The organism is Acinetobacter faecalis (assembly GCF_034187745.1).
Lineage (GTDB): Bacteria > Pseudomonadota > Gammaproteobacteria > Pseudomonadales > Moraxellaceae > Acinetobacter > Acinetobacter faecalis.
In genome coordinates, this window is the sequence record NZ_JAXHPF010000006.1 from 1 (window position 1) to 57671 (window position 57671).

59 protein-coding genes, 1 tRNA gene and 1 pseudogene are annotated in these 57671 nt (G+C 35.1%); 29 read left to right on the forward strand and 32 right to left on the reverse strand.

From position 1 onward, the window contains the following. Both SKM54_RS07730 and SKM54_RS07735 read left to right on the forward strand, forming a co-directional pair. Positions 1 to 534: DUF481 domain-containing protein (locus SKM54_RS07730; RefSeq protein ID WP_321095054.1), on the forward strand; the 534-nt coding region annotated here is incomplete at its 5' end. A 51-nt stretch (positions 535 to 585) separates the two neighbouring features. After that, positions 586 to 1101 carry a cysteine peptidase family C39 domain-containing protein gene (locus SKM54_RS07735; protein ID WP_321090859.1) on the forward strand — a complete coding sequence of 172 codons (516 nt, stop codon included), beginning with the start codon at positions 586 to 588 and terminating at the stop codon, positions 1099 to 1101. A gap of 62 nt (positions 1102 to 1163) precedes the next feature. Here SKM54_RS07735 and SKM54_RS07740 read toward each other — a convergent pair whose 3' ends face one another. The 4 genes from SKM54_RS07740 to SKM54_RS07755 form a co-directional block, all read right to left on the reverse strand. Further along, positions 1164 to 1679 (reverse strand): tetratricopeptide repeat protein, encoded by a 516-nt coding sequence (locus SKM54_RS07740; RefSeq protein ID WP_154773483.1) that lies wholly within the window; start codon positions 1677 to 1679, stop codon positions 1164 to 1166. Positions 1680 to 1799: 120 nt separating this feature from the next. Beyond that, positions 1800 to 2138 (reverse strand): DUF3325 domain-containing protein, encoded by a 339-nt coding sequence (locus tag SKM54_RS07745; protein WP_154773482.1) that lies wholly within the window; start codon positions 2136 to 2138, stop codon positions 1800 to 1802. Beyond that, entirely contained in the window at positions 2135 to 3838 is a 1704-nt protein-coding gene (locus SKM54_RS07750) for a PepSY-associated TM helix domain-containing protein (RefSeq protein ID WP_321095055.1), read from the reverse strand. Before SKM54_RS07750 ends, SKM54_RS07745 begins: the two co-directional genes overlap by 4 nt. 1 nt (position 3839) lies before the next feature. Beyond that, entirely contained in the window at positions 3840 to 4190 is a 351-nt protein-coding gene (locus SKM54_RS07755) for a hypothetical protein (protein WP_321090857.1), read from the reverse strand. Between the two features lie 451 nt (positions 4191 to 4641). On the opposite strand from SKM54_RS07755, the gene SKM54_RS07760 reads away from it, so the two are divergent. Continuing rightward, a complete protein-coding gene (locus tag SKM54_RS07760; RefSeq protein WP_321090856.1) occupies positions 4642 to 4902 on the forward strand; it encodes a hypothetical protein in 261 nt (86 codons plus the stop codon). Between the two features lie 216 nt (positions 4903 to 5118). On the opposite strand, the gene lipA is transcribed toward SKM54_RS07760, so the two are convergent. Beyond that, positions 5119 to 6132: a lipoyl synthase gene (lipA, locus tag SKM54_RS07765; protein ID WP_321090855.1), complete on the reverse strand. Its 1014-nt coding sequence runs from the start codon at positions 6130 to 6132 to the stop codon at positions 5119 to 5121. A 211-nt stretch (positions 6133 to 6343) separates the two neighbouring features. On the opposite strand from lipA, the gene sthA reads away from it, so the two are divergent. After that, positions 6344 to 7759: a Si-specific NAD(P)(+) transhydrogenase gene (gene sthA, locus SKM54_RS07770; protein WP_154772472.1), complete on the forward strand. Its 1416-nt coding sequence runs from the start codon at positions 6344 to 6346 to the stop codon at positions 7757 to 7759. 58 nt (positions 7760 to 7817) lie between these two features. Here the strand turns inward: sthA and SKM54_RS07775 are convergent, their stop codons facing one another. Further along, the gene (locus tag SKM54_RS07775) at positions 7818 to 8678 is read right to left on the reverse strand and encodes a pirin family protein (protein WP_154772470.1); all 861 of its coding nucleotides are present in this window, start codon (positions 8676 to 8678) and stop codon (positions 7818 to 7820) included. A gap of 103 nt (positions 8679 to 8781) precedes the next feature. Between SKM54_RS07775 and SKM54_RS07780 the strand changes: the two genes are divergently transcribed. Next, complete coding sequence (locus SKM54_RS07780; protein WP_321095056.1) at positions 8782 to 9690, forward strand: LysR substrate-binding domain-containing protein; 909 nt, start codon at positions 8782 to 8784, stop codon at positions 9688 to 9690. A 54-nt stretch (positions 9691 to 9744) separates the two neighbouring features. Here SKM54_RS07780 and SKM54_RS07785 read toward each other — a convergent pair. From SKM54_RS07785 to map, 3 genes and pseudogenes are all read right to left on the reverse strand, one after another. Beyond that, positions 9745 to 10703: pseudogene (locus SKM54_RS07785) on the reverse strand (TauD/TfdA dioxygenase family protein). Between the two features lie 259 nt (positions 10704 to 10962). Next, on the reverse strand, positions 10963 to 12174 hold the full coding sequence (locus SKM54_RS07790; protein ID WP_321087883.1) for an MFS transporter: 1212 nt from the start codon (positions 12172 to 12174) through the stop codon (positions 10963 to 10965). 148 nt (positions 12175 to 12322) lie between these two features. Further along, complete coding sequence (map, locus tag SKM54_RS07795; RefSeq protein WP_154772466.1) at positions 12323 to 13150, reverse strand: type I methionyl aminopeptidase; 828 nt, start codon at positions 13148 to 13150, stop codon at positions 12323 to 12325. Between the two features lie 211 nt (positions 13151 to 13361). Here map and rpsB point away from each other — a divergent pair, with 211 nt between their 5' ends. The 3 genes from rpsB (at position 13362) to SKM54_RS07810 (ending at position 15717) form a co-directional block, all read left to right on the forward strand. Next, on the forward strand, positions 13362 to 14108 hold the full coding sequence (gene rpsB / locus SKM54_RS07800) for a 30S ribosomal protein S2 (protein ID WP_154772465.1): 747 nt from the start codon (positions 13362 to 13364) through the stop codon (positions 14106 to 14108). A gap of 141 nt (positions 14109 to 14249) precedes the next feature. Beyond that, a complete protein-coding gene (gene tsf, locus SKM54_RS07805; RefSeq protein ID WP_154772464.1) occupies positions 14250 to 15131 on the forward strand; it encodes a translation elongation factor Ts in 882 nt (293 codons plus the stop codon). 88 nt (positions 15132 to 15219) lie between these two features. Continuing rightward, positions 15220 to 15717 carry a DUF3465 domain-containing protein gene (locus SKM54_RS07810; RefSeq protein WP_321095057.1) on the forward strand — a complete coding sequence of 166 codons (498 nt, stop codon included), beginning with the start codon at positions 15220 to 15222 and terminating at the stop codon, positions 15715 to 15717. Between the two features lie 223 nt (positions 15718 to 15940). On the opposite strand, the gene SKM54_RS07815 is transcribed toward SKM54_RS07810, so the two are convergent. The 7 genes from SKM54_RS07815 to SKM54_RS07845 all read right to left on the reverse strand — a co-directional run bounded on the left by SKM54_RS07815 (position 15941) and on the right by SKM54_RS07845 (position 22350). Next, positions 15941 to 16555, reverse strand: a complete 615-nt coding sequence (locus SKM54_RS07815; protein ID WP_154772462.1) for a septal ring lytic transglycosylase RlpA family protein — start codon at positions 16553 to 16555, stop codon at positions 15941 to 15943. 294 nt (positions 16556 to 16849) lie between these two features. Further along, entirely contained in the window at positions 16850 to 17851 is a 1002-nt protein-coding gene (gene mltB / locus SKM54_RS07820) for a lytic murein transglycosylase B (RefSeq protein ID WP_321089979.1), read from the reverse strand. Positions 17852 to 17872: 21 nt separating this feature from the next. Further along, positions 17873 to 19015: a rod shape-determining protein RodA gene (gene rodA, locus SKM54_RS07825; protein WP_321095059.1), complete on the reverse strand. Its 1143-nt coding sequence runs from the start codon at positions 19013 to 19015 to the stop codon at positions 17873 to 17875. Positions 19016 to 19151: 136 nt separating this feature from the next. Further along, positions 19152 to 19802, reverse strand: coding sequence for a hypothetical protein (locus tag SKM54_RS07830; protein ID WP_321095060.1), 651 nt, complete (start codon positions 19800 to 19802; stop codon positions 19152 to 19154). A 27-nt stretch (positions 19803 to 19829) separates the two neighbouring features. After that, on the reverse strand, positions 19830 to 20642 hold the full coding sequence (gene queF / locus SKM54_RS07835; protein ID WP_321095061.1) for an NADPH-dependent 7-cyano-7-deazaguanine reductase QueF: 813 nt from the start codon (positions 20640 to 20642) through the stop codon (positions 19830 to 19832). Beyond that, complete coding sequence (locus SKM54_RS07840; protein WP_321095062.1) at positions 20642 to 21415, reverse strand: ABC transporter permease; 774 nt, start codon at positions 21413 to 21415, stop codon at positions 20642 to 20644. Before SKM54_RS07840 ends, queF begins: the two co-directional genes overlap by 1 nt. Beyond that, positions 21415 to 22350, reverse strand: coding sequence for an ABC transporter ATP-binding protein (locus SKM54_RS07845; protein WP_311917671.1), 936 nt, complete (start codon positions 22348 to 22350; stop codon positions 21415 to 21417). The genes SKM54_RS07840 and SKM54_RS07845 overlap by 1 nt, the downstream gene beginning before the upstream one ends. Positions 22351 to 22528: 178 nt before the next feature. On the opposite strand from SKM54_RS07845, the gene SKM54_RS07850 reads away from it, so the two are divergent. From SKM54_RS07850 to SKM54_RS07870, 5 genes are all read left to right on the forward strand, one after another. Continuing rightward, positions 22529 to 22604: transfer RNA gene (locus SKM54_RS07850), tRNA-Arg, on the forward strand. Positions 22605 to 23019: 415 nt separating this feature from the next. Beyond that, positions 23020 to 25230, forward strand: a complete 2211-nt coding sequence (locus tag SKM54_RS07855) for a TonB-dependent receptor domain-containing protein (protein WP_321095063.1) — start codon at positions 23020 to 23022, stop codon at positions 25228 to 25230. A 57-nt stretch (positions 25231 to 25287) separates the two neighbouring features. After that, positions 25288 to 26088 (forward strand): hypothetical protein, encoded by an 801-nt coding sequence (locus tag SKM54_RS07860; protein WP_321095064.1) that lies wholly within the window; start codon positions 25288 to 25290, stop codon positions 26086 to 26088. Between the two features lie 71 nt (positions 26089 to 26159). Next, positions 26160 to 26969, forward strand: a complete 810-nt coding sequence (locus SKM54_RS07865) for a DUF4198 domain-containing protein (RefSeq protein ID WP_321095066.1) — start codon at positions 26160 to 26162, stop codon at positions 26967 to 26969. Between the two features lie 194 nt (positions 26970 to 27163). Continuing rightward, positions 27164 to 27802 (forward strand): hypothetical protein, encoded by a 639-nt coding sequence (locus SKM54_RS07870; RefSeq protein ID WP_321095067.1) that lies wholly within the window; start codon positions 27164 to 27166, stop codon positions 27800 to 27802. A gap of 49 nt (positions 27803 to 27851) precedes the next feature. Here the strand turns inward: SKM54_RS07870 and SKM54_RS07875 are convergent, their stop codons facing one another. The 5 genes from SKM54_RS07875 to SKM54_RS07895 all read right to left on the reverse strand — a co-directional run bounded on the left by SKM54_RS07875 (position 27852) and on the right by SKM54_RS07895 (position 31206). After that, positions 27852 to 28391: a serine O-acetyltransferase gene (locus SKM54_RS07875; protein WP_321095068.1), complete on the reverse strand. Its 540-nt coding sequence runs from the start codon at positions 28389 to 28391 to the stop codon at positions 27852 to 27854. A gap of 367 nt (positions 28392 to 28758) precedes the next feature. Next, positions 28759 to 29112 (reverse strand): hypothetical protein, encoded by a 354-nt coding sequence (locus SKM54_RS07880; protein WP_154772450.1) that lies wholly within the window; start codon positions 29110 to 29112, stop codon positions 28759 to 28761. A gap of 216 nt (positions 29113 to 29328) precedes the next feature. After that, a complete protein-coding gene (locus tag SKM54_RS07885; RefSeq protein WP_154772449.1) occupies positions 29329 to 29898 on the reverse strand; it encodes a hypothetical protein in 570 nt (189 codons plus the stop codon). Between the two features lie 78 nt (positions 29899 to 29976). Beyond that, positions 29977 to 30675, reverse strand: coding sequence for an exonuclease domain-containing protein (locus SKM54_RS07890; protein ID WP_154772448.1), 699 nt, complete (start codon positions 30673 to 30675; stop codon positions 29977 to 29979). Positions 30676 to 30765: 90 nt separating this feature from the next. After that, positions 30766 to 31206 carry a hypothetical protein gene (locus SKM54_RS07895; RefSeq protein ID WP_321090845.1) on the reverse strand — a complete coding sequence of 147 codons (441 nt, stop codon included), beginning with the start codon at positions 31204 to 31206 and terminating at the stop codon, positions 30766 to 30768. Between the two features lie 387 nt (positions 31207 to 31593). Between SKM54_RS07895 and glyA the strand changes: the two genes are divergently transcribed. The 5 genes from glyA to SKM54_RS07920 all read left to right on the forward strand — a co-directional run bounded on the left by glyA (position 31594) and on the right by SKM54_RS07920 (position 36583). Further along, positions 31594 to 32847, forward strand: coding sequence for a serine hydroxymethyltransferase (gene glyA, locus SKM54_RS07900; RefSeq protein ID WP_154772446.1), 1254 nt, complete (start codon positions 31594 to 31596; stop codon positions 32845 to 32847). A gap of 160 nt (positions 32848 to 33007) precedes the next feature. Continuing rightward, on the forward strand, positions 33008 to 33412 hold the full coding sequence (gene rnk / locus SKM54_RS07905; protein ID WP_154772445.1) for a nucleoside diphosphate kinase regulator: 405 nt from the start codon (positions 33008 to 33010) through the stop codon (positions 33410 to 33412). A 169-nt stretch (positions 33413 to 33581) separates the two neighbouring features. After that, positions 33582 to 34373: a tellurium resistance protein gene (locus tag SKM54_RS07910; protein ID WP_154772444.1), complete on the forward strand. Its 792-nt coding sequence runs from the start codon at positions 33582 to 33584 to the stop codon at positions 34371 to 34373. Between the two features lie 15 nt (positions 34374 to 34388). After that, positions 34389 to 35519, forward strand: a complete 1131-nt coding sequence (locus tag SKM54_RS07915) for a toxic anion resistance protein (RefSeq protein ID WP_321089988.1) — start codon at positions 34389 to 34391, stop codon at positions 35517 to 35519. Positions 35520 to 35674: 155 nt separating this feature from the next. Further along, the gene (locus SKM54_RS07920) at positions 35675 to 36583 is read left to right on the forward strand and encodes a hypothetical protein (RefSeq protein ID WP_321095070.1); all 909 of its coding nucleotides are present in this window, start codon (positions 35675 to 35677) and stop codon (positions 36581 to 36583) included. A 25-nt stretch (positions 36584 to 36608) separates the two neighbouring features. On the opposite strand, the gene SKM54_RS07925 is transcribed toward SKM54_RS07920, so the two are convergent. Next, positions 36609 to 37214, reverse strand: coding sequence for a DsbA family oxidoreductase (locus SKM54_RS07925; RefSeq protein ID WP_321095071.1), 606 nt, complete (start codon positions 37212 to 37214; stop codon positions 36609 to 36611). Positions 37215 to 37226: 12 nt separating this feature from the next. Then, positions 37227 to 38141, reverse strand: a complete 915-nt coding sequence (locus SKM54_RS07930; RefSeq protein WP_321095072.1) for an NADP-dependent oxidoreductase — start codon at positions 38139 to 38141, stop codon at positions 37227 to 37229. Between the two features lie 214 nt (positions 38142 to 38355). Between SKM54_RS07930 and ahpF the strand changes: the two genes are divergently transcribed. Beyond that, positions 38356 to 39921: an alkyl hydroperoxide reductase subunit F gene (gene ahpF / locus SKM54_RS07935; RefSeq protein WP_321095073.1), complete on the forward strand. Its 1566-nt coding sequence runs from the start codon at positions 38356 to 38358 to the stop codon at positions 39919 to 39921. A gap of 243 nt (positions 39922 to 40164) precedes the next feature. On the opposite strand, the gene SKM54_RS07940 is transcribed toward ahpF, so the two are convergent. The 3 genes from SKM54_RS07940 to SKM54_RS07950 all read right to left on the reverse strand — a co-directional run bounded on the left by SKM54_RS07940 (position 40165) and on the right by SKM54_RS07950 (position 42338). Further along, positions 40165 to 40422 (reverse strand): YfhL family 4Fe-4S dicluster ferredoxin, encoded by a 258-nt coding sequence (locus SKM54_RS07940; RefSeq protein WP_321091179.1) that lies wholly within the window; start codon positions 40420 to 40422, stop codon positions 40165 to 40167. Positions 40423 to 40431: 9 nt separating this feature from the next. Beyond that, entirely contained in the window at positions 40432 to 41841 is a 1410-nt protein-coding gene (gene trhP / locus SKM54_RS07945) for a prephenate-dependent tRNA uridine(34) hydroxylase TrhP (RefSeq protein WP_321095075.1), read from the reverse strand. Between the two features lie 80 nt (positions 41842 to 41921). After that, a complete protein-coding gene (locus SKM54_RS07950; RefSeq protein WP_321086966.1) occupies positions 41922 to 42338 on the reverse strand; it encodes a Cd(II)/Pb(II)-responsive transcriptional regulator in 417 nt (138 codons plus the stop codon). A gap of 77 nt (positions 42339 to 42415) precedes the next feature. Here SKM54_RS07950 and SKM54_RS07955 point away from each other — a divergent pair, with 77 nt between their 5' ends. Beyond that, the gene (locus tag SKM54_RS07955) at positions 42416 to 43051 is read left to right on the forward strand and encodes a cation transporter (protein WP_321095076.1); all 636 of its coding nucleotides are present in this window, start codon (positions 42416 to 42418) and stop codon (positions 43049 to 43051) included. Between the two features lie 46 nt (positions 43052 to 43097). Here the strand turns inward: SKM54_RS07955 and SKM54_RS07960 are convergent, their stop codons facing one another. After that, a complete protein-coding gene (locus SKM54_RS07960) occupies positions 43098 to 43883 on the reverse strand; it encodes a DUF2071 domain-containing protein (protein ID WP_248102792.1) in 786 nt (261 codons plus the stop codon). Positions 43884 to 43992: 109 nt separating this feature from the next. Then, positions 43993 to 44772, reverse strand: a complete 780-nt coding sequence (locus SKM54_RS07965) for a ferredoxin--NADP reductase (RefSeq protein ID WP_154772433.1) — start codon at positions 44770 to 44772, stop codon at positions 43993 to 43995. A gap of 104 nt (positions 44773 to 44876) precedes the next feature. Here SKM54_RS07965 and tsaA point away from each other — a divergent pair, with 104 nt between their 5' ends. The 6 genes from tsaA (at position 44877) to SKM54_RS07995 (ending at position 51412) form a co-directional block, all read left to right on the forward strand. Then, on the forward strand, positions 44877 to 45584 hold the full coding sequence (gene tsaA, locus SKM54_RS07970; protein WP_321095077.1) for a tRNA (N6-threonylcarbamoyladenosine(37)-N6)-methyltransferase TrmO: 708 nt from the start codon (positions 44877 to 44879) through the stop codon (positions 45582 to 45584). Between the two features lie 116 nt (positions 45585 to 45700). After that, complete coding sequence (locus tag SKM54_RS07975) at positions 45701 to 46990, forward strand: hypothetical protein (RefSeq protein ID WP_321095079.1); 1290 nt, start codon at positions 45701 to 45703, stop codon at positions 46988 to 46990. 92 nt (positions 46991 to 47082) lie between these two features. After that, on the forward strand, positions 47083 to 48840 hold the full coding sequence (locus tag SKM54_RS07980; protein WP_154772430.1) for a GspE/PulE family protein: 1758 nt from the start codon (positions 47083 to 47085) through the stop codon (positions 48838 to 48840). A gap of 84 nt (positions 48841 to 48924) precedes the next feature. After that, a complete protein-coding gene (locus SKM54_RS07985; protein ID WP_321089608.1) occupies positions 48925 to 49278 on the forward strand; it encodes a NirD/YgiW/YdeI family stress tolerance protein in 354 nt (117 codons plus the stop codon). A 126-nt stretch (positions 49279 to 49404) separates the two neighbouring features. Next, positions 49405 to 50067, forward strand: a complete 663-nt coding sequence (locus tag SKM54_RS07990) for a response regulator transcription factor (protein ID WP_321095080.1) — start codon at positions 49405 to 49407, stop codon at positions 50065 to 50067. Between the two features lie 13 nt (positions 50068 to 50080). Then, positions 50081 to 51412, forward strand: a complete 1332-nt coding sequence (locus SKM54_RS07995; protein WP_321095156.1) for a sensor histidine kinase — start codon at positions 50081 to 50083, stop codon at positions 51410 to 51412. Positions 51413 to 51491: 79 nt separating this feature from the next. Here SKM54_RS07995 and hemP read toward each other — a convergent pair whose 3' ends face one another. After that, on the reverse strand, positions 51492 to 51659 hold the full coding sequence (hemP, locus tag SKM54_RS08000) for a hemin uptake protein HemP (RefSeq protein ID WP_321095081.1): 168 nt from the start codon (positions 51657 to 51659) through the stop codon (positions 51492 to 51494). Between the two features lie 143 nt (positions 51660 to 51802). On the opposite strand from hemP, the gene SKM54_RS08005 reads away from it, so the two are divergent. Further along, complete coding sequence (locus tag SKM54_RS08005) at positions 51803 to 52708, forward strand: NUDIX domain-containing protein (protein WP_321095082.1); 906 nt, start codon at positions 51803 to 51805, stop codon at positions 52706 to 52708. A gap of 45 nt (positions 52709 to 52753) precedes the next feature. Here the strand turns inward: SKM54_RS08005 and SKM54_RS08010 are convergent, their stop codons facing one another. Both SKM54_RS08010 and mrcB read right to left on the reverse strand, forming a co-directional pair. After that, a complete protein-coding gene (locus SKM54_RS08010; RefSeq protein ID WP_321095083.1) occupies positions 52754 to 53302 on the reverse strand; it encodes a tetratricopeptide repeat protein in 549 nt (182 codons plus the stop codon). Positions 53303 to 53315: 13 nt separating this feature from the next. Further along, a complete protein-coding gene (gene mrcB, locus SKM54_RS08015) occupies positions 53316 to 55703 on the reverse strand; it encodes a penicillin-binding protein 1B (RefSeq protein WP_321095084.1) in 2388 nt (795 codons plus the stop codon). Between the two features lie 187 nt (positions 55704 to 55890). On the opposite strand from mrcB, the gene SKM54_RS08020 reads away from it, so the two are divergent. Then, positions 55891 to 56799: an NAD(+) kinase gene (locus SKM54_RS08020; RefSeq protein ID WP_199287343.1), complete on the forward strand. Its 909-nt coding sequence runs from the start codon at positions 55891 to 55893 to the stop codon at positions 56797 to 56799. Further along, on the forward strand, positions 56796 to 57059 hold the full coding sequence (locus SKM54_RS08025) for a YeaC family protein (protein ID WP_321086984.1): 264 nt from the start codon (positions 56796 to 56798) through the stop codon (positions 57057 to 57059). Before SKM54_RS08020 ends, SKM54_RS08025 begins: the two co-directional genes overlap by 4 nt. A gap of 101 nt (positions 57060 to 57160) precedes the next feature. Here SKM54_RS08025 and SKM54_RS08030 read toward each other — a convergent pair whose 3' ends face one another. After that, the gene (locus SKM54_RS08030; RefSeq protein ID WP_171501241.1) at positions 57161 to 57664 is read right to left on the reverse strand and encodes a DUF2799 domain-containing protein; all 504 of its coding nucleotides are present in this window, start codon (positions 57662 to 57664) and stop codon (positions 57161 to 57163) included. Positions 57665 to 57671 lie beyond the last annotated feature (7 nt).

Genomic DNA, 57671 nt, shown 5'->3' on the forward strand with positions numbered 1-57671 from the left:
CAAGAACTTATTTCAGATGTTGTTAGTACACATGGAAATAGTTCTGATCAAAATATAGAACGTTATTATGTGTCGGGGAAAATTTTGCATAGAGGGGAAAATATTGTTTACCGTTTTGGAAAAATTACGGCAGAAAAAGATTTAACCAGTATTTTTGATCATCAAATTGCAACATCAATGGGATGGGGAATTGATGTTTTAAAAAGTGATGATGTGAGTTTGTCTTTAGAAATGGGTGGTGGCTACAGATATAGCCGCATGAAAGATTCAGAAGATGAAAAAGCAACGCATGAAGGAACAGGAATGTTGGCAGGATTTTATACCTATAAAATATCTCCAGATATAAAATTTAATCAGGACATTTCATTTGAATTAGGGAAAGATTCACAAATACTACGTTCACGTAGTGCGTTAAGTGCAGATTTAACTAAAAAGATTTCTGCTGTGGCAAGTTACAGTCTTAAAAATGTGCAAGCAGATAAAGGCGACAATAGAGATTCATTACTTTCATTGGGTTTGCGTTATAGATATTAAGTGCGGGACATCGAACTTAGCTGTATGATTTCTGGTTTTAGAGGGGAAGATATGTCATTAGAAATACCTGAAGATTTGGCAAATCTTGAAGCGAATGGCGGAATTTACGCAGTCTGGATGTTGCTACAACATTTGGGTATAGATGCTGAAATTAAACAGCTTATAGATGTTTGTGGGCATGATGCTGAATATGGATCTACAACAATCGGTTTAGCTGTTGGCTTAAAGAAATTTGGTTTTAATGTTCAGTTTTATACTGAAGACGATCCTGATATGCAGGAACAAGAAAAATTGAGTTATGTTCAAGCAAAAAAACTTAATTTACCTGTTTTAGCTGCAATTAAATATTCGGATATTCAAAAGACATTTGAACAAAATAAATTTGTCATTGTGTATTACGACACTTTGGAAGGTTTAGGAAATCATTCACTTGTGTACGATATCAACGAATCTGAAATATGTTTCTTTGATAGTTTTGATGCAATGTCTAAAGAAGTATTTGAAGAGCAACGAAAAGTAGATGGTATTTGTAGACAAGTTATTATTGTCGATGCAAATCATATTTAAAGTAAATTACTAAAATAAGATAGTAAAAAGCCCAAAATCAATTGGGCTTTTTAAGCCGAAAATTATTCTTCGGCTGCTTGTGCTTTTTCGTGCCAATATTCAGCTTTTTCTTCATCTGCATCTACACCTAGAGCATTTTCGTAAATAAATGCTAAATCTCGCATAGCTTGAACTTCACCAAGTTCAGCCGCTTGTGTAACAAGTTTTACAGATTTTTCGACATCTTTTTCAATAACATCGCCACGACGGAAATATCCTGCTAACTCTAATGTTGCAGCAGGGTGCTTTTGCATATTCGCTTTGCTTAACCAATAATAGCCAAGTTCAAAATGTGCTTTTGATTCTTCAGCATCTTCTTCTGCCATATCTTTAGCGTAAACAGTATAGCCTTCACCAAGCCAATACATTGCTTCTACATGACCATTTTCAGCAGCTTTAAGCGCCCATTCTTCTGCAAGAATGATGTCGTCTTCATGCTCGCTTTGCATATACAATTCGGCAAGTTCAAATTGTGCTTTTGCATTATTTGCCAAAGCAAGATTTGTAAGAGCAGCAGGGACAACAATACGTTTAGGCATAAAAATTCCAAAACAAAACTAAAATATACAAAGTAAGACATCTAAAAGATCAATAAAAAAGCCAATCCGAAGATTGGCTTAGATAGTATAGCTGAAATTATCAAAAGCTTTAACCGATGTTTAAAACACAATGAGCAAAGCTGTAATAATAAAAATTGAACTCAAAGCTAAAACAATTTTCTTAAAATATTGTGCGTAATAGCTTGTGCATAAACCTACAAATAAGGCTGATAGCGTTATAGCGCCAAACCAATAACTCACATTGTTACTTGGTTTCCCTAAGGATAAACAAATACCAAGACTGATGATTAATCCACACCAACCTACAAGCGTTGCTAATCGGCTTTGCTTAACATTAAGTTCTGTATTGAAATATTGCTTTTGATGTTTTCCTATTGAGCTTGCTAGGCCAAAGAATCCAAGTGCAGACATTGCCCAAACACAGAAGAAAAAGATCATGCTGAAATCTCCTGTTTCTTCGCTTTTTTAGCAGGAAGAGTTGGATGCTTTTTCACTTTGTAATATGAAAATGCAAAAACAATTGCAAGTACCCACATTGCTAAGTCAAAGCTTGCAATAACCCATTGTCCATAAGCAATGCTATTCCAAAGTGCTTGTCCGCCTGTCATGAAGTTTAGAATAGGAAGTAAAGCGAAAAGTACAGTTGCTAACGCTAAAAGTTCTAGCCATGCTTGACGTGAACTACGGAAAATTGGATAAATTAAAGTGAGTAACCAAACCACAAAAAATGTACGGATTTCCCAGTTTAAACGCATGTCCATATCTGCAGGAATAAAGCGATTAGCATAGAAATAAGCAGCACATGCAATAGGTAAACCAATAATGGCTGCAATATTTGTCACTTCAACTAAGCGATAACCAAAAGATTTATAACCTTGTTTTTGCTGTTGAGGCGCACGTTTAACACACCACAGAATTAAACCTGTAGCGACCATAACTGTGCCTACAATGCCAGATAAAAACAGCAACCAACGAAGCGCAATATCTACACCACGAGCTTCATGTAAAGTTGTGAAAACATTGTAAATACCCATTGGGATATTAGGATTTTTTAAGCTACTAGAATCATCGGTTATATTTTTACCTGTAACACCATCAAACTGTAAGCTTGTATAAACATTACGGTATGCAACGCTTTCTCCATATAAGGCACGAAGTTCAATTTTTGCTTGATTAGTATTTGGCGCAATAATGCTGATTGTTCCAATAGGATTGATTTTCCACTTTTGTTGAGCATAAGCTAAAATTGGAGCAACATTTGTTAGCTCTGCAGGTTGAGCTTCTTTTTTCTCACGTCCACGACGTTTTTCGCCACGCTCAGTATCTTGAGTCCGTTCTGCATTTACTTGTTGGTTTCTGTTTAATGCAGCATCAGAAGGCTTAGACTCTTTATTTTCTTGAACTAAAGCTCTGTTTTGATCTTGTAAAAATTCTCCTCGACCTTCATAAACGCGCTCTACACCCCAAGGCATAATGGTGAAAAGTAGCAATAGCAATCCGCTAAAAGTAATCATAATGTGGAAGGGAAGTGCGAGTACAGCAGTTGCGTTATGTGCATCTAACCAAGAGCGTTGACCTTTGCCTGAACGGAAAGTGAAGAAATCTTTAAAGATTTTTTTATGTGTAATTACGCCACTAATAATGGCAACGAACATTAGTAACGTTGCAATGCCAACAATCCAACGTGACCACGTACGTGGCATGCCGTAAAGCTCAAAGTGAAAACGATATAAGAAACCACCACCACGTGTTTCACGTGCTTCTAAAGTTTGTCCCGTTGCACTATCAATGGTAATGCGTGTACCACCACGTCTTGCGCGTGGATCTTCACCTGGTTTTCGAACGGTTATAAGTGTTGTATTTTGACGTGAATTTGGAAGCTGAATATTCCAAGCTGCAGCATCAGGGTGGTTCTTTTGTAAATAGTTTAACGCAACTTGAGTTTGTTGAACTTGTGTCGCTTGAGGCACAGATTGATGAAGTTCAGGTTTCATCCATACTGTAATTTCATTTTGGAAATAACTAAGCGTGCCTGTCACAAATATTGCGTAAAGTAACCAACCTAAAATAAGACTTGCCCACGTGTGGAGCCAAGACATCGATTGGCGAGGTCCTTCTTGTTTGCCATCTACACGCATGTTAATTTCCTAGTAATTTGTAAATAACAAACAAAACGAGACTGGGTAAAATAATCCCTAAACTAGCCTTTAATGTTTTATTGACCATGAATACCCAAATAAATGCAGCAGTCCAAATAAGGAAAGCGACAATAGTTGCACCCATAGCAGCACTGCCACGGTCTTCAGAAAAAGCTTCTGCAATTAATATTGCAGATAGCGAAGAAAGAACGTACCCCCCCAATAATGCGACAACAAAACGATATAAAATCATTAAGCGGTACAAAAGAGTCGACTGTTTTTCTTTAGTTTTGACTAACGATTTCCTTGCAACAGGTGTTGCAGATATGGCATCTATTTGAGAGCTGGTCATAAGTTGAATGTCAGATAGTAAATGTTAAGGTTTATAATGCTAATGATAACAATTATTATTTGAATTTAGAATCGGGTTGGCTATTTTTTTTAATTAAAATAATGAATTAATGGGCATTTAGCTGAAGTTCTTATTTTATTTTGTACAAAATATGAGGGGATGTAAGTGTTAGGCATATCTGTATAAGAGTTATGTATATTAGTGTTTCTGGTGATTGGTGAAAAATATTTTTAATTTAAATTGTTTTTTAATAAGTAATATTTAAAATATTTTCTGTATTTCAATCTTTTAAAGTACTTGTATCTAATGTTTTAAGTGAATGTTCTAACAAGCTATAAATTTTAAAATTACATTATTAAAAAAAGCATAACACCGTATTACAGAGTTAAACTTGTCTGAAATATATACAAAAAATAAAATTCAAAGCATAAATTTAAGATGATGAAAACAGATGATAAGTTTTATAAATGCTGAAAAAGCGAAATTATTTGCACAAAGTGTTAGCTATGATATGTCTATTTATAAAAAACGCTTAGCACAGTTAATTGAAGAAAATGCAAAGCAAGGTAATACAGCAGTTTTCACGGTGCTACCTAAGCACTTGGTGTTGAGTGAAATTCATCGCTTATCTTCAGATTTGAATCAGTTAGGCTATTCAATTCGATTTGAAGTTAAAGAGTTTTATTATAGTTTTAACATACATTGGAATTAATTTTTTTTAATGTATATGCCTATATTCTGACAATTCAAAAGACATAAATCTGTAAGAAATATTCATTATTTTATAGGAATATTAGATACAGATTTAACTTTAGACTTTTGTATTCATATTACTCTTCAATACCTCGTGAATATCTCCCTTTAGTTCAGTGAGGTTTTTTTTATTCAAAAAAAGCCCTCAAGGTGAGGGCTTTTTATTTATGATTTTTTAAGCTTCAATAGTTTGAATTGCAATTTTTTTAGCAGGATCTACTTTACGACGTACATTTGGTACAGGCTCGCCATAATATTGACGGTCTGCAAAGTAACTAGAGCGAACCATTGGTGCTGCCCAAATGTTACGGAAACCAAGTTTTTGTCCGTGTGCTGTATAACGCTCAAATTCCTCTGGTGTTACAAAGCGATCAATTGGTGCATGTTCTTTAGATGGTTGTAAGTATTGACCAATTGTTACGTAGTCAACGCCGTGTGCATGTAAATCATCTAAAAGAGAAAGTACTTCTTCTTCAGTTTCACCAATACCCACCATTAAGCCGCATTTTGTTGGCACATCTGGGCAATATTCTTTAAACATTTTCAATAAGTTTAAAGAATGTTGGTAGTCTGAACCTGGACGCATTGCTTTATAAAGGCGAGGCACAGTTTCGATATTATGGTTGAAAACATCAGGTGGACATTCCGTCATAATGCGTAGCGCAATATCCATACGACCACGGAAGTCAGGTACTAAAATTTCTAATAATGTTTTAGGGCTTAATGCACGCGCTTCTTTAATACAGTCTACAAAGTGTTGAGCACCGCCATCGAGTAAATCGTCACGGTCTACAGATGTAATTACAGCGTATTTTAAACCAAGGTTGGCAATTGTTTCTGCCATATGACGTGGTTCATCTGCATCTAATGCATTTGGACGACCATGTGCAACATCACAGAATGGGCAACGACGGGTACAGATATCACCCATAATCATAAAGGTTGCAGTACCGCCACCAAAACATTCTGGTAAGTTTGGACAAGCAGCTTCTTCACAAACGGTATGAAGTTTTTGTGCGCGTAAAGTTGTTTTAATACGTTGGACTTCTTCAGGCGCAGCCATTTTTACACGAATCCAATCTGGCTTTCGTGGCGTTTCAACCGTAGGAATAACTTTTACAGGTATACGAGCGACTTTTTCTGCGCCACGAAGTTTTACGCCCTGTTCTGGTTTACGGTTTTCAGACATATGCAACTTTTCCACTGTTTTAATAGGGGGGAAATATTCAAAAATTTATCTTTCCCATTATAGCGAAGTTGATCTTAAATAGGGGGAAAACAATATTCATTTAATAAATGTTGTTATCACATAATATATGCGTGCTAAATACACCAAATTGAAATAATATCAGTCATAATATAGATATGATTTAAAGATAAATTTGATTAAGGAGCGTTGAATGCCACGTAAGAAAGAGGTCGTTAGTGGGAATTTCGTTAAATACGATGCAGTAGTTCTCGGTTCGGGCCCTGCGGGTGAAGGCGCTGCAATGAAGCTTGCTAAATCTGGCAAGCGTGTTGCAATTATTGATATGCGCGAGCAACTTGGCGGTAACTGTACTCACGTAGGTACAATTCCAAGTAAAGCTTTACGTCAGACGGTTTCTAGTGTCATTCGTTATCAACGTGATCCAATGTTTCAAAAAGTAGGTGATTGGAAACAATTCACCATGAAACAAGTTTTACGTAATGCACATAAAGTGATTCAACAACAAGTTGATACGCACTCACGTTTTTATGATCGTAATAAAATTGATATTTATCATGGTCGTGCGTATGTGCAAGATAAAAATACAGTGCTCGTATTTAGCCCAGAAGGCATTACAGAAACAATCGTTTTCCAACAGCTTGTGATTGCAACAGGTTCGCGTCCATATCGTCCTGCAGTTTTAGATTTTAACCATCCTCGTGTTTTTGATTCGGACAAGATTCTTGATCTTGATTTCTCAATTCAAAAAATCATTATTTATGGCGCAGGTGTAATTGGTTGTGAATATGCATCTATTTTTATTGGTTTAGACCATAAAGTAGATTTGATTAATACTCAGCCTAAACTTCTTAGCTATTTAGATGATGAAATTTCTGATGCATTGTCTTATCACTTACGTGAACAAGGCGTGTTGATTCGTCATAATGAACAAATTGATCATTTGGAAACTCATGATGATCACGTTGTGATGTATTTACAAAGTGGTAAGAAAATTAAAGCGGATGCTATTTTATGGTGTAACGGTCGTTCTGGTAATACAGATGGCTTAGGTTTAGAAAATGTAGGCTTAACACCAAATAGCCGTGGTCAACTTGCTGTTAATGATAAATATCAAACAGAAGTTGAAAACATTTATGCTGCGGGTGACGTGATTGGTTGGCCATCTCTTGCTTCTGCTGCGTATGACCAAGGTCGTAACGCGGGCGGTAACATGAGCGGTGAAGAAGGTCTTAAACCTGTAACTTCAATTCCTACAGGTATTTATACTATTCCTGAAATTTCTTCTATTGGTAAAACTGAACAACAGCTTACCGAAGAAAAAATTCCGTATGAAGTGGGTCAAGCATCTTTCCGTTATTTAGCGCGTGCGCAAATTACGGGTGATACAGTGGGTGAGTTGAAAATCTTATTCCATCGCGACACTTTAGAAATTTTAGGTGTTCACTGCTTTGGTAATAATGCTGCGGAAATTATTCACATTGGTCAGGCTGTGATGAATAGCCCAAACAATACGATTAAATATTTCGTGGAAACAACATTTAACTATCCAACGATGGCGGAAGCATATCGTGTAGCAACATTAAATGGTATGAATCGTTTATTCTAAAATAAATAAGTGATGAATAAAAAAAACCGCATATTATATGCGGTTTTTTTTATTTCGTTTAAAAATCACCATTTCGAAAATCAGCAAAGGCTTGACGAATTTCTTCCTCGGTATTCATCACAAATGGTCCATGTGCAAATACAGGTTCATTCAATAGCTCGCCGCTTAAAATTAGTAATTTAGCATTGGATAAAGTGTTAATTTTTACAGATGATACATCTGTACTTACATATAGCGTTTGCATGGCACCGTAAGTTTTTTCATCTATAGAAATATCACCACTTAATACAAAAATTTTAGTGCTCCAATTAGGATTTAAATTAAAGCTTTGTTCTCTATTTGCATTCAAGCGAACATCCCAAACATTCATTGGACTGAATGTTAATGCAGGGCCTGCATGACTTTGGTCGTCTTGAATATATTCACCTGCAATAACACGCACCACGCCACTATTATTTGCAAGTTGTACTTCAGAAATATTTCCTTCAGTTAACTCTTGATAACGTGGCTCGGTCATTTTTGCGGAACTTGGTAGGTTTACCCAAAGTTGAACCATGTCGAGTGTGCCGCCAGTTTTAGCAAATGCTTTTGAATGATGTTCTGCATGTAAAATACCTTTACCCGCAGTCATCCATTGCACTTCATTTTTACCAATTTGACCTTTATTTCCTTTGGAGTCGAAATGTTCGACTTCACCGTCATACACAATAGTTACGGTTTCAAAACCGCGGTGAGGGTGCATACCAATACCACGTTGATGATTTGTAGGTGAAAACTCATAGGCGCCTGTGTATCCCATAACTAAAAATGGGCTTTTTTCATTGTCTATTTCATGCATAGGGAGCATAGAGTTTGTAGGGAAGCCATCGCCAACCCATGTACTTCTGTTACTGCTATATACGCGTTCAATTGTATTCATGTTAATACCTCAATTTTTATATCGTTATGCTTCTATTATTGCGGTATAGTTCAAGAATGACAGAGCGATTAACTCAACAGATAATTCTAAATATGCAACAATTATGCAAAATCTAAACGACTATTATTATTTTGTTCAGGTAGTGAAATACCAAGGCTTTAGTAAAGCAAGTGAAGCTTTATCTATTACAAAATCAAAGCTTTCTAGGCACATAAGTGGGTTAGAGGAGCGTTTGTCTGTACGTTTAATTCAGCGTAATACACGTAAGTTTGCTGTAACTGAAATAGGACAGCAGTTTTATGAACATTGCTTGAAAATTCTAGAAAATGTAAATGATGCTGAAAATTTTATTCATAGCACTTTGCAAGATGAACTTTGTGGGACAGTAAATATTTCATGTCCTGTTGCATTGGTGGAATTTCCAATTGGCAAGTTAGTTGTGGAGTTTATGCAACAACACTTAGATGTTCATGTGAAATTGATAGCGACTAATGAGCGAATTGATATTATTGAACAAGGTATTGATTTGGCGATTCGTGTTCGCCATTTACCTTTAGAAGATAGTGATTTAGTGGTTCGTGGTTTAGATGCATGGGAGCATGCGCTTGTCGCATCTGCTGAACTATTCAAACAAAATGATATTCCACAAAATTTAGAAGACTTAGCTAAACTTCCAAGTATTGGTTTTAACAGACCAAAACATTATTGGGATTTTAGGCATGTCTCAGAAGATAAAGTAGAGCAAATTGCATTTCAACCGCGTTTAAAAACCGATAGTTTTTCTGCAATGAAAACTGCTGTTTTGGCAAGTATGGGTGTTGCCTCTTTACCTAAAATATTTGTAAAAGAAGAGCTTAAATCGGGTCAGTTAATTGAGTTGTGCTCTGAATGGAAACTTCCTGAAGGTGTGATTCATGTGGCATATGCATCTCGGCAAGGTATGTTGCCAGCGGTACGAGAGTTGTTGAACTTCTTAATTGAAAGGTTTAAAAATTTAGATAATATTAAATAAAAATATATGCATAAAAGGGAGTTCAAAGCTCCATTTTTTATGGCCAATGTTTGTTTAATAAGGATGCCCACCCGCTAAGCTAATACGTTTAAGTAAGCGTTTTTGCTCAGATGGAAATGCTTTTCTAGAATGTAAAGTGACGTGGTTGTCCCAAAACACAATATCTCCAGCTTGCCAATTATGTTCATATTGAAACTCTAGTTTCAAAATATGTTCACGTAATTGAGCAATGAGCTGACTTCCATTTTGGTCATCATAATTGACCAGCTCAACCTCTGTACGTGTATTTAACCATAGAGCTTTACGACCAGTTTCAGGATGGGTACGTACAAGTGGGTGTGCGTAGGCATGACCAATAATAGGTTGATCTTTAAAACGGTATAACGGCATTTCTGTTTTATTGCTATTCCAGCCCTTGTTAGTTTGCGCTCGAACAAAAGGGTTATAGGTAATGAGCTGTAGTTTATCGATCTGCCGTTTGGTTTCATTATCTAGAGCATCATAAGCTTTAATGGTGTTGTACCACGTAGTTTGACCACCATTTTGAGGAAGTTGAATCGCATATAGCAATGAGCCAAAAGAAGGTTGTGGCGTCCATTGGTGGTCTGCATGGGGTGAAAGTTCAGAATGACCTGTGTAATCACCTTGATCGACGCCATTTGAAACTAGAACAACATCAGGCGGTGTACCTGTTTCTGCTTGATAACCTAGTACAGGGTTATCTGCGGTGGGGCGGAAAATAGGACCAAAATAACTAGCAAATGCTAAGTATTGAGCATCATCTAAAATTTGGTTCTTAAAAATTAAAATCAAGTTTTCTGCCAAAGCTTGTTTTAATTTATAAATGGTTTCACCAGATTGAGCTTTACGTGCATCTAAGCCCTAAACTCCAGCTCCAAGTACTTAATTTTTAAGGGGATAATTTTAATTTCGTTTGGATTTTGAAATTGATCTTCTTGATGCCAACGAGGCGCATCTTTAATTGCTTGAGATAATTGTGTTAGTGCTGTCATTTTATTTTTCACAAGATTAAGTCTTGCTTAAAATGTATGAAAATTCATTAAAGATATGAAATTAAAAGAAATGCTGAGTTATTAAATTATCAAGATATAGTAAAAAAGTATTAGATTTTCACAAGATAAGAATTAATGCGCGCAAAAGGCTTGGTTAAAGTATTCGAATAATTGAGGTGTTTTAAGCCACAATAAAATAGCAATAGCAAAGAGAAAAACAATGCCACAGCAAATGAAAGATTTAATCCAAAATAATGAATCAGTCATGAACCACATTCTCCTCATTCACCCAAAAATGTACCAATACACCTAATATGCTTAAAGCGATACAGAACATCCAAATGATGTTGTAATTACCTGTCATGTCGTGGTTTACGCCGCCCAGCCATCCACCAAAGAATGAACCAATTTGATGGGTGAAGAATACAATCCCGCTGAGCATAGATAAGTATTTTACGCCAAACATATTTGCCACAATACCATTGGTTAATGGCACGGTAGATAGCCACAATAAGCCCATAATGATACCAAATGCGTAAACTGTCCATACGCTTAGAGGAAGTAATAAAAAGGCGATAATTGCGACACCACGTAGCCCGTAAAGCCACATTAAAAGCATAGGTTTTGAGTATTTACCACCAAGCCAGCCTGCGCTAAATGTTCCAACAACATTAAATAATCCAACAAGTGCTAAAAATACTGTGCCGGTAGTTGCACTAAAACCGTGATCAATTAAATATCCGGGTAAGTGAATACCAATAAATACCACTTGGAAACCACAGACTAAAAAGCCCAAAGCTAAGAACCAAAAGGGTTTATGATTTTTAGCAATCACTAAAATTTGTTTAAAACTTAGAGATGGTTTTGTAGATGCTTGAGCATTAGGATCTTGATATGTAGGCGCTTTAAGCATAAATGCCAAAGGAACAATAAATGCAATTAAAATTGCACTTACAACCAATGCAGCAGACCACCCGACACTTTGTAAAAGTAACAGGGTTGAGGGCAACATAATAAACTGCCCAAATGAGCCTGCGGCACTTGCAATTCCCATGGCTAAGCTACGTTTTTCGGGTGGTGCAGCACGACCTACAGCAGAAAGTAAAACAGAAAATGATGTTGCAGAAAGCGCTAAACCTAAAATTAAACCTGCGCTTAAATTCAGTAATAAGCCTGTTGAACTTACAGCCATAAGCAATAAGCCTACAGCATAAAGAAAACCACCTATAGCTACGACAATTTTACTGCCGTATTTATCTGCTAAGGCGCCAGTAAAGGGTTGAGCTGCACCCCAAATTAGATTTTGCATAGCAATTGCTAGGCTAAAAACATTATGTCCCCAACTAAATTCTTGACTCATAGGAACTAAATACAAACCAAAAGCATGCCTTACACCCAACGACAACGCTAGAATAATCGCGCTACCAATAAGCATGTAAATAAGCGGTTTAGAAAATTGAGTACCTGACATGAGTCATCCGAAAATTTTTATACGTTGTTATAGTATTCGATTAAAGCATAACTAACGATCAAATATATTTTAATAATCAATAAAATTTAGTTATAAAAAATGGCTGCCGAAGCAACCACTTAATTATTTATAAAGATTTAAAATAAAATTAAACATTAAAACGAGATAAATCTTCTTCAGGACGAGCTGTTAAAACTTCAACGCCTGTTTTTGTTACAAGTAGAGTATGTTCATATTGAGCAGAAAGTTTATGGTCTTTCGTTACAACTGTCCATTTATCACCAAGAAGTTTAGTTTGCCAAACGCCTGCATTTACCATAGGTTCAATGGTAAAAGTCATGCCTTCTTCTAAGATCATTCCTGTGTTTGGTTGACCGTAGTGAAGCACTTGAGGTTCATCATGGAAGGTTGTGCCAATACCATGACCACAGTATTCACGAACAACGCTAAAACGTTCAGATTCAACATATTTTTGAATAGCATGACCAATATCGCCCATTGTAGCGCCAGGTTTTACCACAGCCATACCGCGGTACATTGCTTCTTGTGCAACATTACATAAACGATTTGCCAAAATTGAAGTTTCACCACCAACCAAATACATCATATTGGTATCGCCGTGGAAACCATCTTTAATTACGGTTACATCAATATTTAATATGTCGCCTTTTTTCAAAACTTTATTTTCCGACGGAACGCCATGACAAACAACATGGTTTACAGAAGTACAAATAACGTGTTGAAAAGCAGGGCGACCAGGTGCTGCGCCATAGCCTAAACATGCAGGAATGGCATCTTGTTTATTGACAATGTAGTCATGACAAATCGTATCAAGTTCAAGTGTAGTAACACCTGGAACAATATGCGGTTTGATCATATCCAAGACTTCTGCAGCAAGTCGACCTGCAACACGCATCTTTTCGATATCTTCCGCAGACTTAATTAAACGACGTGGTGCTTCGTAAGTATTGCTCATGATCTTTAAAAACTTTTGGAAATTTATATGTGACTATGGTATAAATAGCCGCCCATTTTATCAAATGCTTTTTCGTGAATTAATTTCACGGGCTTTGTGCGATGGGGCAATAAAATCCGCACATATATCGACACATATCTCTGGGTGCCTTTTATAAAGGTGGAGAATGCGGGTATATGGAGGCCTAACCCAAACATTTAAGGTAAAGAAAATGGCAGATTACAACGTAGGAATGCGCGACCTTCTTCAAGCTGGTGCGCACTTTGGTCACCAAACTCGTTTTTGGAATCCAAAAATGAGCCAATATATCTTTGGTGCACGTAACAAAATTCACATCATCAACCTTGAGCACACTGTTCCTGCGTTAAACGATGCTTTGAACTTTGTTAACAACTTAGCTAGCAAAAAGAACAAAGTATTGTTCGTTGGTACTAAGCGTGCAGCTTCTGCGATCATTCGTGAACAAGCTCAACGCGCTGGTCAACCATATGTAGATCACCGTTGGTTAGGTGGTATGTTGACTAACTGGAAAACTCTTCGTCAGTCAATCAACCGTCTAAAAGACCTTCAAGCTCAATCTGAAGATGGTACTTTCCTTAAGCTTACTAAACGTGAAGCTTTAGAACGTACTCGTGAAATGGAAAAACTTGAACGTGGTCTTGGCGGTGTTAAGAACATGGGTGGTTTACCTGATGCATTATTCGTAATCGACGTTGATCACGAAGCAATTGCAATCAAAGAAGCTAAAAACCTTGGTATTCCTGTAATCGGTATCGTTGATACAAACTCTAACCCAGACAACGTAGACTACGTTATTCCTGGTAACGATGATGCGATCCGTGCAGTAACACTTTATGCTTCTGCTATGGCTGATGCTATTCTTGCTGGTAAAGAATATGCTCAATCACAAGCAAATGCACAAGCTAAAACTCAAGAAGCTCCTGCTTCTGAGGCTTAATGCGTTTGACGCAGGCTTGTCATTTTTGCGACATGTGATCGTGGCAAACTAAGCGTTATGTATGCAGACGGCCCATTGGATACCTTTGGGCCGTTTCTGTTCTAAAAAGAATTCATTTTCTACCGAATTTAGGAGATTCTCATGACTGCTATTACTGCAAGCATGGTTAAAGAATTGCGTGATCGTACTGGTCTTGCAATGATGGAATGTAAAAAAGCTTTGACAGAAGCTGGTGGTGACATCGAATTAGCGATTGACAACCTACGTAAATCTGGTCAAGCAAAAGCAGCTAAAAAAGCTGGTAACATTGCTGCTGACGGTGCAATCACAATTGCTCAAGAAGGTAACAAAGCACTTCTTTTAGAAGTTAACTGTCAAACTGACTTCGTTGCTAAAGACGAAAACTTTGCAGGTTTCTCTGCTAAAGTTGCTGCTGCTGCTCTTGCTGCAAACACAACTGATGCTGCTCAAATTGCAGAATTGAAACTTGAAGATGGTTCAACTGTTGAAGAAGCGCGTATTGCTCTTGTTCAAAAAATCGGTGAAAACATCCAAGTTCGTCGTGCAACTATCGTTGAAGGTGACAACCTTGCAGTTTACAAACACGGTTTAAAAATCGGTGTTGTTGTATCATTTGCTGGCGATGCTGCTACAGGTAAAGGTTTGGCTATGCATATTGCTGCATTCAACCCTGTTGCTGTTAATGCTGAAGGTGTTTCTGCTGAGCTTATCGCGAAAGAGAAAGAAATTGCTGAAGCTAAAGCGATTGAATCAGGCAAGCCTGCTAACATCGTAGAAAAAATGGTAACTGGTTCAGTTGAGAAATACTTGAACGAAGTTGTTCTTGAGCGTCAACAGTACGTAATCGACAACGATAAGAAAGTTGCTGATGTTCTTAAGGCAACTGGTACTACAGTTGCTCAATTCGTTCGCTTCGAAGTAGGTGAAGGTATTGAGAAGAAAGCAGAAATGAGCTTCGCTGACGAAGTTGCGGCTGCTCAAGCTGCGGCTGCTGCACAATAATTTTGACCGTTTAGGTGAAAATTAAAAAAAGTCCCTTCTTTCTGGGGCTTTTTTTATGCGTAAAATAAAGAAAATTAAAGGAATGAATATGAAAAATAAGACGAATTTAACGATAGGTGGTGTCATTGCTCTTCTAGTGGCTGCATATTTTGGTCTAGATACTCAGCAAGAAAATGCAGCTGTTCAACCATCTACCACGCAGAGCAAATTCAATTCTAAAACATCGCAAGAGATTTCTTCTGCACAGCAGAATGGAACGCGTGTTATAGAGCATGCCTTTAAAAATAAGTTAAGTGATATACAGGTTGAAGGTGCGGGGAAGGTTGTTGCAATACTATCTGATGATAATGAAGGCTCGAGACATCAAAAGTTTATTTTAGAATTAGAAAATGGTCAGACAATTTTAGTTGCACATAATATTGATTTAGCTTCTCGCTTACACAATTTAAATAAAGGTGATCGAGTTGAGTTTTTTGGCGAATATGAGTATTCCTCGAAGGGTGGAGTTATTCATTGGACGCATCATGATCCGCGTAAAAAGCATCCTGATGGTTGGCTAAAACATAATGGAAAAACGGTAAAATAAGTTTGAATATGTATTTAAAATGAAAATTCGCTCATTTGCTAAATTTTAGCTATATTTTTAATTTAAGCTAGTTGGGTAGCAAAAATATAAAAATATTCGAATTTCGAGCATCTATGATTATTTTTAAGGGGGAAATGGTGCAAGGGAAATGCTTAAAAATTGTAGAAATAAAAAAAGCCACGTTTTTCGTGGCTTTTTAATCAAATGTAGTGAGAGGTAAAAATTAAGAGTTAGGACCTGCAACACGCTCAATGCTTACTTTAGTTTGACCAGCATTTGTAAAGCCAAGTTGCTTCGCAGCACCGTAAGATAAATCTAGAACACGGTTACCATGGAAAGGACCACGGTCATTCACTTTTACAACAACACTTTTACCTGTTGCGTTATTTGTTACACGAATATAGCAGTTTAAGGGTAGTGTACGATGAGCCGCTGTCATAGCATTCATGTCAAAAGTTTCGCCACTTGCTGTTTTACGGCCGTGGAATTGACGACCATACCAAGAAGCAACACCAGTTTGACTGAATTTACGAACTGTATTTGATGCTACAGTGTTTAACTTTTCAATCACAGAAGGCTCTTCTGCTGGAATTTCAATTTTCGCAGCAATTGTTTGACGACGAATTTTGTCGGCAGAACGCTCAGTGATTGAAAGGCTATTAAGATTTGAAAGGTGAGTATTAAAGTTTTGAGCGTCTTTATTTAGAACGCGCGCAGCTAAACCCGAATTTTCAGAATCATTGATAAATGATGATGACTGCACCATTTCTGCTTGAGACTGACTTAATGTAAATAAGACTGTCGTGGCAGTAAGTATATATTTCAGCGAAGAATGCATTATTGATTAAACTCCTAGGCATTTTCTAAGTTATTTCAACAATTTAATTCGCTGAAAATGCAGAAATGATGCCAATTTTTTCACTTTTGCAACTACATTTGATGAGTAGGATAATATTCATCCATGTACAAAGGTGTCTAGTCTGAATACATAAAAATTGCAAAAAGTCTCAAAAAGTGCGTTTGTTTGATTAAAAAATAAACAAATATGTAACATAGTATATAATATGGTTAATAATTAATCAATAAGTGTGATAAATTACTAGACTTTCTAAATATGTTGGAAATTTTTAGTTTAACGACTAGCCACTTCTGTCCCTAACAACCACAGTGCAGTCGCATACATACGGCTTCTATTATATGTAGTGATGACTTGGAAATTTGGATATGTAATGTAATAAATTGGTCCATAACTTTCTTGAAGTTGAATGACATTTACCAAATCTAGATCATCAATTTTAACCAAAGGGTTTAGTGGTGTAATACCTTGAGTTTTTAATACACCATAAGGAATAGGTTGTGTTAAATCCTTAGCGATAATGGAATCAGGGTTATTACCTGTATAACGAGCTTGGAATGCAATAGGCTGGTCACGTTGCCATCCATTTTGTGCAAGATAATTTGCAATTGAACCAATTGCATCTACTGCAGAATTTCTTAGGTCGACATGACCGTTATTGTCATAATCTACGCCAAATCTTGGAATGTTACTTGGCATAAATTGAGGATAGCCAACAGCTCCGGCATAAGATCCAACAATTGAATTTGCTGCCACACCATCTTTATATGACCATGCAATAAGTGCTGCTAATTCATCTTTGAAATATTGCGCACGACGCTCATACCCAAAACCTAAAGTGGCTAAAGCATCACGGGTAACAAAAGAACCTTTGTTAGAGCCGTAACCTGTTTCAACACCTAAAATACCTAAAATGACAGATTGAGGTACACCAAATTGTTGTTCAGCTCTATTTAAGGTATCTGCATATTGGTTTTTAAATGTTACACCACGTTTAATAGTGCCTTCAGACAAAAAGTTAGTTTTGTATGCATACCAAGGTTTGCTTTCACCTGGGCGGTTCATAATATTAATAATATTAGGTAGGTTTTTTGCACCATCCATTGCCCAATCTACTTGAACTTCAGTCAGACCATAAGTCTGCATGGTTTGTTGTTTGAAGTTTTGGTAGTCGATAGAAGATTTAAAGTCATTGGCATGGCTAAAACTGGCTGAAGAAAGTACGCCAAGTATTAATGGTAAATGTTTTATTTTTTTATAGAATTTTAAAGTAAACATAAATACTAAGTTCCAAACGTATTATCTGTGTGTATAAATTGACATGACGATGCCAAAAGATGCCATTAGCGTAATAATTGCCGTACCACCGTAACTCATAAATGGTAAGGGAATACCTGTAACAGGTAATATACCGCTAACCATGCCTGCATTGACAAAAACATAGACAAAAAAGGCGAGTCCTAAGCCACCTGAGAGCAGTTTTCCGTAATTATCTAGAGAATACATACTAATTTGCATGGTTCTAATGATAATTGCAAAATAAAGTAGCATTAAAATAATTATACCAATAAAACCAAACTCTTCTGAGAATGCAGCAATAATAAAGTCGGTGTGTCCTTCGGGTAGGTAATGTAGATGGGATTGTGTACCCGATAAAAAACCTTTACCTGAAAATCCACCAGAACCAATCGCAATTTTTGATTGAATAATATTCCAACCAGAACCCAATGCATCCGCTTCAGGGTTAAATAAAGTCATTACACGTTTTTTTTGATAATCGTGTAATAAAAATTCCCATAAAAAAGGCACAACCACAGCAACAGCTGTTCCTGCAAATACAATTAAGCGCCAAGATAACCCACTGAGAAACAATACAAACATACCGCTTGCCAAAACTAAGGCCGATGTTCCCAAGTCAGGTTGTTTGGCAATCATCAAAAATGGCAAAATAATTAGGGCTAAAGTAGTAATAATACGTACAAAGGACGGAGGCAATCCTTTACGGGACACAAACCATGCAGCCATCATGGGCATTGCAATTTTCATAAATTCACTAGGCTGAACACTTCCAAAACCTGGAATATCGATCCAACGTTGAGCACCCATACGAACTTCGCCAATCACAAAAACCAAAGATAGGGCGATTAAACCTAATATGTAAAAGAAAGGGGTAAAGGTTTCATAAATTTTAGGCTGAATTTGAGCAAGGCAAAACATGACGATACAGCCTATGCCAAAGCTCATAATTTGCTTGGAAAGCATTAAGATATTTTGATCAGAGGCGCTATATAAAGTAATAAATCCTAATAATGCGGTCAGCGAAATATACAAGCATAACCATGGATCTAAATGGAAACGCTGAAAAGTAGATATCTTATTTGACTTGCCTAATCCATTACGTGGCGAATAGCGCAAAAATTTATATTGAATGTCTGAAGACATAAACTAAATATAGGATTAATTATAATTCTTTGGATGCTATCACATGAAAAGTCTGATTAATAATGAATCTGAAGATATTGATACAAAAAAAGCCTAAGTGATATTAGGCTTTTTAAATATTTTGAAAAAATTTAGATTAAGGATGAAATAAAGTGTCGTGATATTCGGCAAGAATACGCAATTCGTCTTTATTTAAGTTTAAGAAGATTTTATCCGTTGCAATATGCACAGCTTTGGTTACGGCAGAAGCCCCAATATCCGCAGCTTTACGTTTAATCATGCCTAAATCTAAAGTTTTATTAAAATCGGTCATAAAGTGGCGAACAGTCGCTTCAGCAAATTGCTTGTATAATTCTGCTAAAGCGGCTTTGTTCACATCATTTCCTGCTTTAATTTCAGCAAATGTAGTTTTTAAGTTTGTAACTAAACTCGCATCTAAGTGTTCGCCAACGCGTAAATTTCCATCGGCATCTTTAAATAAGCTGCTATTTGAAAATTCAATAGATGGCTTAACCACGTCATTAGAAGCTTTGCTCATGAGCTGTTTCAATAAAACGGCAACTGTCGATTTTACATAACCAGCCAATTTTTCAGCAGTATCACGTTTATCGCTTTGTGGAAAACGATGAACAAGCTCAGTCAAAATCGCATCAATAATTTCATCATTAATGAGTAAAGCTGTTTTATCACGCAGTGGATAAAGTGGCTCACTTGAGTTTTTCTTTTGCTGAGCGGTTTGAATGCTGTCTAAAAGTTCCTTAGATGGAATAAATCCAAAAAATGGCATAGTTGTTCAACCTCAATGTTGTTTATTTTATTGTCGCGCCAATCGAATTGGGCGAGGCATCCATGTTAAGTCAGATACACGGCATGGATTGATATCTAAACCACCACGACGTGTATATGTTGCATAAACCATTAACTTTTCAGGGTTAAGGTTTTGCCAAATATCGGCAAACATTTGTTCCACACATTGCTCGTGGAAACCATTATGTTGGCGATATGAAATGATATAAGCCAAGAGACTTCTGTAACACGGCTTTTTACCCTTGAAACGTATAAATACAGTACCCCAGTCGGGTTGTCCAGTGACTGGACAGTTACTTCGTAATAAATGTGAGTAGAGTTGAACTTCGACATCTTCATTTGAATCATCAAGTTTTAATAAAGATGAATCTGGATGATTTTCCAAGCGCTCAGGTAGAAGGTTATCAATACAAATACCTTCAGGTTGTGCTATGTCTAACTCATTGGCATCAAATAGGTCGATTGTGACTTCAGCTTCTGCAGCAGCAGATAAGTCTTTTTCTACCGTAGCAATAAATGCTTCTTTCGAATCGAATTTAGTAAAGTTCATACTATTAAAGTAAAGCTTTAAAGATTTTGATTCGATTAAATTAGGTGACGAAGCGGGAAGTGTTAAACGACCAATTGCCACTTGTGGAATTCCATGCGCATTGAGCCATGAAATTTCAAACACATGCCACCAATCTTTGCCCTGACGAATATGATTGATATGACTATAAGACTCACGTGCTTGTTCACGAGAGATTGGAAATAAAATATCGGGTTGATATTCTGTTGGGTAATTGGTGTCTTTACCCAATAAAGATTTTTCTACGCTCATTATTCGCGCATTCCTGAACCACGAGAAAGTAAATAGTACGCAATGCCATATAACACTGCACAGAATAAAGTAATTACCGCTAAAGATAGCCCAACATTAACATCGCTATGACCTAAAATGCCGTAGCGGAATGCATTGACCATATAAACAATGGGATTAATTAAAGATAAATTTTGCCAAAATGGGCTAAGTGCCGAAATCGCGTAAAATACACCGCCTAAGTAGGTGAGTGGTGTAAGTACGAAGGTTGGAATAATTGAAATATCATCAAAAGATTTAGCATAAACAGCGTTAATAAAGCCGCCCAATGAAAATAAAAATGATGTGATAAGTACAGTATAAATTGTCACAAACCAATTGGTAATATAAAGGTCTGTGAAAAATAGGCTCATTGCCGTCACAATAATACCAACAAGCACACCACGGCACACACCGCCTAATACATAGCCCCATAAAATGGCATGTAATGGCACAGGACTCATAATGAGTTCTTCAATACTTTTTTGGAACTTAGCACTAAAGAAACTTGAAGATACGTTGGAATAACTATTGGTGATGACCGCCATCATAATTAAACCAGGCACAATAAATTGCATATAGGTAAAGCCACCCATTTGCCCAATTCGTGAACCCACTAAGTTCCCAAAAATAACAAAATAAAGGCTCATGGTAATTGCAGGTGGCAACAATGTTTGTGGCCAAATTCGCATAAAGCGACGAATTTCTTTATGAACAAGTGTGTAGAGCGCAACGCGAAGTTGAGAAAAATTCATTATTGCGCTGCTCCATCAAGATTTTTTTCAACCATTTTGACAAATAACTCTTCAAGACGGTTCGATTTATTACGCATACTACGGACTTGGATGCCTTGAGCTTCTAATAATTGGAAGAGTTCATTTAGGCTATGAGCTTTATCCATGGTGACTTCAAGTGTTAAAGGATCAATTAAATTAAACTGAACGCCAATAATATCTAAAGACGGTGCTTGAATAGGTTGTGCTAAATCGAAAATGAATGACTCTTCATTAAGTTGATTCAAGAAGTTTTTCATAGAGGTATCTTCTTTAATCACACCGCGGTCAATAATTGCAATTTGACGACACAACATTTCAGCTTCTTCTAAATAGTGTGTCGTTAAAATAATAGATGTACCTTTTTCATTCATTTCTGTGAGGAAATCCCACATGGAACGTCTTAACTCAATATCTACACCAGCAGTAGGTTCATCTAAAATAAGGAGTTTAGGGTTATGCATCATGGCGCGAGCAATCATTAAACGACGTTTCATACCGCCTGAAAGCATACGTGCTTGAACTGCACGTTTATCCCATAGACCTAATTTTTCTAAATATTCTTCAGCACGCTGTTCTGCAAGCTTTTTAGGAATACCGTAATAACCTGCTTGAGTTACTAAAATATCAAAGGTTTTTTCAAAATGACCAAAGTTAAATTCTTGAGGCACAATGCCTAAGCATTGTTTTGCTTGAGATGGATGTGTGTCTAAGTTATTGCCAAAGATTTCTACTGTGCCCGAAGTTTTCTTGGTCAAAGAACTAATAATGCTAATAGTGGTTGATTTACCTGCACCATTTGGACCTAAAAGTGCATAAAACTCACCTTCGGGTACAGTTAAATTTACGCCTTTTAATGCCTGAAAACCATTTTTATAGGTTTTAGACAAATCTTTGAGCACTAATGCATCGGACATGTATTTCTCACTTGTTCAATATTAAGCATATTGTGAGTGATCTTGACTCAGAAACCAAGACGATGAATGAAATACTGCGTTGTATTATGTGAACATTGTATAAACAGTAAGCACTAAAATAGAGGCTATCTATATAGTTGCTTTATCTTTTAGTTTTTTTTGTTATGATGTGCGTCGCGCGCTCATAGCTCAACTGGATAGAGTACAGGTCTCCGAAGCCTGTGGCGTGGGTTCGAGTCCCGCTGAGCGCACCATTTTTAATATAATAAAAATTAATGATTATTTTAATAAGTTTAAAACCCTTTCTTCTAAAGTAGCCTCTAATACTTAATTTATATCTACTCATTATTTAGGATGGAGGTGGTATTTTCCTATTATCTAGCGCCGAAACGTGTAGAAATTCCTCTTTATTATTTAACAATCCTTTAGTTAAATTTTATTTTTAAATCATTGATACATAACATATAAAAAAATTTAATTTAACTTAAAATAGCAAATCATATTATTAAAAATAAAAGACTTATTTAAATGGGTTGTTGTAAATAATAGAATAAATGATTATGATTCTCATTATTATTTATGAGTTGTATGGTTTTAAATATGGCTTTAAGTAATTAAAAGTAATCAATTAATGATGAAGAACATCATTTATAAAATGGATTCATTCAAATGAATACACAAAAAATTCTATTAAAACAAAGATATTTAACAATTTGCTTATCAGTCATTATGGGAGGTGGGTTTGTTACGCAAACTCATGCAAAAGGTAAGGAGAGTAAAGTATCTTTACCGGCTATTACTGTTTATGCAGAACATGAAAAGCAAGCGAGTTCCTTAATATCCATAAATAAAGAAAGTTTAGAGCAAACAGGCGTACAAAATATGGCAGATGTTGTTAAATATCTTCCATTAGTAAAAGCACCATTTTCAGTTTATGGAGGTGGTAGTTACATGGATAGCCCTGGTACAAGTAGTATTAATATTCGTGGTTTAGATGCAAATAGAATTGGTTTAGATATTGATGGTGTCGATGTAGCTGAAGCTGCCATAAGTCCATATATTCCTGCTGCAAGCATGAGTAAGCGTGGTGCGGGGCGAGATTATATAGAACCAGAAATGTTGCAGTCAGTTGATATTGCATCGGGTACGGTTGATGCATCTAGTGATGGTATTGGCGGGCGTGTTTCATTTAAAAATAAATCTCCCAATGATTATTTACAGAATGGAGAAAATTTTTATGGTGCAGCAAAAGCTGGTTATAGCTCAGCAGATGATGCATGGCTAACTTCTGTTACAGGCACTGTTGGTAATGAAAAAGTTAAAGCTTTAGTGGCTTATGCTCATAGAGAAGGTCATGAAATAGATGGAAACTCAAAGACAAAAGCGTTCGATGCAAATTGGAACTTAGATGCGGCTTTAGCAAGTTTAAGTTGGAATTTAAATGATCAACATCAATTAAATACAAGTCTTGATATTTATAGAAAAACTGTCAAAACATTTGGCATCGATGCAAGTGCATCAAGCATGTTTAAAACAGATGATGCTGTACAAAATCAAAAAATAGAACGCACAACATTTTCTGTAGAAGATATTTATTCACCATCTGAATTTGTCATGTTTGATGAATTAAAAACCAAAGCATGGTATCAAAAGTCAGAAAATAGAGCACAAACAATTTACAACACTGGAACCTATATTCGAGATTTTTGGAATAGTTATGACCAGACAAGTTTTGGATTAAAGTTCGATGCTAAAAAAGCCGTAGCAAATCAAAAATTAAGATATGGATTAAACTTTGAACGTAAAGAATATGACAGTGATCGTTATGAAATACGTAGTAATGGAATGAAACCACCTTTTTCAGGCACATATTTAACAGCATCTACATTAGATCGTTATGCTTTGTATTTATCTGATCAATTTGATTTCGAACCAAAAGGAAAAGCTTTATCGGTTACACCATCTTTACGTGTTGAACATCAACAGTATCGCCCTGAAAAATCTGGTTCAAATATTCATGATCGTGATTTTACTTATGTTGCACCTGGTTTGACTGCAAGCTACCAAATGACACCAGGGAATTTTACATATTTAAAATATGCGCATGGTGCTCGAATTCCATCACCCATGGAGATGGGAGGATCTTATGAAACATCCAATGGTGCTACATATTTAGTGATGGGCAATTCTGACCTTAAAAAAGAAACCAGTGATACTTTTGAGCTTGGTCTTAAAAATGATGCGATTGATGGTTTGAAGTTTGGTTTGACAACGTTCTACACAAAATATAGTGATTTTATTGATTACTACAATCATGAAGATAAAATTCCTGGCTATTTCTTGGTGTACCGTGCTGAAAATATTGCCGATGCAGCAATTTGGGGAGCTGAGTTTAATGCCCATGTAGATTTAGGTCATTTTATTGATCAAGCGCATGGATATAGTTTGGCATTAGTTGCAGGGAAAACTAAAGGGCATGCTAAAGACAATAATGGTAATAAAACAGGAATGAATTCGGTTCAGCCTGAAAAAGGTAGCTTTACTTTCGCATATGATGATCCGAATAAAATTTATGGTTTTGGTTTAACAACAACAGCAGTTGGTTCAAAAACAGCAGGTAGAGATGTAAGTTCACTTCAAGCCAACTCAGAAGAAACTAAATATAAAAAGGTTAATGGCTATACCGTTTGGGATTTATCCGCATATTGGAATATTAATAAAGCGACAAAATTGAATGTTGCTTTGAATAACATTTTTGATAAAACCTACTGGGACTACTCGGCTGTTGGTACTTTGAAGGCAACAGATCAGCAAACATTAATTGATCGTGCTGCTGCGCCTGGGCGTAATGTTGTTGCGAGCGTTGAATTTAAATTTTAATAAAGAAACATAGTAATAAAAGCATCTATTAAGACATCTATTTGTAGAGAAATATTTATGAAACAACTCACTAAAATTGCGTTAAGCCTTTCATTAATTTGTGCATCTGTATCGGTTTTCTCGGCTGAAAAAGCGAATAAAGACAGTACATATCAGCAGGCTTATGCTTTGTATTTACTTTATCATCCAGAGAAAAATACAAAGAGCATTGTTCAACAATATGAACAAGATTATGCAAATTTGTTTAAGGAAAATAAGAAAGCGAATATTGATCAATTTGTTCAATATGAGCAATCACGCTTAGAACCAGTATTAAAACAACGTCGTGAAATGTCTTTAAAGCAAGCTTATGTGCGTTATGGCATTTTGGATAAAAATAGAGATCAAAAATTAACCTTAAAAGAGTTTCAAGAAACAGGTGTAAAAACATTTGATGAATTTGATGAAAATAAAGACGGAATTGTGAATGCTGAGGATGCAAAACTTAATTCAGCAAATAAAGGTACGCATGATGGATTCCGTATAAAGCTTCCTATTTCAATGCCTATGGCAAGTAACGGAAATGAGTTTATTCAGCAATATGGAAAAGACAAAAACTATGTAACATTGGGTGATTATTTAACAGCTCGGGATCAACAATTTTTTGCAACAGATACATCTGGTGATTATGTTGTGACAGAACATGAATATGTAAATGAATTTATGCAACGTTTTGATAAAAATATAGAAACTGGAAAAACTCAAATGCAAGAACTTGCTGTACAACAATTCAAAGTCATTGCAAAAGGTAAACCAACGCTTGAAGCGAGCGATATTACAAAATTTGCAAAGCAAGTTAATCAATCAATTAGCAAATAAATATTTAGATAAAAACATCTTAGTTTTTAAATTCTGAGATGTTTTATTTTATTGTAGAAAAGGATTTAAAAATGAAAAAAGCATTATTAGCATTGGTCGTGAGCTTGGTATCTGTAAATAGTTTTTCCCATGCTCCATTTGTGGCACCAACTAATTTTATTGTTGCAGGTGGTCATACTGCTGTGTTTGCAGGTTTTGCAGAATTACCATTTGATTCTGAAGTGGCAATTCGAGGTTTTGAATTTAGCTTGTTTAATCCAAATGGAGAGAAAAAGGTATTACCTTTAACCAATACAAAAGCAGTTAGTGTTGCAGATGTGGAAACCTCACAAGAGGGTACATATCAAGTGATTGGTCAGCGTAAAGCAGATATTAAATATGCAAATTTAGATCAAAGATGGTTGCGTGTTTTAGACACGAAAGATACAAAGTTGAAGCCGTTGTCTGAACGTGATTTTATTTCAGAATTAGAAGTTAATGAAAAAACTCCACAAGTATCAGTTAAGCGTTTTGATGATGTAATTACTTATTTTTCAAAAGGGAAAAGCTCAAAGTTAGTTAAAAACTCTGATGCAAATTTAACCTTAGAATATTCAGTTCATCCAAATGAATTAAAGAAAAATCAGCCTTTAATGATTGATCTTGCTGTTAAGGGAAGAGTAGCTAAAAACTTTAATGTAGAAGTGGAAAAGCAACATATAAGTTTGGGCGAAAAAGATGTAGTGATGAAAACTATTTCAAATAATAAGGGTAAAGTTATTTTAAATTTCTCTGAAACTGGCGCTTATATAGTGACAGTTAGTTCGCCGGATACAGAAGAAAAAGTTAAACCAATAGCAGATGTTTATAGAACAATTATTAGCTTAAATGTAAGTGAATAATTGAATTAATTTTTATCTTATATTCATACTAAAAAACTCCCTGTTAAGGGAGTTTTTTATATAAGTAACATCTAAAAAATTAAAAGTAAATGTGGAATATGGTTTTTGTCAATTAGTAAAAATAAGTATTTATTATAATTAGATAAAAACATATTCTTTGCATTCATTTTAATATTTACAAAGAGTTTAATAATATGAAAAAGCTAATTTTAGCAGGGGTGGTAAGTTTAGTTTCAGCAGCTACATTGGCAGATCAACCTTTAACTATTCAAAATAGTGCGCCTGCAACGCTAGGTACATCACCAAATTATGTATCTAATGCATCAAATCAAGACCAAAATAAATTTTCAGTAAAATTAGGTTATGCAGGAAATAAAATCGATTCGAACGCATATGCACGTTTAAATGGTTTTGAAATTGGTGCTGCATACGATTTTAGTAATTTTGGTATTTGGGCAGAATACGAAAACCAAGAAGATGGTGATGCAGATTTTGATCAATTTGCGGCGGGTGTTCAGTATAAATTCTATAATCAAAACAATGTTTATGTACAAGGTGCAACAGGTTTAGGTTATGCAAATTTAAAGGTAACAGAAGTTGATGGAACAGATACTTATAAATTAGATGGTGATTATCTTTATATTCCTGTAACTGTTGAAACAGGTTATATGTTTACGCCTAACTTTGGTGCTTATGCGACATTAGGTTACAAATGGTCATTTAATCAAAACTTAAAAGCGTATGAAAACGGTGTGAAAGTTGCTGATGATAAATCAAGCACATCAGATTTACATGGCGTTTCTTATGGCTTTGGTGTTCGTTTCGCATTCTAATTTAGTACTTTGAAAAACCGCCTAAGTGGCGGTTTTTTAATTGAAAATATTATTGAATAATCCAACGTCTATTTACCGATTGACCTGCATTATTGTAATTAATGACTTTGGCATAATTACCAACAGCAGTTGCATTTTCAGGAATATCTTTCGTTACAACGCTTCCTGCACCAATTGTTGCATTATCACCAATTTTTACATGATCAATAATGCAGACATTTGGACCAATATAAACATTATCGCCAATAATAGCGGCTTGTTTTCCACCATTAGCACCAATGGTTGTAAATTGAGATAAATTTACATTGTTGCCAATAATTGTAGTTGGATTAACAACTAAAGGTCCGCCGTGCCCAATATATAAACCAAAACCAATTTTGGTATTACAGTGAATATCGATACTATATTTTTTCTTTTTATAATAAAAAATTGGATAAGCTAGTTTACCAATGATTGTTTTTGAACTTGCAATACGCAACCAAAAACTAAAATTAAAGCCTCTATTAAAGAAGTAATTTTTAATAAAAGATTTAAGTGATGTATTACCACAATATCGATAAAGGTCACTTAGAATATATTGCACAATCATTATGTTTTCCAAACAAGGGTAGGTAGCTTTAAATACCTAAGGAAAGTTTGCAGATTTTAAAACAAATATGGATAGAATTAAAAACAAAGTATTTAAAAGATAAGAAAATTATTTTTGTTTAAATCATAAGCATAATATTTTGAACTTATTCTAGAAAAACTCAATAGATATTTAGATGCGTTATCGTTTAGAAATGTTTTTCTATCTTGTTGTTTTTATTGTCTAGTTTTATATTTAAAGGACAGTAGGTCGTGTAGACACTACAAAGAAGTTGGACGGATCACTGACAGCTCATTGAGTTTAACTATTTAAACAAGAAATCAGCACTAGCCTTCCAACCAAGAGCTCGCAGAAATGCGAGCTTTTTTTATGATGGGGAATGTAATTTAATTTCTACGTCATATTTTGAAAATTCACGCATGATCTCTTGGAAAATATGATTTGCTTTTAAATCATTTAATGCTAAGGAAATTTCCTGTTGAGCTGCACCATCAAAACATTCAAGTTGCACAATATTCCACATATTTTGATTTTCTAATTGTTCTATGACCAATCTACGTGCTTGAAGCTCAGACACTGCTTGTCTTGGAATAACATTCGTCATTGCTAATTGAATATGATCCAGTTGGTTTTGTGGGCTTAAAAAAGTAAATACCCAATTTCCAACTTTGCTTAAATGCATTGGATTATCAAATTCATCAAATTCAAATGAATACAGCATAATACTTAAATCTAGACAAAGGATATGCTGAGTTATCTCTTAAACTACATAAAAGTGATATACAAATAAGGTCGTATTAAAAATAGAAATAAAACTTAATATGGATTGGTGATTTAATTATTTTTATAAAAATTAGTAAGATAGAAGTAAAGTGGAGGAGGCTTTACTTCTATGTTAATCATAATTATGAATGAGCTTACAGCTAAAAGCTCTAAATTATTTGTTAGTAATTTTTACAAGTGAATAATTAATTTGGCGTAAGTACAAATTAAGTTGATTTGGTTGGATTCTTGACTCTTGTAAATGTGTAATCCATTGAATACGGCATTGTTGCAACATATCGACATTTAAAGCATGTTCAACTTTTGTGATTAATGGTTTCGCAAGCAAGCCACAATATTGTTGTAAGCTTGTTTTCATGAGCTCTTTTACTTCTTCTAAACTTAATGCTACTTCGGCTTCAGTATTAAAAAAGATTTCATCAATTTCATTTGCTGTATTTTTAATTTCTATTGAATCGGTATGAGGTTCATTTATTATCGTGCTTTCATTCGAATGATTGATTTCTGTTTTTAAAACTTGTTCATTTTTATTATAAATTAAACCTTTTTCATATAAAAAATCTAAAATTTCAGGTTGAACTATACGTGTTTTTGTCTCGCTGTTTACCGCGGCTAAATCGAGTGTATCAATAAGTAATAAAAGTTGTCTTTGTCTTGCATTTAATGGAATTGAGCGGTCTTTTAGAACTTGTTGACCTAATTCTGTTTTTGAAAAATGTTGCATGCTTTAATTTATCCCCACATAAATTAAAGCATATGCTAATGAATGAAAATTACACTAATATGAAGGATTTGTTAAACATTATAATGTTGTTATTGCATTATTTTCTAAAGCCTTACGAAGATATGGATCTAAGTCATCTTGACGCATCAACCATTGAATATAGTCGGCTGGCAATTCAGAAATTTGAGTACCACGATGTTTACCAAAATTAATTGTTCTTGGAATTCGAGCATCTTCAGAAATTTCAAATAACTCTTCCATGCTATTAATTTTTAATTGATGAACAACATGCATTAAAATATTTGCAGTTAAAATAATGTCCATATCTGCACGATGCGCTTTTTTAATCATATCGCGGGCTTTTTCGCTGCCTTTGGTAATCATATAAATAAGTGCAGAAATGTTGTGTGCTTCAGCATCTGGCCAAACTTTACGCGCAAGAGCAAGCGTACAAATTGCTTTAATATTCGAGCTATTTACACCACATTTTTCAAGCGCACGAATGTCATAATCAATATTGTGGCCAATAATATAAGTTGTTTCTGCAGGTAATTTGAACGTAGTGTAATGTGGTTGATTCACCAAGTCGGATTCTAAAATATGATGAACCGCCATTGCGGCAAAAGAAATAGGTTCATCTACAGAATAAAGCTGATCAAATAATTTCGATTTATCTAAAGTTAATTTGCCATTTTCAATGTGAATTGGCGCATATGCAATTTCAATAGGTTGACCATTTAATGTGTGCGTTTCTGTATCTAGGATAATGGCTTGCATATCGCATTCCAAAAGAATTAGTAATTCTGTTGAATTTAACATTATCGTTTAATGGGTGACAATTAAATGCAAAGATATAGAAACGAAAATCTACTTATATTTAGAAATAATGTTTTGATAGTCTATTTTTAATTCTGAACTAGAAATTAAGCCTTTATATAAATGTAAGGGAATACCATCTTCACAATCGACTAATTTAATGGCTTGAGTGCCATCTCTATATTCAAAAATAGCGCAGGGCATTTTATCTTTGTCTAAAACAATAAATCTTTTTTGTTTAATGGCGATGTCAAAATCTATAAATGTTTGTTTGAGTAATCTTAAAAATACACTTTCATTTGCACTTAAAAGATTTAGTTCACGAATTCTGTCGCTATCAGTTTGATGGTAACTTTTGAGTTGTAATTTTTGTTGATGAGTCATTGGTCGGTAATATGAACGATGATTTTGTTTGGGTTGAGATTTATTTAAACGTGCCTTAATGCAAAAGCCCAATATAAATCCAAGTGTTAACAAAACAAGTTCATACATGATTTTTTTCTATAACGCTAAAAACTTGAATATAACTTATGAAAACAAGGACTTCAATTTTATGTTTGATCGAATGGTCTAAACTTGATTTTTGCCTCAAATTTCAAATTGATTAATAAATATCTAAACAGAATAAAGAGGGGGAGAAGAGTTGTTCATTATGATGATTTTTGGAAAAATTATACTTTGATGATTTAAATCAATATTTCAAAACTTCAATATCATTTCAATAAGTTGTTTTTACTAAAAAAAGAGTTTTTTTTGAAAACATGCATAAATTTTATGTAAAAGTGAGCAAACTTCATTCTCTAAATTTATAAACTTCATGTTACACTATGCGCCAATCTTAGCACGGCTTAAAAGCCCTAATTTAATAGGACCTCGCTAATGTTTGCCAATATCTCAGTTGCTGAATTTGATCCAGAAATCGCGAAAGCTATTACTCAAGAAGATGCTCGCCAAGAAGCGCACATCGAGTTAATTGCTTCAGAAAACTATTGCTCACCAGCAGTAATGGAAGCTCAAGGATCAAAACTTACTAACAAATATGCAGAAGGCTACCCAGGCAAACGCTACTATGGCGGTTGTGAATACGTAGACGTAATCGAACAATTGGCAATTGACCGTGCTAAAGAACTCTTTGGTGCAGACTACGCTAACGTTCAACCACATGCTGGTTCTCAAGCGAACTCGGCTGTTTACTTAGCACTTCTTAACCCAGGCGATACAGTTTTGGGTATGAGCCTTGCTCACGGTGGTCACTTGACTCACGGTGCAAAAGTAAGCTTCTCTGGTAAAACTTACAACGCTATTCAATACGGTTTAAACCCAGAAACTGGTGAAATCGATTACGAAGAAGTTGAACGTTTAGCTGTAGAACACAAGCCACGTATGATCGTTGCTGGTTTCTCTGCGTACAGCCAAATTGTAGATTGGCAGCGTTTCCGTGATATCGCGGACAAAGTTGGCGCTTACCTATTTGTAGATATGGCTCACGTTGCTGGTTTAGTTGCTGCTGGCGTTTACCCAAGCCCAGTTCAAATTGCTGACGTAACAACAACTACGACTCACAAAACACTTCGTGGTCCACGTTCTGGTTTAATCCTTGCAAAAGCAAATGAAGAAATCGAGAAAAAATTACAGTCTGCTGTATTCCCAGGTAACCAAGGCGGTCCATTAGTACACGCTGTTGCTGCTAAAGCTATTTGCTTTAAAGAAGCTATGGCTCCTGAATACAAAGCTTACCAACAACAAGTTGTTATTAATGCTCAAGCAATGGCTGAAGTATTAATTGCACGTGGTTACGAAGTTGTTTCTGGTGGTACTAAAAACCATTTATTCCTATTGTCTTTAATTAAACAAGACATTACAGGTAAAGAAGCTGATGCTTGGTTAGGTGCTGCTCACATTACTGTGAACAAAAACTCTGTACCAAACGATCCACGTTCTCCGTTTGTTACTTCTGGTATCCGTATTGGTACACCTGCTGTGACAACTCGTGGTTTTGGTGAAGCAGAAGTACGTGACCTTGCAGGTTGGATCGCTGACATCTTAGATGCGAAAGGCGACGAAGCTGTTATTAACGCTGTTAAAGCGAAAGTTGAAACTGTTTGCGCTAAATTCCCTGTTTACGCTAAATAAGTTCTACTTGAGAAAAGCCCCCTCAAGGGGGCTTTTTTTATAGCTATTAAAAATGAAAAGTTAACTAATCTTTTTTATTTCTGTTATAAAAGAATGAGAAATAAAAATAATTTTATTGGCTGTGCAAACTAAGCTTTATAAAAGTATAGGAACAAATTTAATGTCAAAACCAAATATTATTCTTTCAGAACAAGATTTGCATCGTTTAGAAACAATGCTTGAGCATCAGACAGTATTAACTCCAACTATGAAACATTTGGAAGATGAATTGGCACGTGCAGAAGTTGTTGCACCTAATGATGTACCGACAAATGTTGTAAGTATGAATGCGAAGGTACTTATTACACTTGCTCCATCTAAAGAATCTACGGAAGTAACTTTGGTTTACCCACATGACTTTAAAGGTGAAAAGGGGCAAGTGAATGTTGTTGCACCTGTAGGCGCTGCAATTTTAGGATTATCTGAAGGGCAAGAAATTGAATGGCCTCAACCAGATGGTCATATTATGAAAGTGAAAATTGAGAAAGTGCTTTATCAACCAGAGCGTGAAGGTAATTACTTATAATTCATGTGTTGTTGAAACTAATTAGCCATGAATGTTCATGGCTTTTTTATGTGAATGATTTATGTAATAAAACTATGAAGTTAAATAGACTTTTTAATTGCAAAACTTCAACAAAATCATAAGATAGATTCAGTACTATAAAATAATGTATTTATGAGCATTTTAAATAATGTCACAAATTGAGCATCTTGTTCCGTTAAAGGAAATTATCATTGATCGAAACGAAGTGTTATCGATTAAACGCGATGATTTAGTGCCATTATTAAATGATCAATATAAGTTAAATCATTATGCAGACTCGATTATTCAAGCACAGGCTTTATTATTAGATGGTGTAGATCCTTATTTAACTTTGAAATTAAGCCAAACAATTGAACAGTTAATTCAAGCGTTAGCCAAGTCTCAAAAATATTTGAAAAAGCGTAAATTTAATAAAGTACAAAAATGGCTAGGAATAGATATTGAATATGGTTCAAGCCAAATTGAGTACTATAAAAACTTAAATGAATTGTTAGATCGAGCAGATGATTTAAGCCAAAAATTGCAAATTGAAATCCAAAAATCACAGGCGCGTTTTAAGCAGCTTATTAGTTTACGTTCGAAAATGTTTCAATATATTGTGTCTGCGGAAGAGTTTCTTTTGGAATATCCAAGTTTTGTGAAAGACATTCATCCTTTAGATCAATTTTCTGAAAGATTATCCAAGAAAATTAATACCTTGTATACACTGCAAGCCAGTAATGATATTGCAATTACACAAATGCAATTATCACAACAACTTTCATTTGGCTTGTTAGATCGTTTTAAAGAAGCGCAACAAGTTTTAATTCCTGCATGGCAATATCATGTTAAACAGAGTCGACAAAGTAATTCGACAGTAGAGCTTGAAAAGCTTGATAATAGTCGTGAAACTTTGATTAGAAATTTAAAAAAATCACTAGAGAAGCCCTCTAATTCATAAGCTTATAGGTGAAATATGACAAATTCTGAAAATCATGTTGTTGTAGAAACTTCGATTGAACAAGTAGAGCAAAAGTTTCAGCAATTGAATTTGCAAGAAATTGGCTTACAAGCATCAGATTTTAATGAAGTGCTTGTTGCACAAAAAGAGCTTTCAGATTTAAGTCATAATTCTGTTGCTGAATACGGAAAAAATATCGCGAGTAAAACATCAACTTATACAGATGAATTGTTGAGCCTTGTTCAAAATAAAGACTTAGATGAAACAGGGCAAAAGTTGAATCAAGTAGTACAAGTTGCACAGCAATTAAATACATCGAGTATTTTAAATAAGTCTAAGGATTCTGGTTTTTTATCCAATATTTTTAATAAATTAAAAGGTGCTAAGCAAAATTTTGATCACCAATTTAATAATACTAAAGAGCAAATTGATGTTTTGGTGAAAGAGATTGAAAACTCACAAAATGGCTTAAAAGCACGTGTAAGCACTTTAGATAAAATGTTTGAAGGTGTGCAAGATGAATATAAACAGCTTGGTATTTATATAGCTGCTGGAAAATTAAAAGAGCAAGAGCTTCAACAGGAAATTGCTGTTTTAACCAATCAAACTCCAGACCAAACCACCACACAAAAGATCTACGATTTGAATCATATTGCGAATAACTTAGAAAAGCGTGTGAGTGATTTAAAAGTTTTACAACAATCTGCAATGCAAACTTTGCCGATGATTCGTATTATTCAGTCGAACAATTTAATGTTAGTCGATAAGTTTTATGCCATAAAAAATATTACTTTGCCTGCTTGGAAAAACCAAATAAGTTTGGCTATTTCTTTACAAGAGCAAAAAAATAGCGTTCAACTGGCAAATACAATTGATGATGCAACCAATGATTTGTTAAAGCGCAATGCAGATTTATTGCATCAAAACTCGGTAGATACAGCAAAAGCGAATCAACGTTCAGTGATAGATATTGAAACACTTGAACACGTGCAAAATACCCTCATTAAAACGGTTAATGATGTGATTCAAATTCAGAAGGAAGGTGTAAAAAAACGTGAAGAAGCAAGTGATCGTTTACGTACTTTGCAGAATAATTTGAATCAATTGGTTCTTGAGTCTAGTTCGAGTGAATCTAGAAAATCTTAAAATTCGCTGCTTAAAATTTTCGTTAAAGCTAAGTTTTAGTACAGAAATTTTATAGATTAAGTTAGATATCTTTCATCATTCTTGGCACTTATTTATCTATTTCTTATATAAAAAAGTAAGTTGATTACGGATCTTTTTCACTTTAGGAGTTTAATTTGTCTCCCTTAGATGAATATACATTAAGTCAGCAACAAATTGAGCAAGGTGTTGTTGTACTTAAAAAAAGACACAGAAATTTGATGTTATTAGCAATGACAACATCAACTGTTTTTGTCGCATCTGTTTTATCTATATTTATTCAACATGATCTTATTTACAGCTTTTTCGGTTTATCTACTGAAGTAAAACAACTTCATATTGTTCCAAGTTTAAATGTAAATGTTGATCAACCTGCAGATTATTTTTTAAGTCTTTTATCTTGGTTTGGCTGGTTTATATTAAAGATATTTGTCTCGTTTATAGGAGCATTTTTTGTTATTCATTTTTTAAAGAAAATTAAATATTTTTATATTCGTTTTCAATCTTTTGTACTGAAGTTTGTAGGATGGCTTATTGCATTTATTTTGCTTTGGTCTAGCTTAACTTATGTTCAATACGATGGTGGCGATAAAAAAGCCCATGCGATTGAAAAATTAGTGAAATATGAAAGTAATATTCAAGAAAGCGAGATTGCACAATATTTGAAAAATAATGATGTTGCGAAGCCAATTCAAGATTACTTGTTAGCTCAAACAGCTTTATTGCATAAGCCTGCTGATAAGGCGTTGGCAATGGTATTTACTCAGAGATTAGTAAATGCAGAAAAAAATGATGTCAAATTTTTAGAATACGGTTTTCAGCCTGAACAAATTTGGATTTTGCAAAATCAACTTTATGGAAAAAGCATTACTTTGTTTGCGAAAAATGTTGATAAGCAAGCAACTCAGGCAGAATTAATTTCTAAATATGCACAAATTCTGATTTATGCTGTTATCGTACTTTCATTTATAGTGAGTTTGTTTTTGTTTGTTTTGGCATCCAACTTGAAAAAAAGAGCCATAAGAATTGAACAACGAATATTCTAAAAAAAGCCCCTTTCGGGGCATTTTATTAACTTGATTTCAGCAAGTTTTGTAAGTCACAGAAAGATCCATTATGTTCATAAATTTCACCATCCACCAAATAGTAGGGTGTAGGATGAGTCGGTAAAGACATAATACGCTTATGTATATCCTCAAGTTGTTGCGTAGTATCTTTTATTTTTATATTTCTCATAATTTTAGTGGAGTCTAAACCAACTCCTTCAATAATTTCATTCATAATTTTAGGATTCGAAATATCTGATCCTTTAGTAAATATGGCGTGAAATATTGCTTGCGTAAGGGATAATTGATCGAAGCGATGATCTACAGCCAAAATTGCTTGATGAGCAAGCGTGCTATTTGGCATATGTTTCATATGATCTAGGTCAATCACTAAATCTTGTTCATATGCAGCAAACTTCACTTGATCAAGCTTCTTATACGCTGCTTCTGTCCCATATTTATCTTTCAAATATTGAAGAATGTCTAAGCTGTCATTTGAAATTTCAGGCACCATTTTTACAGGTACTAATTCAACATGATGAATATTGGGTTCATCCCAAGTTTTTTTAAGCTGTTGAAATGCGATATAACTAAAAGGGTAGACCACATCAAATACAAATTCAATTTTCATAATAGCTATCCTTTAAATTACGATTACAAGTTTGCCAGATACATGACCTGTTTCACTTTTTATGTGTGCAGCTGCAATATCATTAAAGTCATAAACCTGATCAATTATTGGTTTAATTTTTCTGGCTGAAATAAGTTGATTGACTACTTCAAAAGGGTTGCCTTGCACACCACGCATAAAGTGAAATTCCTTATTTAGAGCTGGGCTAAATTGGGCACTTTCATCTGAAACAAGTGAAACGAGCGTGCCATTTTCCTTAAGTAAATCCCAAGAATCGATTTGAGTTTGACCGCCAACAACACTATCTAAAATAAGGTCAAAGTCTTTTTCTAATGTGGTAATAGATGTTGCACGATAATCAATGATTTCATCTGCACCTAATTGCTTTGCTAAATGAATATTAGATGTGGAAACAGTTGTTGTTACATGAGCGCCAAAGTATTTTGCAATTTGAATGGCTGCTGTACCAACACCTCCAGCACCAGCATGAATCAGTACTTTCTGATTTTTTTGAATATTTCCCATAGTTTTGAGTGCTGAATAAGCAACTTGAGAGCCACTTGGTAAGCTTGCAGCTTCAGCAAAGTTTAAAAATGCAGGAATAATTTGAGTTTTATCAGCATCCATACTTACATATTCTGCATACGCATGTTGTGTGCGTCCATAAACGTTATCACCAACTTTAATATGCTTAACATCATCGGAAACTTTCATGACAATGCCTGACACCTCTGAACCTAAAATAAAGGGTAGTGGTAGAGGAATAAAAGCTTTAATTGCTCCGCTACGTAATTTCCAATCTATAGGGTTAATACTAAAGGCTTTAACTTGAACAAGAATTTGTCCTGCATTAATCGTAGGTATTTTCACGTCTTTTATTTCTAATACATTTGCTTTGCCATACTGACTAAATTGAATAGCTTTCATATTTTAAAGTTCATTAAATTATTTGAAATTACTTTAGCGCGAGAGTTTCTTTGAATACAGGCTGCTAAGTGCAAAGGACTGTTGCAAAAATGAAGTTATTATACTGATTTGCAAAAACGATTATGTTTATAAAAACAAACTGTTTCCTCAATTTAATGGTTTGTTCTATGATTCTCTCATCAAATAAACATTTACTCCTTTGGAGACGTTAGCAATGTTAGATCAAAATACTTCAGCTCAATTAAAAACACTTCTTGAACGCCTTGAAAGCCCAATTGAAATTGTAGCAACTTTAAATGGTTCTGATAAATCAGACAAAATTAAAGAGCTTGTTTCAGAAATTGCAGAGCTTTCTAATTTAGTCACTGCTCGTTTTGACGGTACTAACTCTCGTGCGCCAAGTTTTGGTATTGCAAAAGTAGGTGAACAACCACGTGTAAACTTCGCAGGTTTACCAATGGGTCATGAGTTCACATCTTTGATTTTGGCATTGTTACAAGTTTCAGGTTATGCACCAAAAGTATCTGATGAAGTTCTTGCTCAAATTAAAGGCTTAGGCATTAAAGCTGACTTCGACGTATTCGTATCTTTAAGCTGCCATAACTGCCCTGACGTTGTTCAAGCATTGAACTTAATTGCCATTAACAACCCAGGCACAACAGCAACCATGATTGATGGTGCATTCTTCCAAGAAGAAGTTGAAGAACGCAAAATCATGGCTGTTCCAATGTTATTCCAAAATGGTGAACACATTGGTCAAGGTCGTATGACACTTGAAGAAATCATTGCAAAACTTGATACAAACTCTGCTGCAAAAGATGCTGAGAAATTAAATGCTAAAGAAGCGTTTGATGTACTAGTTATTGGTGGTGGACCTGCGGGTAATACATCTGCTATCTATGCAGCACGTAAAGGGATTAAAACAGGTATCGTAGCTGAACGCATGGGCGGTCAGGTGATGGATACAATGGATATTGAGAACTTTACCTCTATCCAAAAAACACAAGGTCCTAAGTTTGCTGCTGAAATGGAAGCACACGTTCGTGAGTACGGTGTAGACATTATGAATTTGCAACGTGTATCTGACATTAAAGGTGCAGATGCAACAGCAAATGGGCTTGTTGAAGTGACTTTAGAAAATGGTGCAAAACTAGAATCTAAAACTGTCATCCTTTCAACAGGTGCGCGTTGGAGAGAAATGAACGTTCCAGGTGAGCAAGAATACCGTACACGCGGTGTTGCATACTGCCCACACTGTGATGGTCCATTGTTTAAAGGCAAGCGTGTTGCAGTGATCGGTGGTGGTAACTCTGGTGTAGAAGCAGCAATTGACCTTGCAGGTATTGTTGAGCATGTAACGCTTGTTGAGTTTGATACAAAACTTCGTGCTGACCAAGTACTTCAAGACAAATTGAACAGCTTGCCAAACACAACTGTAATTAAAAATGCGTTATCTACTGAAGTTGTTGGTGATGGTTCACAAGTGACTGCACTTAAATACAAAGACCGTGCAACTGATGTTGAACACACTGTCGAACTTGCAGGAATTTTTGTACAAATTGGTTTATTACCAAATACAGATTTCTTAAAAGAAACAGATGTTGAACTTTCAAACCGCGGTGAGATTGTAATTAACGAGCGTAATGAAACCAATGTAAAAGGTGTATTTGCCGCGGGTGACTGTACAACAGTTCCTTACAAGCAAATCATTATTGCAACTGGTGAAGGTGCTAAAGCTTCGCTATCTGCTTTCGATTACATTATTCGTAGCGGTAGTTAAGTCTAAATTGAAAGAGGTGAAAGCGTCCCCAAACACTTTCACCTCTAAACTGATACATATATTGTTCTTTTTGGGAACTTTGGATGCTAACACCAAAGTTCCCTTTTTTTATTTTAAGTTAAAAATTCAAGGTGTCCCCAAGCACCTTGAATTTATCCCTTAATATCGTTTTATTATTGTTGTTTTTTTCTTTTCCCCCTGGTTGTAATTTCTTAATTAGCAATATATGTGCCATTTCATCGTTTATTGTGTGCTGAATAAATTCAGCGCTTTAAACTTTGTTTCTAGCTGTTCTTGAGTTTCTATATGTTCAGGATGCGGAATAATGCATTCAATAGGACATACAGAAACACAAGTTTGATGATCATAAAAACCAACACATTCAGTGCAACGATCTACATCAATTTCATAGACCTTTGAACCTTCATAAATTGCATCATTTGGACATTCGGGTAAGCACATGTCGCAGTTAATGCATTTGTCAGTAATGAGCAATGCCATTTTAAAATCCTAAACCGCTTGGTAAGCCAAAGACGACGCTGAAATATCAGCAGTAGAGTTTGGTAAGTTGCGAATAAGTAAAGCAAAGTTCATATCTACATCAGCAGGAACAGGAATATCTACGATATGACCTGAACCTTTTGCATCTTCAATAAGATTACCTTTTTTATCTTTAATTTCTGTTAAAGTGAATGTGATATTTCCAGAAGTTGTCATAAGCTCTAATGAGTCACCAACAACAAAGCGATTTTTCACATCAATTTTAATGTAGTCACCGTTACGTTCTAAAACTTCACCACAGAAAATTTGATGATCGAAAACTGAAGAACCTGTTTCATAGTTTTGATATTCACTATGTACATGACGACGCAAGAAACCTTCGGTATAACCACGGTTTGCTAAGCCTTCAAGTTGAGTCATGAGAGCAGGGTCGAATTTTTTGCCTTGTAGGGCATCATCAATCGCTTTGCGATAAATTTGTGCAGTACGTGCACAATAGAAGTACGATTTTGTACGACCTTCAATTTTTAATGAGTGAATACCCATTTTCGTTAAGCGGTCTACATGCTGAACTGCGCGTAAATCTTTTGAGTTCATGAAGTAAGTGCCGTGTTCATCTTCTTCTGCGGCAAACATATCTTCTTCATTGCGCTGTAAAAGTACAGGTTCATTAAATTGGTTTTGTTCAAGCATATGTTGTTCGTCAGCATCGACTTGTGAACCTGAACAACCACAACCAGAGTTTTCATCTAATTGTTTTACAGGAATTACATCGCCTGTTTCATCCTCGACAGCATCGTGAATTTGATATTCCCAACGACATGCATTTGTACATGCACCTTGGTTTGCATCACGCTTATTCATGTAACCTGAAAGTAGGCAACGACCTGAATACGCCATACATAATGCGCCATGTACAAAAACTTCAATTTCCATATCTGGTACATTATTTTTAATTTCTTCAATTTCATCTATAGATAATTCACGTGACAAAATCACACGTGTTAAACCCATATTTTTCCAAAATTTTACTGTTGCCCAGTTTACAGCATTGGCTTGAACAGAAAGATGAATATCAATATTTGGGAAGTTTTCACGCACCATCATAATCAGACCAGGGTCAGACATAATGAGTGCATCTGGGTTCATTGCAATAACAGGTTCTAAGTCACGAATGAAGTTTTTTAATTTTGAATTATGCGGTTGAATGTTTACAACAACATAGAATTTTTTGCCTAGTTCATGTGCTTCTTTAATACCAATGGCTAAATTGTCATGATCAAAAGCATTATTTCGAACACGTAAACTGTAACGAGGTTGTCCTGCATAAACCGCATCTGCACCATATGCAAAAGCGTAACGCATATTTTTAAGTGAACCAGCAGGAGAAAGTAATTCAGTAACGTGGGAAATGGTCATGTCTAAATAGGCATAAAAAATATATGGCTTAATTGTAAGAACTAAAAAAAAAGATTCAACCTAGTAAATTGGTCAACTTTTTAAGAAGATTTTGCCTCAAGTTGCTTTAAAATTTGACAATCATCAATACGAGAATCTGTATTACAGGTAGAGCGAAGCTCAACAAGTTGAGTTTGGAACTTTTTCAATTCATTAATTTTATCAGTAACTTGTTGTATGTGATCGTCAATAAGTTGATTCACAGCACTACAGCTTTGTGCAGGATTTTGCTCAAGTTCTAATAAGTGTGTAATTTCATTTAATGAGATTTCTAGCGCACGGCAACGTTTAATAAATATTAATTTATTGAGTGTTTTTTCATCATAATAGCGATAGTTATTTGAACCGCGAAAAGTTGGCTGTAATAAATTCTTCTTTTCGTAAAAGCGAATAGTGTCTGTGCTTAAGCCTGTTTTTAAAGATAAGTCTTTAATGAGGTAATTTTTTTGTATTTTCATGCTTGACCTTGGAGTTACTCCATAGTTTTCAATAAGCATAATATAAATTGAATGATAAGTTCATAGAGGTTATGTAAATGGCATGTTCTTGTAGTAGTGCGCCCGCACCACAAAAGCCAAATAGCAAATTTCGTACAGCTTTATGGATTGCTTTAATTATTAATGCTGCCATGTTTATTGTTGAATTAGTGGGTGGTGCTTATGCACATTCATCTTCACTTTGGGCAGATTCATTAGACTTCTTTGGTGATGCAGTTAACTATGGTGTTTCGCTTGCGGTATTAAGTGCAAGTTTATATTGGCGCGCAACAGTAGCTTTAGCAAAAGGTATTGTAATGGCAACCTTTGGCTTTGTTGTAATTGGCAAAGTTATTTATGCCTATGTGCAGGGAATTCCACCTGAAGCAATTACCATGGGTGCAATTGGTATTCTTGCCTTAATTGCCAATGTCATTTCAGCAGCAGTTCTATATGCGTTTAGAGATGGAGATTCGAATATGCAATCGGTTTGGTTGTGTAGTCGTAACGATGCAATTGGTAATGTTGCGGTAATTTTGGCGGCTGTTGGTGTGTTTGGTACAGGAAGTATGTTACCAGATTTAATTGTGGCAATGATTATGGCTGGACTTGGTTTAGTTGCAGGTTATCAAGTGATTAAACGTGCTCGATTAGAACGTCAGCAAAATAAAATTGTAGATGTTTGTTCAAATTGAAAATGATTCAAAATAAAAAACCGAGCTAAGATGCTCGGTTTTTTAATTATAAAACGGTAGGTGGAAGATAAATCGTAAATTCATTTATAGGTTCAATTAATACGCTATAAGGTTTAAGTTGATCTTCAAAACTGACCAATCCCATACGTTCCAATAATTCAAATTTTGCATGCACAAGTTTCGCAGGTTTAGGCTTTAAACGATCATGCCAAACTCTATAAGTGCCTAACTTTCCATCTAAGCGATAGTAAAAACCAGCAAGAGGATGAGTTAAAAAAACTTGATAAGTTTCTTGATTGGGAAAGCCTTCAAATTGCCATGAATCTGTTTCTGATTGTTCTAAGTGAACTTCAGATGCAGCCCAATCGCTTAAAGTTTTCATTTTATATTGTGAGTAAAAGCCTTCTTTATTTTGAATGCAATCGAAGTTAATAGATGCTTTGTGCCAAGGTAATTGCCATATATGACGTGGGACAGCAACTGTCCATGAATCTAACGTTGTACCAAGAAACCAAACACAACGCTCTTGAGTTGTTTGATCTATCACATAAACACGATAGTTGGTTTGCCCCATAGTAAAATTTGGAAAAGGATAAACTGCCGAAGTAAAGTCTATATCTATAAACGGTACAACAGACATGAGTGCACAAGTTTTACCTTGATATTCAATCGTATCTAATTTAAAGCGTTTAGGAATAATATTTTCAAAACGAATAGGGTCAATTGCATAGGTAATTAAAGCAAAATGTTGAAGGCTACATTTCACATCTATGCCTTTAGGTTTTGGACGTGGGTGTAAATAATGCTCAAAACTAAGATTTGGAAATGTCATAAAGTTTTATATTCGTTCTATTTGTGCATTTTCTATTCTATGTAAAAACAGAAATATCGTCCAATAAAAAACCGAAGCTTAAGCTTCGGTTTTTAGATTCTAAAGAATCTTATTTTTCAACGAATGCACGTTCAATTACGTAATCGCCTAAAACACCCATTTTCGGTGATTCTTTAAGACCATGTTGGTCAAGAAGTGCAGCAACATCGTCAAGGAATGCAGGGCTACCGCAAAGCATTGCACGGTCAGTTTCAGGGTTGAAACGTGGTAAACCAATTTTCTCGAACAAGTCGCCAGTTTCAATAGCTGTAGTTACACGGCCTTGAGTGTGGAAATCTTCACGAGTAACGGTTGGGTAGTACACTAATTTTTCTTTAGCGCCTAACTCACCAAAAAATTCATGGTTTGGAATTTCGTTTTCAATTAAGTCTTGGTAAGCCAATTCTGAAACATAACGAGTACCATGAACGACGATAATTTTTTCAAAACGTTCGTAAGTTTCAGGGTCACGAATTGTAGAAAGGAACGGTGCAAGACCGGTACCAGAAGAAAGAAGGTACAAGTTTTTACCAGGGTTTAAATCGTCAAGAACTAAAGTACCTGTAGGTTTTTTAGAAACTAAGATTTCATCGCCCACTTTAACTTTTTGTAAAATAGAAGTTAAAGGACCATCTGGCACTTTAATAGAGAAGAATTCTAGTTCTTCTTCATAGTTGGCACTAGCAATAGAATAAGCACGCATTAAAGGCTTGCCATTTACTTCAAGACCAATCATGACAAATTGTCCGTTTTTAAAACGAAGTGCGACATCACGAGTCGTTTTAAAAGAGAATAAAGTGTCATTCCAGTGGTGGACGTGAGTAATCTTTTCGACGTTGAAAGCAGCCATTAAAGGTCTCAATAATTATCAAATTAGAACAGCTTGCTATTCTAATCTAAAATGATTCTCGATAAACTGAATATATTTAATTGAGCTTATCAGAAAAAGTGATTATGACCGATCTTAAAATGCCAATTATTGGTTATATGAAGTCTCCCTACACAGAAAAATTTGGTATTCCACGTCAGCCAAACTTGGTAAAAATTGAATCTTATATAGAAATGATTGCGCCTTATAATGATTTATTGGCATTTGAAGGTATAGAAGATTTTAGTCATCTTTGGCTGATTTGGCAGTTTCATGATAATAAAAATCAACAAGATAGCGATAAGTTTAGATCACAGGTACGTCCACCACGTTTAGGTGGAAATAAAAAAATTGGCGTGTTCGCAACACGAAGTATGTATAGACCATCTCCTATGGGCTTATCTGTAGTAAAGCTAAATAAAGTTGAAAAAGTAGGGAAGTTTGTTCGTGTATATGTGACAGGAAGTGATTTATTAAATGAGACACCTATTTTAGATATTAAGCCTTATATTCAATATTCAGATGCAGTTTTAGATGCAAAAAGTGGTTATGCGCAAGATGAACCTATTCGAAAGCAGGTTATTTGGAATGATGATGCTCAAATCCAACAACAAAATTTACTTAAGAAAAATAAAATTACATCGCAATTAATTGATGAATTAGAACAGGTTCTAAGTTTAGACCCAAGACCTGCTTATCAAGATGATGTAGAACGCATTTATAAAATGAAATTTGCAGAATTTGATGTGCAATTTAAGGTGATTGAAAACGCAATTTATATTTTAGAACTGTGAACTAATATACATAAAAAGTCCTTGAATATTCTGTTTTTATTGTATTAATTGCTATTCTAAATAAAACAATCTAAATTTTATACATGACAATAATTAATAAAATTACGGACTTACTCATGTATAAAAAAATTATATTAAGTTTTACCTTAGGGGCGATATTTCCATATATCGCGCATGCAAATGTGAATAGTGAAAATATTATTGAAGTTGGTGAATCATGTGATACACAATCTATTGTAGATGCAATTCGTTGTGGTCAAGTCACAGGCAAATTTCATACCTTATATTATTCAACGCATAATGCTTATTTTGTGGAGGATTTGAATCAAGATACTGTGACAGCAGGAGGATATCTAAAATTTGAAACTGCGCCATTTTATGGATTCACTGCGGGAATAAGTTATGCAGGTCAGCGCCGTTTGGACGATCGACATTCTGATAACGATGAAGTGACCGAGCTAAAAAATAATAAAGATGGTTTAGCTGAAGCGTATATAAATTGGAATAAAGATGCTTTGAAAATAAAAGTTGGTCAGCAACATTTGGATGTACCATTTTTAGGGAATTATGACTGGCGTATTATGCCGCCACTATTTCGTGCCGTAGATATTCAATATGGTTCACAAAATGATTATGTACGATTTACGGGTGCAGATCGTTTTAAAAGTTATGCGGATGATCAATTTACAAAAACTTCAAGATATTCAAATGTTGAAACAGATGGTGTGTGGTCTATCGGTGTTGCCAAAAGTTTTGATGTCGGTACAAATAAATTAAATGCTCAAATGTGGTACCAAAATTACGATGATTATAATTACCTTACTTATTTTGAAAGTCATTTAAAATTAAATGAACAGCGTTTTACTCCAAGTTTAGGCGTACAAATTATGTATGCTAAAGGTGATGGTCAAGCCCTAAAACAAGCATCATATCTGGTAGAAAATCATAAGGTCGATCATCAAGGAGTTGGTGCACTTCTTAGCTTAAATCCTAAAGAAAATATCACCGTCAAAGCGGGTTATAATTACATTAAAGAAAACAAAGATAGTTATATGAATGGTGCATTATTTACGCCTTATATGATTTATACATCTTCGGGTCCATATTTTGCACAACCATTTTTTACAAGTACTCAAGACTTAGGTTCAGGGCATGCGTATATGGTTTCTATTGAGGGTTCTTTAAATGAACAAACATATATTGGCGTAAATTATTCATTTATGGATTTAAAAGAATCATCAGATGTGAAGTCATTGAATCAATCTGAATACGTGATTTATGGTTTTTATAATTTCAAAGGAGCAATGAAGGGGTGGAGTTTGGCTAATTTCTTTGGTGTTGTTACATCACCAAGAGAAGATAAGGTGTTTTTGCAAAACAGATTTGGAGTTAAGTATATTTTTTAACAAAATAAAAAGTTAAAAGAAAAATACCGGTAGAAGCTTATTAAACACTTTTAATAATTTGTTATAGTGATATCAGTTTTGGGGAAAACGCTATGACATTTAACTTTGAAATTGATACGACTTGGTGTTTAGAACAATTATTAAAAGATGGACGTATTACAGAACGTGATCGAGGTTTAATTCAAACTACACATCGCCAAAGAGATCAATTGAAATGGCATGCTTTACAATGGATTGCGAATTTTAATTTAATAGATCAAGCACATCCGCAATCTACTTTAACGCTGAATCGTTTATGTCAGTGGCTGTCTGAAAAATCTAAATTACCTTTTTATATTATTGATCCGCTCAAAGCAGATGTAACTGCTTTAACAGGCGTAATGTCACAAGAGTTTGCATTACGTAACCGTATTTTGGCTGTGGAAATTACCCCAACTGAAGTTCTTATTGCAACCGATCAACCTTTTCAAAAAGAATGGATTGCCAATTTAGAAAGCAGTTTATCGCCAAAGCAAATTAAGCGTGTGTTGTTAAATCCAGAACAATTACAACGTTATATTATTGAATATTATCAAGTTAGTCGTGCTGTTACAGGTTCGCAGAAATCTTCAGCTTATGAGCGTGATAACAAAGGTGTAGAAGCTCTTTTACAGTTGGGTGATACGCAAACGCCAGATGCAAATGATCAACACATCGTAAAATTGGTCGATTGGGTTTTACAGTTTGCTTTTGAACAAGGCGCGAGTGATATTCACTTGGAGCCACGAAAAGGCGAAGGGAAAATACGTTTTCGTATAGATGGTGTGTTGCATACCGTTTATAACATGCCTGCAAATACGCTTATGGCGGTTATTTCACGAATTAAAATTTTGGGTCGAATGAATGTTGCTGAAAAGCGTAAACCGCAGGATGGACGCTTAAAAACACGTACGCCAAAAGGGCAAGAAACTGAATTGCGTTTAGCAACATTGCCTACCGCATTTGGTGAAAAGTTGGTTATGCGTATTTTTGATCCAGATGTTTTGGTTCGTAATTTTCAGCAGCTTGGTTTTGAAGGGCATTTACTTGAAAGTTGGAAAGCTCTAACGAGTCATAGTCATGGCATTATTTTAGTAACGGGGCCAACAGGTTCGGGTAAAACCACTACGTTATATTCGTCTTTAAAACAGCTTGCAACCGAGCAAGTCAATGTATGTACCATTGAAGATCCAATTGAAATGTTAGAGCCTAGCTTTAACCAAATGCAGGTAAATGCAGGTATCGATTTGGGCTTCGCAGATGGTGTACGTGCTTTAATGCGTCAAGATCCAGACATTATTATGGTTGGTGAAATACGTGACAACGATACTGCAAATATGGCAATTCAAGCAGCTCTGACGGGGCATTTAGTTTTATCTACATTACATACTAACGATGCGCCATCAAGCTTAACGCGTTTGCACGATTTAGGTGTTCAGCCATTTTTAACGGCAGCAACTATTTTAGGTGTTTTAGCACAACGTTTAGTTCGAACACTTTGTCCACATTGTAAAACTGAAACATTTATTAATGAACAAGAATGGAAACATCTTGTGGCTGATCATTCTATTGTCATGCCTGAATTTGTATTTAAAGCTGTAGGATGTGAAGAATGTCGTCATACAGGTTATAAAGGTCGTGTTGGTATTTATGAATTTTTGCCTTTAAGTTTGGATATGAAGCATTTAATAGGCACAAATGCGGCTTTAAATGATGTGCGCGCTCAGGCGAAAAAAGAAGGTATTGAACCTTTACGTGTAGCAGGCGCACGAAAAGTAATGTCGGGCTTAACAACTTTAGAAGAAGTACTTCGAGTTGTGCCATTAAGTTAAAAATATTTTTTATCTTAAGATTCACCTCATATTTGTTTGTTTTAATAACTTCATCGAAGAGACACAACAACTTAGAGGTTTAAGATGAAAACATTAACGAAAACAATTTTAATGGTTGCTGCAATGGGTACTGCTTCAGTTGCAATGGCAAATACAGTAAATGAGCAAGCAATTCATAACGTTGTTACTGTAAAACAAGCATTAAACATGAAAGATGATGCGAATGTTCAACTAAAAGGCTATGTAGTTAAATCTGTTGGTGATGAAAAATACGAATTTCGTGATCAAACAGGTTCTATTACAGTAGATATTGATGATGAACTTTGGATGGGTAAAGCAATTTCTGCAAAAACACCTGTTGTAATTATTGGTGAAGTAGATATTGATTACAAACCAATGAAACGTGTTGAAATTGATGTTGATGCTGTGAAATTTTAATTTTTAAGCGATAAACAAATTTCATTTATAAAAAACCACATGAATTCATGTGGTTTTTTCATATAAGCTGTATTAAGAAAAAATCAGCACATTTGTTTTGCTTAAAAGACTTATATAGGAAAATTTATGCGAATTTTATTGGCAGAAGATGATCATTCACAAGCTGAAAGCATAAAATCTTGGCTCGAAATGGATGGCTATACCGTAGATTGGGTAGAGCGAGGAGATCATGCAATTTTAGCAATTGAACAACATGAATATGATTGTTTATTGTTAGATCGAGGTTTGCCTAAAGCAACAGGTGATGAAATTCTAAAAGTCACTCGCCAAAATAAAATGAATATTCCTGTGATTTTTTTAACAGCAAAAGACAGCATTCAAGATCGAGTAGATGGATTAGATTTGGGTGCAAATGACTATTTGGTGAAACCATTTAGCTTAGAAGAATTGTCTGCACGTGTACGAAGCCAATTACGCCAAAAACAAACTGTTGCAACATCTACAATAGAGTTTGCAAACTTAGTTCTAGACGTACAAGCAAAGCAATTAAAACAAGATAATAATGTGATCGATTTAACCGCCAAAGAGTTTCAAATTTTAAATAAGCTCATGCAAAATTCATCGCATATTGTGACCAGAGAGCAATTAGAAGAATCTATATATGCATGGGGAGATGAAATTGAAAGTAATGCAATTGAAGTATTTATCTATCAAATTCGTAAAAAAATTGGCAGCCATTATATAAAAACTGTACGAGGTTTAGGCTATAGAATGAATCAGGATTTATAAAATGAAAAATGCGATGCGAACTGTTTCGTTACAAAAAAAATTAGTCAAAAGTTCAATTTGGGGCTCAATTTTTGCGGGACTTATCGCATTTATTTTATTGCTTGGTATTTCTATTTATCAAACCATGAGCGTGCAAGATGAGCTTATGGATGAAATTTCCGATATGCTTTTAATTGCTGATATTTCAAGTGTTTCAGGTTCACAATTAGATGAATTGAGTGAAGAGTTTGAAATACAATATCAATTAAATTATAACAATCAGATATTGACGCATTCGGAAGATTTTCAATCTACATTCATAACGCTAATAAAAAATAATAAAAACAAAGAAGGCTATAGTTTTATTTGGCACGACAATCAACTGTGGCGTACATATATTCAAACCAATGATGAAATGCTGAGTTTTATTGTTCAACCAATAAAATATCGTGTGAAAGATTTAATGAATACTTTCGCAATTTATTTTGGCATTCTGTTATTACTGTGGGCTATTCAGTGGTTATTTATTCACTTCACGGTAAAACATCAATTCAAGCGTTTTAATTTGTTAGCTAAACAAATTGCTGAAAAAAGTGCAGATGATTTAGCGCCAATACAACATCAAGCAGTAGAGTTTCAAGAATTACAGCCTATGATTCATCAGCTTAATGAGTTATTGGCAAGGCTAGAACATTCTTTAGAAGCAGAACAACGTTTTACCGCAGATGCTTCTCATGAGCTGCGTTCGCCGTTGTCTGCCATTCAAATGCGTTTGCAACTTTTAACGCGAAAATATGCATCAAATGAAATATTGAACAAAGATTTAAAACAAATTCAACAAGATGTGAGTCGAGGTACTTTGGTTTTAGAAAATTTACTTTTACTTGCTCGTTTAGATCCAAGAAAGACGAATGATTTGCCTAAATCAAAAATAGATTTAGAAGCGCTTATTCAAGATGTAATAAGTGCGCTTAAACCTTTTGTAGATGAAAAGCAGATCAATATTAAAATGAGTGTTGCTCAAGATGTATATATTCATGTGAATAAAGAACTTATTTTCACCTGTATTCGAAATATTTTAGACAATGCGATTCGTTATATTTCCATGAATGGTGAAATATATATTCAGGTACTTAAGCAAAGTCATCAAACTGAAATTGTAATTACAGATAATGGTAATAATGTCACCGATGAAACAATTGCACGTTTGGGTGAGCGCTTTTATAGAGCGTTAGGTACTAAAACGACGGGTTCGGGTTTAGGTATTTCAATTTGTCAGAAAATTATTGAATTACATCATGGTCAGTTGAGTTTTTCGAAAAGTGAACAAGGCGGTTTGATTGTGAAAATATCTCTGCCAAATTAAATTTTTATTTAAATAAAAAAAGCAGTATGCGCTGATTCATACTGCTTGTTCCCACGCTTATTATTATATTTAGTGTTTTTTATTTTGTGAGAATTAGACGGTTATTGCGTGTTAAGCGTAAGCGGTATTCTTCACCTGCATGCATAATTCTAATTTCACGACCTAAAGAAAATAAGTTATTTGAATGTAGCATTGGTAGTGAGTGAGCAGTTTCGTTACGAGTGAATAAGCTAAAAGATGCGTTCATTTTTCTAAACTCCAAGGTGTGTGGTGAACGTTTTAAATGATAATCATTATCGAATAGGCCTGTCAATGACTTATTTAAAAAATGTTCGAAATACTACAAATCGCTTACACTTCATCACCTGAATTATGGAAAAGGATAAATTCATGTCAAAGCCAAATTTGAATGTTGCAATTGGTCTTCTTGTTCATCAAAACCGTATATTGGTGGGATGGAGAGAGGAGAATCAACATCAAGGAAATAAGCATGAATTTCCTGGTGGAAAAGTAGAAACAGGAGAAACACCAGTTGAAGCATGTCGCCGTGAAATATATGAAGAAGTTGGGCTGAATATAGATTTAGATCATTGGAAAAATTTTGATGTTATTCGTCATGAGTATGATGATGTTATTGTTCAGCTTCATTTTTTTATAGCGCATGTATCTAATGAAGATAGTCAAACAGTCGTTGCACCGTGGAAATGGATTGCACGAGATCAGTTACTTCAATTAAATTTTCCAAAAGCAAATACAAGTATTGTGAAACGTTTATATTGGCAGCGTTTAATTAAAATTAGTCATGATTTGTCTTGTTTGAATCATATTTCAGATGATCGATTATTATATTGGCGTATTGCAGAATCTGAATTTTCACATGAAGAATTTTCACAATATAGCATCGAAAAATTATCCAAAATTATTGTGAATATTAATATTTTTAATCAGTTAGGCGAATTGCAAAAAAATGCAATTCAAACCATTCATTTAAAGCAGGATCAACTTTTTCAGCTCAGTAAAAATCAATTTGATTCATCTAAAAGATATATTGCTGCTTGTCATAATTTAGAAGCTTTAAAACATGCAGAGCAAATTGGCTGTGAAGCTGCTTTTTTAAGCCCTGTATTGGCAACAGAAACACATCTCGATGCACAAGGATTAGGTTGGGAAAACTTCGCTGAAATGGCGTTACAAGCGAATTTGGTGATATTTGCTTTAGGTGGTGTTTCACCAGAACTGTTGAATGATGCAAAAAATAATCATGCATACGGTGTTGCAGGTATTCGAAGTTTTTAACTTAAATTTATAGCAAATAACTTTGATTGAAAAATGCATTAAAGTCTAAAGTGACTTTAATGCATTTTTTGATTCAGCAACAGATTTTGCATTATTTTGCTTTTGTGCAGCACGTTGAATGGTAAGCCAAAGTTGGCGTTTAATGGTGTTGGTTTGTGCAAAGCTTAAACCACGTCTAGCCAAAGATTCTGCATTTTTTGCATTATTTTTTTGCAAGGCAACGAGTGATAAATACAAATATGTATCAGCAGATTGTGGAGCAAGGCGTTGCGCTTGAAGAATGAGACCTTCAGCTTTATCGAATTGACCCGCGTTATAGCTGGTTTTTGCTTGGCTCATAAGATTTTTATAAGCAGGTAATGATTCACCATCTTCTAGCTTTTGTTTTGTAGTAGAAGATGGAGCGGTGTGTAATTTTTCACGTTTTATTTCGTCTAGTTCGTAAGTCTTAATTACGACACCATTGGCATTTCTAATTTCTTTTGCCTGTGGCTTGGTTGTTGAATCTGTTTTTTTAGAATCAGACTTCATTGGCAGGTTTTGACAACCGACCAAACCAAGAATTATGCATGTTGAAAGTACAATTTTATACATTGAATACAATCCTTTAATTTGTAAATTCACCGCTAGAAATTACACGTCCACCGTTTTCATCTAAGCTGTCACTTTCACGAATTAAATTTTCTATGCTGTCAGTAGGTTCAGCATTTTCATCGCTTGTTGATGCATTCGGATCGTAAGTTGCTTCAGGGTCGTAATATGGCAAGCCACATTCAGTAGCTTGCGTTGGCGATTTAGTGCGAAGTACAGGAACTTGTATTGAACCTTCGCAATAAGGCGCAGATAAGAAGCCTGAATAACGATCTAACCATAACCATTGAACATCATCAGGTTGGCGTAAATTCACAGGTTTTTGGCGTAACCGTTTCATCACATTTGACCAAACAGGGAGCGCACCAGATGAGCCTGTCAATCCTGTAATTGCATTGTCATCTAAACCTAACCAAACAACAGTCGCATAATTGCCTGAATAGCCTGCAAACCAAGAATCACGAGTATCGTTTGTAGTACCAGATTTACCTGCAAGCTTTAAATTAGGCGATAAAGATGCATTCGCAGAACGACCTGTACCTGAAGCAATCACTTGTTGTAAACCGTAATTAATCATATATGCAGATGATGGGTTCATCGTTTGCTGAACCGTTAGGCTATAACGATCTAATACACGACCTTTTGCATCTACAACTGTACGAATAGACTTCACAGGATATTGGAAGCCACCTGTAGCAAAGTTATTGTAAATACCAAGAACTTCAAGTGGAGATAAATCTACAGCACCTAAGAATGTAGAAGGGTAGCTAGGAATTTTATTACCATCGATACCAAACTTCATTAATTGGTTGCGGAAGCTACTTACACCAAATTCTTGACCTAAACGAACGGCAGATAAGTTATATGAGTTTGCAAGTGCTTGAATCATAGGTACCACGCCATGTTCACCGCCACTGTAGTTTTTAGGTGTCCAGTTTTTACCATTTGAAGGAATGCTAATGTAGCTGTCTTCAATTTGAGATGCCCAGTTATATCTACCTGAATCTAAAGCATTTAAATAAATAACAGGTTTAAGTAATGAACCGACTTGGCGTTTTGCATCTAATGCGCGGTTAAAGCCTGTGAAATCTTGAGTAGAACCTACAGCAGCAACAAGCTCGCCATTTTCAGGATGAGTAATCACCACAGCGCCTTGTAAGTCTTTTAAGCGTTTAGGATTTCTATTCACCAAACTTGAAACTGAAGATTTAAACGCATTTTGAACATTGGTTTGTGCAACAGGATCAAGCGTTGTAAAAATACGTAGACCTTGATTTGTTAAATCACTTTCTTGATATTCTGCACGTAATTGACGACGCACAATATCCATGAAATCTGGGAAGCGAGAAGGTCCTAAAGTTGGTTTATCAATAACATTGAGTGGACGAGCAACTTCAGTTTCATATTGCGCTTCGGTTAAATAGCCCATAACAAGCATATTATTTAACACAATATTACGACGTTTAAGTGCGCCTTCTGGGTTTCTCCAAGGATTGAATAAACTTGGACCTTGAACCAAACCAACTAAATACGCTTGTTGAGCAATATTTAATTCACGAAGAGGCATACCAAAATAGAACTGCGATGCCAAACCGTAACCATTAATAGAATAGTTACCATTTTGACCTAAATGTACTTCATTTAAATATGCTTCTAAAATTTCACTTTTTTCATAGTGAAGTTCAATCAGCATTGCCATGAAAGCTTCGTTCACTTTACGTTTTAAAGTTCTTTCAGGTGTTAAATAAAAGTTTTTAACCAATTGCTGAGTAAGCGTTGAACCACCTTGACGCTTACCACCTGTAACGTTACTTACAAGCGCGCGCGCTGTACCACGAATAGAAATACCATGATGGCTATAAAAATTACGATCTTCGGTTGCAATTAAGGCTTCAATAAGTGGCTTAGGGACTTTATCTAGTTTAATAAGAACACGGTCTTCATTGTGCTGAGGATAAATACCACCAATAAGCATTGGTTCTAAACGTGCAATACCTGTTGAAGATGGCTTTGTCGCACTTACTTCTGAAATTGCATTATTGTTAAATGTGACTTTTAAAATTTGTTCAGGTTCAACGCTATCGCCAAAATCGAAGCCACGTGTATGCACGTAAACGGAATTACCAGAAGTCGTATAATTCCCTGTTTTTGTATAATTATCTGAACTTTTATAACCAAGGAAATTCAATTCTTGAATAAGGTCTGACTGGCTCACAGGCGCATTGCTATAGATTTCTAAAGGACGAGCAAAAACCTTTGCAGGAATGTCCCATCGATTACCTTCAAATTTGTCACGAACAATATTATCCATGCGAATTAAGTAGATACTAAATGCTACAAATAAGCCGATAACAACAATACAAAAAAGAAGGGCAAATATGCCAATGCCACGTTCAGACTTCATATATCAGAATAAAATATTAGTAAATTACGCTAATCATGCGAAGCTTTTAATCAATTTGCAATGATTAATATGTTTATATCTTTAAAAAAGTCATGTATTACTAAGAGAAATTTCTAGTCCTAATTTTTCTAAATCTTCTGTGATAGTGATATTATAGATAACGAATCGTAGTGGAGCGATATCGCTGGTGCAAATTTCACATAAGAATTTTCGTAACATTGGTTTAATTGGACGTCCAGATAAATCTTCAGTTGTTGAAACTATTAGTCTTATTCATGACCATTTAATTAGTATTGGTCTACATCCAGTTTTTGACTCGGAAACTGCCGAGCTAGTACCGTATAAAAACACGCAAACTGTAAGTCGCGCTTTACTTGGTGAAGTGGTCGATTTAGTGATTGTGGTAGGTGGTGATGGTTCATTACTTCATGCTGCACGTGCTTTGGTAAAATTCAATACGCCTGTTATTGGTGTAAACCGTGGTCGTTTAGGCTTTTTAACTGATATTAAGCCTACAGAAGTAATTTTTAAGCTCGATCAAGTTTTAAAAGGTCAATTTCAGTTAGATCGTCGTTTCCTTTTTGAAATGGAAGTCCGTTCAAAAGGTGAAATTATTTACGAAGCAATTGCATTAAATGATGTGGTATTGCACGGTAAAACTGTACATATGATTGATTTCGATTTAAGTATCGATGGTCAGCATGTTTATCGTCAACACAGTGATGGTTTAATTGTATCTACACCGACAGGTTCAACGGCTTATGCCTTATCTGGTGGTGGACCTATTCTGCATCCAAGTATGGATGCAATAGCACTTGTTCCTATGCATCCACATACACTATCGTCTCGGCCAATTGTAGTTGGGGGACAAAGTGAAATTAAAATTGAAGTTCGTGAAAATCGTGTGATGCCAATGGTAAGTGCCGATGGTCAACAAAGTGTTTCATTGGGCGTAGGCGATACTTTACATATTCGTAAGCACCCTTATAAACTTAATTTACTCCATCCACCAGGATATGACTTTTATATGGCTTGTCGTACCAAGTTAGGATGGAATCAAGATTTTGAATCTTTGCAACAACAGGATGAATCATGAATATTGAACAAATGCTAGCTGTACTCGATCCTGAAATTGTGGGTCGTTTAAAAACGGCTGTAGAAATTGGCAAATGGCCAAATGGTGTTGCGTTGACTCATGAACAACGCCAAACATGTATGCAAGCTGTTTATGCTTGGGAAATGAAAAACCTTCCTGAAGAAGAGCGTAGCGGTTATATTGACCGTGGTACGAAAGAAGAAGATGAACATTGCGATTCGCATGTTGAAGAAGAGTTCAAACCGATTCGTTTTGTTTAATCATTTTTTATTATTGATCAAATTAAACAATAAAAAGCCCGATATTGAATCGGGCTTTTTTGAACAATAGACTAAAAGGATTATTTCATTATAAAACTGAATTACCAAGCATTTAGATTTTTAGCTCTTTTAAAGCGTTCCATTCTATCTTCAGCGTCATAGAAACTATTCATAACACGGCTACGCTTGAGTTCTAAACTACTCAAACTCTGCTTATAAGACTCCTTTAAATCATTTTTAAGATCTTTATTTTTTAAGAGACTTTCATATCTATTAATGTCATTCAAAAGCTTTTTGCGTTCTTCGCTAGCTCTATAATAATCGTAACTAACATCGTAATAAGGCTTCAAGTTTGAGTGTTCTATTGCTGGACATATTGAGTAATCGGTGCCGCCATATAGACCTTGATCAAACATATTCTGAGGTGTGCAATAAATTTTTAAACCTTCTTGGTACCCTTGATTATATTCGCTTTGATTTGGGCTAACATTTGCTTTTGAACAAGCTTTAACGTATTTAGACAATTTAAGTCTATCATCACCATTGCTGGCGTCTTTTAAACCGACATCATGCCAATTGGCAATTTTACATTCATCTGTGTTCATAACGGCA

Excerpts from the sequence above, each read along its gene's own strand:
- SKM54_RS07830 (WP_321095060.1), bottom strand. The coding sequence starts at position 19,802 with ATGCCATTTTTTGGATTTATTCCATCTAAGGAACTTTTAGACAGCATT.
- SKM54_RS07790 (WP_321087883.1), bottom strand. The coding sequence starts at position 12,174 with ATGTCAGGTACTCAATTTTCTAAACCGCTTATTTACATGCTTATTGGT.
- SKM54_RS07995 (WP_321095156.1), top strand. The coding sequence starts at position 50,081 with ATGCGAACTGTTTCGTTACAAAAAAAATTAGTCAAAAGTTCAATTTGG.
- SKM54_RS07865 (WP_321095066.1), top strand. The coding sequence starts at position 26,160 with ATGAAAAAAGCATTATTAGCATTGGTCGTGAGCTTGGTATCTGTAAAT.
- SKM54_RS08030 (WP_171501241.1), bottom strand. The coding sequence starts at position 57,664 with ATGAACACAGATGAATGTAAAATTGCCAATTGGCATGATGTCGGTTTA.
- SKM54_RS07880 (WP_154772450.1), bottom strand. The coding sequence starts at position 29,112 with ATGCTGTATTCATTTGAATTTGATGAATTTGATAATCCAATGCATTTA.
- SKM54_RS07750 (WP_321095055.1), bottom strand. The coding sequence starts at position 3,838 with ATGCGTGTAGATGGCAAACAAGAAGGACCTCGCCAATCGATGTCTTGG.
- SKM54_RS07760 (WP_321090856.1), top strand. The coding sequence starts at position 4,642 with ATGATAAGTTTTATAAATGCTGAAAAAGCGAAATTATTTGCACAAAGT.
- mrcB (WP_321095084.1), bottom strand. The coding sequence starts at position 55,703 with ATGAAGTCTGAACGTGGCATTGGCATATTTGCCCTTCTTTTTTGTATT.
- SKM54_RS07985 (WP_321089608.1), top strand. The coding sequence starts at position 48,925 with ATGAAAACATTAACGAAAACAATTTTAATGGTTGCTGCAATGGGTACT.
- rodA (WP_321095059.1), bottom strand. The coding sequence starts at position 19,015 with ATGTCTTCAGACATTCAATATAAATTTTTGCGCTATTCGCCACGTAAT.
- lipA (WP_321090855.1), bottom strand. The coding sequence starts at position 6,132 with ATGTCTGAAAACCGTAAACCAGAACAGGGCGTAAAACTTCGTGGCGCA.
- SKM54_RS07990 (WP_321095080.1), top strand. The coding sequence starts at position 49,405 with ATGCGAATTTTATTGGCAGAAGATGATCATTCACAAGCTGAAAGCATA.
- SKM54_RS07840 (WP_321095062.1), bottom strand. The coding sequence starts at position 21,415 with ATGAATTTTTCTCAACTTCGCGTTGCGCTCTACACACTTGTTCATAAA.
- rpsB (WP_154772465.1), top strand. The coding sequence starts at position 13,362 with ATGGCAGATTACAACGTAGGAATGCGCGACCTTCTTCAAGCTGGTGCG.
- SKM54_RS07810 (WP_321095057.1), top strand. The coding sequence starts at position 15,220 with ATGAAAAATAAGACGAATTTAACGATAGGTGGTGTCATTGCTCTTCTA.
- SKM54_RS07890 (WP_154772448.1), bottom strand. The coding sequence starts at position 30,675 with ATGCAAGCCATTATCCTAGATACAGAAACGCACACATTAAATGGTCAA.
- SKM54_RS07875 (WP_321095068.1), bottom strand. The coding sequence starts at position 28,391 with ATGATTGTGCAATATATTCTAAGTGACCTTTATCGATATTGTGGTAAT.
- SKM54_RS07895 (WP_321090845.1), bottom strand. The coding sequence starts at position 31,206 with ATGTATGAACTTGTTTTGTTAACACTTGGATTTATATTGGGCTTTTGC.
- tsaA (WP_321095077.1), top strand. The coding sequence starts at position 44,877 with ATGACCGATCTTAAAATGCCAATTATTGGTTATATGAAGTCTCCCTAC.
- SKM54_RS07980 (WP_154772430.1), top strand. The coding sequence starts at position 47,083 with ATGACATTTAACTTTGAAATTGATACGACTTGGTGTTTAGAACAATTA.
- SKM54_RS07740 (WP_154773483.1), bottom strand. The coding sequence starts at position 1,679 with ATGCCTAAACGTATTGTTGTCCCTGCTGCTCTTACAAATCTTGCTTTG.
- SKM54_RS07930 (WP_321095072.1), bottom strand. The coding sequence starts at position 38,141 with ATGAAAGCTATTCAATTTAGTCAGTATGGCAAAGCAAATGTATTAGAA.
- SKM54_RS07775 (WP_154772470.1), bottom strand. The coding sequence starts at position 8,678 with ATGAATACAATTGAACGCGTATATAGCAGTAACAGAAGTACATGGGTT.
- SKM54_RS07755 (WP_321090857.1), bottom strand. The coding sequence starts at position 4,190 with ATGACCAGCTCTCAAATAGATGCCATATCTGCAACACCTGTTGCAAGG.
- SKM54_RS07885 (WP_154772449.1), bottom strand. The coding sequence starts at position 29,898 with ATGCAACATTTTTCAAAAACAGAATTAGGTCAACAAGTTCTAAAAGAC.
- ahpF (WP_321095073.1), top strand. The coding sequence starts at position 38,356 with ATGTTAGATCAAAATACTTCAGCTCAATTAAAAACACTTCTTGAACGC.
- sthA (WP_154772472.1), top strand. The coding sequence starts at position 6,344 with ATGCCACGTAAGAAAGAGGTCGTTAGTGGGAATTTCGTTAAATACGAT.
- SKM54_RS07855 (WP_321095063.1), top strand. The coding sequence starts at position 23,020 with ATGAATACACAAAAAATTCTATTAAAACAAAGATATTTAACAATTTGC.
- SKM54_RS07915 (WP_321089988.1), top strand. The coding sequence starts at position 34,389 with ATGACAAATTCTGAAAATCATGTTGTTGTAGAAACTTCGATTGAACAA.
- glyA (WP_154772446.1), top strand. The coding sequence starts at position 31,594 with ATGTTTGCCAATATCTCAGTTGCTGAATTTGATCCAGAAATCGCGAAA.
- map (WP_154772466.1), bottom strand. The coding sequence starts at position 13,150 with ATGAGCAATACTTACGAAGCACCACGTCGTTTAATTAAGTCTGCGGAA.
- queF (WP_321095061.1), bottom strand. The coding sequence starts at position 20,642 with ATGAGCGTAGAAAAATCTTTATTGGGTAAAGACACCAATTACCCAACA.
- SKM54_RS08025 (WP_321086984.1), top strand. The coding sequence starts at position 56,796 with ATGAATATTGAACAAATGCTAGCTGTACTCGATCCTGAAATTGTGGGT.
- rnk (WP_154772445.1), top strand. The coding sequence starts at position 33,008 with ATGTCAAAACCAAATATTATTCTTTCAGAACAAGATTTGCATCGTTTA.
- SKM54_RS07815 (WP_154772462.1), bottom strand. The coding sequence starts at position 16,555 with ATGCATTCTTCGCTGAAATATATACTTACTGCCACGACAGTCTTATTT.
- SKM54_RS07845 (WP_311917671.1), bottom strand. The coding sequence starts at position 22,350 with ATGTCCGATGCATTAGTGCTCAAAGATTTGTCTAAAACCTATAAAAAT.
- SKM54_RS08010 (WP_321095083.1), bottom strand. The coding sequence starts at position 53,302 with ATGTATAAAATTGTACTTTCAACATGCATAATTCTTGGTTTGGTCGGT.
- SKM54_RS07870 (WP_321095067.1), top strand. The coding sequence starts at position 27,164 with ATGAAAAAGCTAATTTTAGCAGGGGTGGTAAGTTTAGTTTCAGCAGCT.
- mltB (WP_321089979.1), bottom strand. The coding sequence starts at position 17,851 with ATGTTTACTTTAAAATTCTATAAAAAAATAAAACATTTACCATTAATA.
- SKM54_RS07975 (WP_321095079.1), top strand. The coding sequence starts at position 45,701 with ATGTATAAAAAAATTATATTAAGTTTTACCTTAGGGGCGATATTTCCA.
- trhP (WP_321095075.1), bottom strand. The coding sequence starts at position 41,841 with ATGACCATTTCCCACGTTACTGAATTACTTTCTCCTGCTGGTTCACTT.
- SKM54_RS08005 (WP_321095082.1), top strand. The coding sequence starts at position 51,803 with ATGTCAAAGCCAAATTTGAATGTTGCAATTGGTCTTCTTGTTCATCAA.
- SKM54_RS07745 (WP_154773482.1), bottom strand. The coding sequence starts at position 2,138 with ATGATCTTTTTCTTCTGTGTTTGGGCAATGTCTGCACTTGGATTCTTT.
- SKM54_RS07965 (WP_154772433.1), bottom strand. The coding sequence starts at position 44,772 with ATGGCTGCTTTCAACGTCGAAAAGATTACTCACGTCCACCACTGGAAT.
- SKM54_RS07780 (WP_321095056.1), top strand. The coding sequence starts at position 8,782 with ATGCAAAATCTAAACGACTATTATTATTTTGTTCAGGTAGTGAAATAC.
- SKM54_RS07940 (WP_321091179.1), bottom strand. The coding sequence starts at position 40,422 with ATGGCATTGCTCATTACTGACAAATGCATTAACTGCGACATGTGCTTA.
- SKM54_RS07955 (WP_321095076.1), top strand. The coding sequence starts at position 42,416 with ATGGCATGTTCTTGTAGTAGTGCGCCCGCACCACAAAAGCCAAATAGC.
- SKM54_RS07925 (WP_321095071.1), bottom strand. The coding sequence starts at position 37,214 with ATGAAAATTGAATTTGTATTTGATGTGGTCTACCCTTTTAGTTATATC.
- tsf (WP_154772464.1), top strand. The coding sequence starts at position 14,250 with ATGACTGCTATTACTGCAAGCATGGTTAAAGAATTGCGTGATCGTACT.
- SKM54_RS07960 (WP_248102792.1), bottom strand. The coding sequence starts at position 43,883 with ATGACATTTCCAAATCTTAGTTTTGAGCATTATTTACACCCACGTCCA.
- SKM54_RS07860 (WP_321095064.1), top strand. The coding sequence starts at position 25,288 with ATGAAACAACTCACTAAAATTGCGTTAAGCCTTTCATTAATTTGTGCA.
- SKM54_RS07735 (WP_321090859.1), top strand. The coding sequence starts at position 586 with ATGTCATTAGAAATACCTGAAGATTTGGCAAATCTTGAAGCGAATGGC.
- SKM54_RS07910 (WP_154772444.1), top strand. The coding sequence starts at position 33,582 with ATGTCACAAATTGAGCATCTTGTTCCGTTAAAGGAAATTATCATTGAT.
- SKM54_RS07950 (WP_321086966.1), bottom strand. The coding sequence starts at position 42,338 with ATGAAAATACAAAAAAATTACCTCATTAAAGACTTATCTTTAAAAACA.
- hemP (WP_321095081.1), bottom strand. The coding sequence starts at position 51,659 with ATGAACGCATCTTTTAGCTTATTCACTCGTAACGAAACTGCTCACTCA.